The 57,671-nt window shown below is 57.4% G+C and carries 52 protein-coding genes (2 of these 52 only partly in view); 7 read left to right on the top strand and 45 right to left on the bottom strand.

The features are described 5' to 3' along the window. The 8 genes from AC07OF_RS00800 to AC07OF_RS00765 all read right to left on the bottom strand — a co-directional run. Nucleotides 1–316, bottom strand: the start of a protein-coding gene (locus tag AC07OF_RS00800; RefSeq protein ID WP_495072484.1) for a 1,6-dihydroxycyclohexa-2,4-diene-1-carboxylate dehydrogenase. The gene continues 446 nt to the left of window position 1, outside the view; only the first 316 of its 762 coding nucleotides appear in the window; the start codon lies at nucleotides 314–316; the stop codon falls past the left edge of the window. Nucleotides 317–382: 66 nt separating this feature from the next. Continuing rightward, nucleotides 383–1,393 carry a benzoate 1,2-dioxygenase electron transfer component BenC gene (benC, locus tag AC07OF_RS00795; protein WP_038616066.1) on the bottom strand — a complete coding sequence of 337 codons (1,011 nt, stop codon included), beginning with the start codon at nucleotides 1,391–1,393 and terminating at the stop codon, nucleotides 383–385. A 25-nt stretch (nucleotides 1,394–1,418) separates the two neighbouring features. Continuing rightward, nucleotides 1,419–1,907 (bottom strand): benzoate 1,2-dioxygenase small subunit, encoded by a 489-nt coding sequence (benB, locus tag AC07OF_RS00790; protein ID WP_038616069.1) that lies wholly within the window; start codon nucleotides 1,905–1,907, stop codon nucleotides 1,419–1,421. Beyond that, nucleotides 1,904–3,262: a benzoate 1,2-dioxygenase large subunit gene (benA, locus tag AC07OF_RS00785; RefSeq protein ID WP_495072483.1), complete on the bottom strand. Its 1,359-nt coding sequence runs from the start codon at nucleotides 3,260–3,262 to the stop codon at nucleotides 1,904–1,906. Before benA ends, benB begins: the two co-directional genes overlap by 4 nt. A gap of 106 nt (nucleotides 3,263–3,368) precedes the next feature. Further along, on the bottom strand, nucleotides 3,369–4,325 hold the full coding sequence (locus AC07OF_RS00780) for an AraC family transcriptional regulator (protein WP_157190589.1): 957 nt from the start codon (nucleotides 4,323–4,325) through the stop codon (nucleotides 3,369–3,371). A gap of 159 nt (nucleotides 4,326–4,484) precedes the next feature. Next, the gene (locus AC07OF_RS00775; RefSeq protein WP_157190590.1) at nucleotides 4,485–5,738 is read right to left on the bottom strand and encodes an OprD family porin; all 1,254 of its coding nucleotides are present in this window, start codon (nucleotides 5,736–5,738) and stop codon (nucleotides 4,485–4,487) included. A 144-nt stretch (nucleotides 5,739–5,882) separates the two neighbouring features. Further along, the gene (locus tag AC07OF_RS00770; protein WP_157190591.1) at nucleotides 5,883–7,214 is read right to left on the bottom strand and encodes an aromatic acid/H+ symport family MFS transporter; all 1,332 of its coding nucleotides are present in this window, start codon (nucleotides 7,212–7,214) and stop codon (nucleotides 5,883–5,885) included. 147 nt (nucleotides 7,215–7,361) lie between these two features. Beyond that, nucleotides 7,362–8,318, bottom strand: a complete 957-nt coding sequence (locus AC07OF_RS00765; protein ID WP_157190592.1) for an AraC family transcriptional regulator — start codon at nucleotides 8,316–8,318, stop codon at nucleotides 7,362–7,364. 129 nt (nucleotides 8,319–8,447) lie between these two features. Between AC07OF_RS00765 and AC07OF_RS00760 the strand changes: the two genes are divergently transcribed. Further along, nucleotides 8,448–9,323, top strand: coding sequence for a LysR family transcriptional regulator (locus tag AC07OF_RS00760; RefSeq protein WP_157190593.1), 876 nt, complete (start codon nucleotides 8,448–8,450; stop codon nucleotides 9,321–9,323). A 17-nt stretch (nucleotides 9,324–9,340) separates the two neighbouring features. Here AC07OF_RS00760 and hcnC read toward each other — a convergent pair whose 3' ends face one another. Genes hcnC through hcnA form a run of 3 tightly spaced genes read right to left on the bottom strand, consistent with a single transcriptional unit; the run spans nucleotide 9,341 to nucleotide 12,306 of the window. Then, a complete protein-coding gene (gene hcnC / locus AC07OF_RS00755) occupies nucleotides 9,341–10,597 on the bottom strand; it encodes a cyanide-forming glycine dehydrogenase subunit HcnC (protein ID WP_495072482.1) in 1,257 nt (418 codons plus the stop codon). A 3-nt stretch (nucleotides 10,598–10,600) separates the two neighbouring features. Continuing rightward, nucleotides 10,601–11,995 (bottom strand): cyanide-forming glycine dehydrogenase subunit HcnB, encoded by a 1,395-nt coding sequence (gene hcnB, locus AC07OF_RS00750; protein WP_495072481.1) that lies wholly within the window; start codon nucleotides 11,993–11,995, stop codon nucleotides 10,601–10,603. After that, complete coding sequence (gene hcnA, locus AC07OF_RS00745) at nucleotides 11,992–12,306, bottom strand: cyanide-forming glycine dehydrogenase subunit HcnA (protein ID WP_157190596.1); 315 nt, start codon at nucleotides 12,304–12,306, stop codon at nucleotides 11,992–11,994. The genes hcnB and hcnA overlap by 4 nt, the downstream gene beginning before the upstream one ends. A gap of 334 nt (nucleotides 12,307–12,640) precedes the next feature. Here hcnA and cysD point away from each other — a divergent pair, with 334 nt between their 5' ends. The 3 genes from cysD to AC07OF_RS00730 all read left to right on the top strand — a co-directional run bounded on the left by cysD (nucleotide 12,641) and on the right by AC07OF_RS00730 (nucleotide 17,269). Beyond that, complete coding sequence (gene cysD, locus AC07OF_RS00740; RefSeq protein ID WP_198325389.1) at nucleotides 12,641–14,110, top strand: sulfate adenylyltransferase subunit CysD; 1,470 nt, start codon at nucleotides 12,641–12,643, stop codon at nucleotides 14,108–14,110. Next, complete coding sequence (cysN, locus tag AC07OF_RS00735) at nucleotides 14,110–16,023, top strand: sulfate adenylyltransferase subunit CysN (protein ID WP_495072480.1); 1,914 nt, start codon at nucleotides 14,110–14,112, stop codon at nucleotides 16,021–16,023. The genes cysD and cysN overlap by 1 nt, the downstream gene beginning before the upstream one ends. Before the next feature lie 190 nt (nucleotides 16,024–16,213). After that, nucleotides 16,214–17,269: a glycosyltransferase family 4 protein gene (locus AC07OF_RS00730; protein ID WP_495072479.1), complete on the top strand. Its 1,056-nt coding sequence runs from the start codon at nucleotides 16,214–16,216 to the stop codon at nucleotides 17,267–17,269. On the opposite strand, the gene AC07OF_RS00725 is transcribed toward AC07OF_RS00730, so the two are convergent. The 34 genes from AC07OF_RS00725 to rpmH all read right to left on the bottom strand — a co-directional run bounded on the left by AC07OF_RS00725 (nucleotide 17,266) and on the right by rpmH (nucleotide 53,764). Then, nucleotides 17,266–18,051 (bottom strand): glycosyltransferase family 2 protein, encoded by a 786-nt coding sequence (locus tag AC07OF_RS00725; RefSeq protein ID WP_157190599.1) that lies wholly within the window; start codon nucleotides 18,049–18,051, stop codon nucleotides 17,266–17,268. The genes AC07OF_RS00730 and AC07OF_RS00725 overlap by 4 nt on opposite strands. A 49-nt stretch (nucleotides 18,052–18,100) precedes the next feature. Beyond that, nucleotides 18,101–18,772, bottom strand: coding sequence for an HAD family hydrolase (locus AC07OF_RS00720; protein WP_495072478.1), 672 nt, complete (start codon nucleotides 18,770–18,772; stop codon nucleotides 18,101–18,103). Beyond that, nucleotides 18,769–19,509 (bottom strand): 3-deoxy-manno-octulosonate cytidylyltransferase, encoded by a 741-nt coding sequence (locus tag AC07OF_RS00715; RefSeq protein WP_495072477.1) that lies wholly within the window; start codon nucleotides 19,507–19,509, stop codon nucleotides 18,769–18,771. Before AC07OF_RS00715 ends, AC07OF_RS00720 begins: the two co-directional genes overlap by 4 nt. A 9-nt stretch (nucleotides 19,510–19,518) precedes the next feature. Beyond that, nucleotides 19,519–21,138, bottom strand: coding sequence for an aldolase catalytic domain-containing protein (locus AC07OF_RS00710; RefSeq protein WP_495072476.1), 1,620 nt, complete (start codon nucleotides 21,136–21,138; stop codon nucleotides 19,519–19,521). 20 nt (nucleotides 21,139–21,158) lie between these two features. Further along, nucleotides 21,159–22,358: a hypothetical protein gene (locus tag AC07OF_RS00705; protein WP_495072475.1), complete on the bottom strand. Its 1,200-nt coding sequence runs from the start codon at nucleotides 22,356–22,358 to the stop codon at nucleotides 21,159–21,161. A gap of 13 nt (nucleotides 22,359–22,371) precedes the next feature. Then, nucleotides 22,372–24,153 (bottom strand): glycosyltransferase family 2 protein, encoded by a 1,782-nt coding sequence (locus AC07OF_RS00700; RefSeq protein WP_495072474.1) that lies wholly within the window; start codon nucleotides 24,151–24,153, stop codon nucleotides 22,372–22,374. A 95-nt stretch (nucleotides 24,154–24,248) separates the two neighbouring features. Next, nucleotides 24,249–26,222 carry a sulfotransferase family protein gene (locus AC07OF_RS00695; protein ID WP_495072473.1) on the bottom strand — a complete coding sequence of 658 codons (1,974 nt, stop codon included), beginning with the start codon at nucleotides 26,220–26,222 and terminating at the stop codon, nucleotides 24,249–24,251. 8 nt (nucleotides 26,223–26,230) lie between these two features. Beyond that, nucleotides 26,231–27,589: an ABC transporter ATP-binding protein gene (locus tag AC07OF_RS00690; protein ID WP_198325392.1), complete on the bottom strand. Its 1,359-nt coding sequence runs from the start codon at nucleotides 27,587–27,589 to the stop codon at nucleotides 26,231–26,233. Then, nucleotides 27,589–28,386, bottom strand: a complete 798-nt coding sequence (locus AC07OF_RS00685) for an ABC transporter permease (RefSeq protein ID WP_157190605.1) — start codon at nucleotides 28,384–28,386, stop codon at nucleotides 27,589–27,591. Before AC07OF_RS00685 ends, AC07OF_RS00690 begins: the two co-directional genes overlap by 1 nt. A gap of 9 nt (nucleotides 28,387–28,395) precedes the next feature. After that, complete coding sequence (gene fcl / locus AC07OF_RS00680) at nucleotides 28,396–29,379, bottom strand: GDP-L-fucose synthase (protein WP_157190606.1); 984 nt, start codon at nucleotides 29,377–29,379, stop codon at nucleotides 28,396–28,398. Between the two features lie 15 nt (nucleotides 29,380–29,394). After that, a complete protein-coding gene (gene gmd / locus AC07OF_RS00675; RefSeq protein ID WP_157190607.1) occupies nucleotides 29,395–30,516 on the bottom strand; it encodes a GDP-mannose 4,6-dehydratase in 1,122 nt (373 codons plus the stop codon). Between the two features lie 72 nt (nucleotides 30,517–30,588). Further along, on the bottom strand, nucleotides 30,589–31,737 hold the full coding sequence (locus tag AC07OF_RS00670; protein ID WP_157190608.1) for a glycosyltransferase family 4 protein: 1,149 nt from the start codon (nucleotides 31,735–31,737) through the stop codon (nucleotides 30,589–30,591). Nucleotides 31,738–31,811: 74 nt separating this feature from the next. Then, the gene (locus tag AC07OF_RS00665) at nucleotides 31,812–33,257 is read right to left on the bottom strand and encodes a mannose-1-phosphate guanylyltransferase/mannose-6-phosphate isomerase (RefSeq protein WP_232478223.1); all 1,446 of its coding nucleotides are present in this window, start codon (nucleotides 33,255–33,257) and stop codon (nucleotides 31,812–31,814) included. 274 nt (nucleotides 33,258–33,531) lie between these two features. Then, nucleotides 33,532–35,367, bottom strand: coding sequence for a glutamine--fructose-6-phosphate transaminase (isomerizing) (glmS, locus tag AC07OF_RS00660; protein ID WP_495072472.1), 1,836 nt, complete (start codon nucleotides 35,365–35,367; stop codon nucleotides 33,532–33,534). Next, on the bottom strand, nucleotides 35,367–36,146 hold the full coding sequence (locus AC07OF_RS00655; protein WP_038616123.1) for a DeoR/GlpR family DNA-binding transcription regulator: 780 nt from the start codon (nucleotides 36,144–36,146) through the stop codon (nucleotides 35,367–35,369). The genes glmS and AC07OF_RS00655 overlap by 1 nt, the downstream gene beginning before the upstream one ends. Nucleotides 36,147–36,332: 186 nt before the next feature. Continuing rightward, the gene (gene glmU / locus AC07OF_RS00650) at nucleotides 36,333–37,700 is read right to left on the bottom strand and encodes a bifunctional UDP-N-acetylglucosamine diphosphorylase/glucosamine-1-phosphate N-acetyltransferase GlmU (RefSeq protein WP_495072471.1); all 1,368 of its coding nucleotides are present in this window, start codon (nucleotides 37,698–37,700) and stop codon (nucleotides 36,333–36,335) included. Nucleotides 37,701–37,822: 122 nt separating this feature from the next. Continuing rightward, nucleotides 37,823–38,242, bottom strand: a complete 420-nt coding sequence (locus tag AC07OF_RS00645) for a F0F1 ATP synthase subunit epsilon (RefSeq protein ID WP_038616128.1) — start codon at nucleotides 38,240–38,242, stop codon at nucleotides 37,823–37,825. A gap of 44 nt (nucleotides 38,243–38,286) precedes the next feature. Beyond that, nucleotides 38,287–39,663, bottom strand: coding sequence for a F0F1 ATP synthase subunit beta (atpD, locus tag AC07OF_RS00640; RefSeq protein WP_038616130.1), 1,377 nt, complete (start codon nucleotides 39,661–39,663; stop codon nucleotides 38,287–38,289). A 27-nt stretch (nucleotides 39,664–39,690) separates the two neighbouring features. Beyond that, entirely contained in the window at nucleotides 39,691–40,551 is an 861-nt protein-coding gene (atpG, locus tag AC07OF_RS00635; protein WP_038616133.1) for a F0F1 ATP synthase subunit gamma, read from the bottom strand. Between the two features lie 50 nt (nucleotides 40,552–40,601). Continuing rightward, a complete protein-coding gene (atpA, locus tag AC07OF_RS00630) occupies nucleotides 40,602–42,146 on the bottom strand; it encodes a F0F1 ATP synthase subunit alpha (RefSeq protein ID WP_038616135.1) in 1,545 nt (514 codons plus the stop codon). A 21-nt stretch (nucleotides 42,147–42,167) separates the two neighbouring features. After that, on the bottom strand, nucleotides 42,168–42,704 hold the full coding sequence (locus AC07OF_RS00625; protein WP_038616138.1) for a F0F1 ATP synthase subunit delta: 537 nt from the start codon (nucleotides 42,702–42,704) through the stop codon (nucleotides 42,168–42,170). Nucleotides 42,705–42,716: 12 nt separating this feature from the next. Continuing rightward, nucleotides 42,717–43,187 (bottom strand): F0F1 ATP synthase subunit B, encoded by a 471-nt coding sequence (locus AC07OF_RS00620; RefSeq protein WP_157190611.1) that lies wholly within the window; start codon nucleotides 43,185–43,187, stop codon nucleotides 42,717–42,719. A 57-nt stretch (nucleotides 43,188–43,244) separates the two neighbouring features. Then, complete coding sequence (atpE, locus tag AC07OF_RS00615) at nucleotides 43,245–43,502, bottom strand: F0F1 ATP synthase subunit C (RefSeq protein ID WP_003097235.1); 258 nt, start codon at nucleotides 43,500–43,502, stop codon at nucleotides 43,245–43,247. A 143-nt stretch (nucleotides 43,503–43,645) separates the two neighbouring features. Then, a complete protein-coding gene (gene atpB / locus AC07OF_RS00610; protein WP_010222723.1) occupies nucleotides 43,646–44,515 on the bottom strand; it encodes a F0F1 ATP synthase subunit A in 870 nt (289 codons plus the stop codon). Between the two features lie 16 nt (nucleotides 44,516–44,531). Further along, nucleotides 44,532–44,939, bottom strand: a complete 408-nt coding sequence (locus tag AC07OF_RS00605) for a F0F1 ATP synthase subunit I (protein WP_010222722.1) — start codon at nucleotides 44,937–44,939, stop codon at nucleotides 44,532–44,534. Between the two features lie 149 nt (nucleotides 44,940–45,088). Beyond that, nucleotides 45,089–45,961: a ParB/RepB/Spo0J family partition protein gene (locus AC07OF_RS00600; RefSeq protein WP_038605010.1), complete on the bottom strand. Its 873-nt coding sequence runs from the start codon at nucleotides 45,959–45,961 to the stop codon at nucleotides 45,089–45,091. Nucleotides 45,962–45,970: 9 nt separating this feature from the next. Next, nucleotides 45,971–46,762 carry a ParA family protein gene (locus tag AC07OF_RS00595; RefSeq protein ID WP_028942555.1) on the bottom strand — a complete coding sequence of 264 codons (792 nt, stop codon included), beginning with the start codon at nucleotides 46,760–46,762 and terminating at the stop codon, nucleotides 45,971–45,973. Between the two features lie 18 nt (nucleotides 46,763–46,780). Beyond that, nucleotides 46,781–47,425: a 16S rRNA (guanine(527)-N(7))-methyltransferase RsmG gene (gene rsmG / locus AC07OF_RS00590; protein WP_157190612.1), complete on the bottom strand. Its 645-nt coding sequence runs from the start codon at nucleotides 47,423–47,425 to the stop codon at nucleotides 46,781–46,783. Next, a complete protein-coding gene (gene mnmG / locus AC07OF_RS00585) occupies nucleotides 47,422–49,314 on the bottom strand; it encodes a tRNA uridine-5-carboxymethylaminomethyl(34) synthesis enzyme MnmG (RefSeq protein WP_157190613.1) in 1,893 nt (630 codons plus the stop codon). The genes rsmG and mnmG overlap by 4 nt, the downstream gene beginning before the upstream one ends. A 516-nt stretch (nucleotides 49,315–49,830) precedes the next feature. Next, nucleotides 49,831–51,201 (bottom strand): tRNA uridine-5-carboxymethylaminomethyl(34) synthesis GTPase MnmE, encoded by a 1,371-nt coding sequence (gene mnmE / locus AC07OF_RS00580; RefSeq protein ID WP_476446295.1) that lies wholly within the window; start codon nucleotides 51,199–51,201, stop codon nucleotides 49,831–49,833. An 84-nt stretch (nucleotides 51,202–51,285) separates the two neighbouring features. Beyond that, entirely contained in the window at nucleotides 51,286–52,968 is a 1,683-nt protein-coding gene (yidC, locus tag AC07OF_RS00575) for a membrane protein insertase YidC (RefSeq protein WP_157190615.1), read from the bottom strand. A gap of 2 nt (nucleotides 52,969–52,970) precedes the next feature. After that, nucleotides 52,971–53,216, bottom strand: coding sequence for a membrane protein insertion efficiency factor YidD (gene yidD / locus AC07OF_RS00570; protein ID WP_075226616.1), 246 nt, complete (start codon nucleotides 53,214–53,216; stop codon nucleotides 52,971–52,973). Next, nucleotides 53,209–53,616, bottom strand: coding sequence for a ribonuclease P protein component (gene rnpA / locus AC07OF_RS00565; RefSeq protein WP_038616146.1), 408 nt, complete (start codon nucleotides 53,614–53,616; stop codon nucleotides 53,209–53,211). The genes yidD and rnpA overlap by 8 nt, the downstream gene beginning before the upstream one ends. 13 nt (nucleotides 53,617–53,629) lie before the next feature. Continuing rightward, complete coding sequence (rpmH, locus tag AC07OF_RS00560) at nucleotides 53,630–53,764, bottom strand: 50S ribosomal protein L34 (RefSeq protein ID WP_002551315.1); 135 nt, start codon at nucleotides 53,762–53,764, stop codon at nucleotides 53,630–53,632. A 580-nt stretch (nucleotides 53,765–54,344) separates the two neighbouring features. On the opposite strand from rpmH, the gene dnaA reads away from it, so the two are divergent. The 3 genes in view from dnaA to recF are tightly spaced (at most 39 nt apart) and all read left to right on the top strand, a layout consistent with a single transcriptional unit that may run on beyond the window. After that, on the top strand, nucleotides 54,345–55,859 hold the full coding sequence (gene dnaA, locus AC07OF_RS00555) for a chromosomal replication initiator protein DnaA (protein WP_157190616.1): 1,515 nt from the start codon (nucleotides 54,345–54,347) through the stop codon (nucleotides 55,857–55,859). Nucleotides 55,860–55,898: 39 nt separating this feature from the next. Further along, the gene (gene dnaN / locus AC07OF_RS00550) at nucleotides 55,899–57,002 is read left to right on the top strand and encodes a DNA polymerase III subunit beta (protein WP_038605030.1); all 1,104 of its coding nucleotides are present in this window, start codon (nucleotides 55,899–55,901) and stop codon (nucleotides 57,000–57,002) included. Nucleotides 57,003–57,009: 7 nt separating this feature from the next. After that, nucleotides 57,010–57,671 carry the 5' portion of a DNA replication/repair protein RecF gene (recF, locus tag AC07OF_RS00545; RefSeq protein ID WP_157190617.1) on the top strand. 442 nt of this gene lie beyond the right edge of the window, so the window shows 662 of its 1,104 coding nt (coding positions 1–662); the start codon lies at nucleotides 57,010–57,012; its stop codon lies beyond the right edge, outside the window.

Below are 57,671 nucleotides of genomic sequence, written 5' to 3'. Positions count from 1 at the left end.
CTTCGGCTTCGATCTGCGCCGCTTCGTAGTGCTCGAAAGGCTTGGCCCAGATGGTGCCGCCAACGTTGTTGACCAGCACATCGAGGCGACCGAAGCGCTCCACCGCTGCCGCCATCACCCGGTTGCATTCGCCGTACTGCTCCAGGTCTGCGGTCAGGGTCAGTACACCTTCGCCTTGCAGCTCGTGGACCAGCTCCGAGCGGTCCACCGCCACCAGGGTCGCGCCTTCTTCGAGCAAGCGCTCACACAGGCGGCGGCCGATGCCCTGCGCCGCGCCGGTAACCAGCGCGACCTTGTTGTCGAATCTGTTGTTCATGACAACCTCGAATAAAAAAGGGACCGACCGTACCCGCACGATGCGCCCGGCCCCATAAAAACGGCTTCAGGCAGCGGCAGCGGCGAATTTTTCGTAGTAGAAGTTCGCCGGGGTGATGCCCTGTTCGCGGATGTACTGGCTGACCGCTTCGACCATCGGTGGCGGGCCGCACAGGTACACATCGACATCGCCTTCGTTGAGGTGGCGCGGCTCGATGTGCTGGGTGACGTAACCCTTGAGCGGATGCTGGCTCTCGGGGTTGGCCACGCAGGCGCTGTAGCTGAAGTTGGGGATGCGTGCGGCCAGCGCTTGCAGGCGGTCAAGCTCAACCAGGTCGAAATCGTTGGTCACGCCGTAGATCAGGTGCAGCGGATGCTCACTGCCCTCCTCGGCGATTTTCTCCAGCATCGCGGTGAACGGCGCCAGCCCGGTACCGCCCGCCAGCAACAGCAAGGGCCGACGGATTTCACGCAGGTAGAAGCTGCCCAGCGGACCGGCCAGGGTCATGCTGTCGCCAGCCTTGGCCAGACCTGTGAGGAAGCTGCTCATCAGGCCGCCCGGCACGTTGCGGATCAGGAAGCTGACCTCACCGTCCTTTTGCAGCGAGCTGAAGGAGTAAGCACGGGTCTGCTCGCTGCCGGGCACGCCGAGGTTGACGTACTGCCCGGGCAGGAAGGCCAGGCGGCTCAGGGCATCACCCTTGATCGACAGGGCAATGGTGCTATCGGACAGCTGGCGCACCGCGCTGATGCTGGCCTGGTAGCTGGACTGCTCGGTCTTGCACACCTGCGATGAGGCTGGAATGCGTACCACGCAGTCGCTTTCAGCGCGCATCTGGCAGGTCAGTACATAACCCTGGGCGGCTTCTTCCTCGCTCAAGGCGTCTTCGATGTATTCCTGGCCCAGGTCATAACGACCGGCCTCGGCAAAACACTTGCAGGTACCGCAGGCGCCATCACGGCAGTCCAGCGGGATGTTGATGCCCTGGCGGTAGGCGGCGTCAGCCACGGTTTCGTCAGCAGTGGCGTCAATGAAACGGGTAACCCCGTCTTCGAAATTCAAGGCGATCTTGTGCATGGCACACCTCGCAGAAAAGCTGGATTCAGATGTGGTAAACGTCGATGACCTGACGCACGTAGTCGTTCTTGAGCACTACCTTCTTGGCCTTGATCAGCGGCCGTTCGCCGCGCACATCAAGGGTGTAGAAACTGGTGCCGAAGTGACTGTCCACTGTCTTGTAGCGAAAGCTCAGGGTGTGCCAGTTGAAGCGCACCTTGCAGACGCCATCGTTCTGTTCCAGCAGTTCGATGTTGCTGATGTTGTGCGAGGTCCGGGTGTCGGGCATGGTCGCACTGGAGCGCTCGGTCTTGATCCGGAACACCCGGTCTTCCAGACCGCCACGGTTGCCGTACCAGATCAGCGAGATTTCCCGTTGCGGGTCTTCGGTGAGCTGGTCGTTGTCGTCCCAGGCCGGCATCCAGAAGGTGGCGTCGGCGGCGTAGCACTCCAGCCAGTTGTCCCACTGGCTGTCGTCCAGATAACGCGCTTCTTCGTAGAGGAAATCGCGCACTTGCTCGAAGGAAATGCTCATTGCACGGCCTCCACCGGGATCAGCTGTTGCTCGTCGGCGAGGGCCTTGAGCATGGTTTCCTGCCAGTACTTGTGTTGCAGCATGAACAGGCCTTCGTCTTCGGTACGCACACCGCTCATTTGCGGATGCAGGTCGATTTCCTGGGCAGCGGCATCGGCGCCGTCGACCCAGTGGGTGGCCCCGCGGGACATGTCGTTCCAGCCACGCCCGCCCTGATAACCCATCTGGCACGAGCGGAACTCTTCGAGGTCGTCCGGCGTGGCCATGCCACTGACGTTGAAGAAGTCTTCGTACTGACGGATGCGCTGGGACCGGGCCTCGGCGCTCTCGCCCTTGGGCGCGATGCAGTAGATGGTGATCTCGGTCTTGTCCACGGCGATCGGCCGGGCGATACGGATCTGCGAACTGAACTGGTCCATCAGGTACACGTTCGGGTACAGGCACAGGTTGCGCGAGTTCTCGATCATCCAGTTGGCGCGGGCCTGGCCGAAGTCGGCGGCCAGCTCGTCACGGCGCTCGAACAGCGGACGGTCCTCAGGGTTGGCCCAACGGGTCCAGAGCAGCAGGTGACCTTTGTCGAAGGAGTAGAAACCACCACCGCTCTTGGCCCAGCCGCCAGCGCTCATGGTTTTCACTTCGCTGCCCGCCTCGCGCTGCTTGCGCTGGTTCTGGGTAGCGGCGTAGTTCCAGTGCACGGCGCTGACGTGGTAGCCGTCGGCGCCATTCTCGGCGGTCAGCTTCCAGTTTCCTTCGTAGATGTAGGAGGACGAACCGCGCAGCACTTCCAGGCCTTCCGGCGACTGATCGACGATCATGTCGATGATCTTCGCCGACTCGCCCAGATGCTCGACCAGCGGGACCACGTCCGGGTTCAGGCTGCCAAACAGGAAACCGCGGTAGGACTCGAAACGCGCGACCTTGGTCAGGTCATGGGAGCCTTCACAGTTGAAGCTCGCCGGGTAGCCGGCATCGACCGGATCCTTGACCTTGAGCAGCTTGCCGGAGTTGTTGAAGGTCCAGCCATGGAACGGGCAGGTGTAAGACGAGCGGTTACCGCTCTTGTGCCGGCAGAGCATCGCACCGCGGTGGCTGCAGGCATTGAGGAAAGCATTGAGCACCCCATCCTTGTTGCGCGCGATGAAAATCGGCTGGCGCCCCATGGTGGTGGTGAGGAAGTCGTTCTTTTCAGGAATCTGGCTTTCGTGGGCAAGGTACAGCCAGTTGCCCTCGAAGATGTGTTTCATCTCAAGATCGAACAGACGGGGGTCGGTGAACATCTCGCGCTTGCAGCGAAAGACGCCCTTCTCCTGATCTTCTTCAAGCAGGGAATTAAGGTAATCGAATCCCAGGGACATGGCCGGGGCCTCCGTTGTTATTGTGGTCAGGCCATGTCAGGTTAGGGAGCGAGGGGCACGGCAAATATCCGCTTTGTGCAGACCTTTATCCGTTTTCTGCAAAGTGTCAGGAACGACGCTTGAGGGTATCGGAGGGGAGTTCGCCGAACAGCGACTTGTAGTTTTCCGAGAAGCGGCCCAGGTGCACGAAGCCATAATCCATGGCCAGTTCGGTGATGCTGCGCACCGGGCAGTTGGGGTCGGCAAGGCTGGCGTGGATGCGTTCGAGCTTCTTCTGGCGGATGTAGATTTTTGGCGTGGTGCCGGCGTTGCGCTCGAACAGCGCATACAACGAACGCAGGCTCATGCTGGCCTGGCGCGCCAGTTGTTCACTGCAGATATCCAGCTTGAGGTTGCCCTCGATGTAGCCGGCAATCCGGTCGAAGGTCACCGCCTGGCTGGTCAGAGCCTCGCGACTGACGTTGGTCGGCATCAAGGTCAGCATCTTGCTGGCGACGATCTGGCTGTAGTGCTCCTGCACCCGCAATAGCGGCTCGCTGGCTTCGGCTTCATGACAGACCATGGCCAGCAAGCCGGAGAAACCTTCCAGCGCCAGCAGCTGGTAATGGCTCTGGAGGAAGCGCACGCCTTCGCCGGGACGCTGCCAGCGTTGTTCATCGCAGACATTTTCCAGCAAGCGGTTGGGCAGCTTGAGAATGAATTTTTCGCAGTCGGCCGAATAGGCAAGGTCGACCGGCTCGTCCGGGTTGATCAACAACAACTCGCCAGGACCGAGCAAACGCTCGGCACGACCGCGCCGCCACAGGCAATGGCCACGCAGCAGGATCTGCAGGTGAAAGACGTTTTCCAGGGCCGGCGACATCACCCGCACTTCGCCACCGTAGCTGATCCGGCACAGATCAAGGCTGGCGAACTTGCGATGATCGAGGCACGCCTCTGGATGCCCGTAACGCGGCAGGCGGATGTTATGCACCCCCACATGCTGATTGACGTAGGTCGACACGGCATAAGGATCGGCACGATCGAAAACCCGGCTGCGCTCACTGAGCAGGGGACTCTCCATACCAGGACACTCGTTGTAGTTATCCTGCGAGTCTAAGCGATAGCACGGGTTTTCGACCAATCCGTGGATGGACGGTGTGTTTCCAATCAAGACTTGTTGGAGGCGCACACCGAACCTTGTGGGAGCTGGCGAAGCCTGCGATCGCCCGCAAAGCGGGCGTTACAACAACGTCCAGGTATACGTCAGGATCACCCGGTTCTCATCAATATCCGAACGGTAGTTGGACCGCGCCATGGCATTGCGCAGCCGCACCCCCAGCCCCTTCAACATCCCGCTCTGCACCGCGTAACCAATGTCCAGATCGCGCTCATGTTCCTTGCCCTCGAAGCCTTGCCCGGTATCGACATTGTTACCTTTCAGGTAGCGCACCGTTGCCGTCAGCCCCGGAACCCCCATGGCCACGAAGTCGTAGTCGTAACGCACCTGCCAGGAGCGCTCATCGGCAAAAGAGAACTCATAGGTCGGTACTTCGTTGCCCAGCGGCGAAATATTCGGAAATACACGGGGAAAGGCATCTTCACCATAAATACCCTGGTAGCCAACGCTGAACGTATGCCCGCCGCGCTTGGCCGACAGCAGTGAGTAGAACGCCTGGTTGTCGATATCGCCAATGCGGCTTTCGCCCTGCTCCTTGGCGCTGAAGTAGCCAAGGTTGGCGCCCAGTACCCAATCACCCACCGGCTGGCTGTGTTTGAGGCCGACAAAGCCCTGTTGATAAATGTCCTCCAGGCGGCCATACCAGAGGCTCAAGGTGCTGCGGTTGGCGTTGAAGCTGTAGTCGCCACCGGCAAAGTTGAAGGCATCGCTGTCGGCCTGGCGCTGCGGCAGGTGGCCGAGCATGGCGATCAGTTTTTCATCGCCCGCCTCGTTGCGCAGGCTGGTGGAGCTCAGGTGCCCCGCCTGCAGGGTCAGGCCGCTGATTTCCGCCGAGCTGATGCTGGCGCCCTGATAGGTCGGCGGCAGCAGACGCGAGTCGTTGTACTGAAGGATCGGCAGGTTGGTTTGCAGTTCACCGACCTTCAGTTCGGTCTTTGAATAACGCAGCTTCAAGGTCGCCCCGGCGCGGCTGTATTCATCAGCCGCGCGGCCGTCATCCTGAACCGGCAACAGGCCGGTGCCGGTGCGGTCCGGGCTGCTGTCGAGCTTGAGACCGAGCAGGCCGATGGCATCGACGCCAACGCCAACGGGGCCCGGGGTGTAGCCTGATTTGAAATTGAGGATAAAGCCCTGCCCCCACTCCTCGGCCTTGGACTGCTTATTGGCGCCAACGATGCCGGAAAAATCACGGCTGAAGTAGTAGTTGCGCGCTTGCAGGGTGGCCGTGGCGTCCTTGAAAAAGTCAGGTTCGGCGGCCTGGGTGGTGAAACTCAGGGCGAACAAAGACAGCAACCCGATTGGACGGAGGTTGTTCATGATGACGTGCTCTTTTTATTGTTGTTTTTGATCTTGAGAACTTCGGTGCCCGCATCGCTGGCAAGGCCAGCTCCCACAGGTATTGCATGCACCAGACTTTGTGGGAGCTGGCGTTGCCAGCGATTGAACCAACACGGATGCTGGCTAGACCGCTGATTGCAGCGGCGCCCTTTCCTTGGCTGTACCGCAGCTGGCAAACACCATCATCGCCACTGCTGCCACCGCTCCGGGCACGGCAAAGGCCATGAAATTCAGCGCCAGCGGCAACTGGATCCCCAACAACAGGCCGCCGAGGATCGGGCCGACGATTGCTCCGCTACGACCGATTCCCGAGGCCCAGCCAAGGCCGGTGGAACGGATGCCCATCGGATAGAACTGGGCAACACAGGCATACGCCAGGATCTGCGTACCGATAGTGGTCGCCCCGGCAATCGCGATCAGCAGGTACAGCACCGGTGTCGGGCTCTTGAAGCCCAGCAGGCTGATCGACAACGCCGCCAGCGCAAAGAACACCACCAGCACACGGTCGAGCTTGAAACGATCGCCAATCCAGCCACCACCGACAGCCCCGAAAATCGCCCCGAAGTTGAGCACCAGCAGGAAAGCCAGGCTCGACCCCAAACCGTAACCAGCGTTGTTCATCAGTTTTGGCAGCCACGAGTTGAGGGCGTAGACCATCAGCAGGCAGCAGAAGAACGCGACCCAGAGCATCAAGGTGCTCAGCGCCCGGCCTTCACGAAACAGCTGCGGAACCGACCCACCGGCCTCAACACCAGCGACCACTTCCAGACGGTCGCCGGCCTGTGGCTGATAGCTGGGCTCGACCCGTTGCAGCAACTGGCTGGCCTGTTCGGTGCGTCCCTGACGCACCAGAAAACCCAGGGACTCCGGCAGAAAACGCAGAATCAACGGCAACAGCAGCAAAGGGATGACTGCGACGTAGAACACCGACTGCCAACCGAACGCTGGCAACAACACGATACCCAGCCCGGCCGAGAGCATGCCGCCCACCGAGTAACCGCTGAACATGATCGCCACCAGGGTGCTGCGCATCCGCTTGGGAGCGTATTCGTTCATCAGCGCCACGACGTTGGGCATCACCCCACCGATTCCCAGGCCCGCCAGGAAGCGGCAGATACCGAATTCCGTCGGGTTGCGGGCAAAGCCGTTAAGCACGGTGAAGCCACTGAAGAGGATCACGCAGATCATGATCGCCTTCTTGCGGCCAATGCGGTCTGACAACGGCCCGAACACCAGCGCGCCGAACATCATGCCGAACAGCGCGTAGCTGCCCAGGGCCCCGGCCTGCAACGGGGTCATGCCCCATTCCTGCATCAAGGCCGGCAACACCACGCCATAAATGACCAGGTCGTATCCGTCGAAGATGATGATCAGCGCGCACCAGAACAGCACACGCCAGTGGAAGGTATTGAACTTCGCCTGATCGATCAGGCCATTGATATCGATAGCTCGCATGTGGCGTGTCTCTTTTGTTGTTGTTATCGAAACCCGAAGGCGAACCTGCCGTGCAGTGTTCGCGATCTCAGGTTAGGAGCAGTACAAAAGGGCCAATAGCCGTTTCCTGCGAATCGCTATCCAGTTTGCGCAACGGCTGACCAGGGGTCAGCGATGCCGTTTGAAGGTGGCCGAGGGTAGTTCGCCAAAACGCTGGCGATAGCTTTCGGCAAAGCGCCCAAGGTGCAGGAAGCCGTAGTCCAGGGCGATCTCGGTAACGTTGCGCACCGCGCTTGCCGGGTCCTGCAGGGCGGCATGAATGCGCTCGAGCTTGCGCTGGCGCACATAGCCCTTGGGCGACAAACCGGCATGGCGCTCGAACAGTGAGTACAAGGTGCGTTCGCTGACCCGCGCAACAGTCATCAGCTGACCGACACTGATGTCCTGCTCCAGGTGGGCGTCGATGTAGGCTGCCAGTTGCTCGAACGAGTGGGTCTGCTGCACTGGCTCAACGCGTTGAACGTTGTTGCCGAGCAAGCTGAGCAACTTGCTGGCAACAATGCGCCCGTAATGCTCCTGGACCTGCAGCAACGAGTCGGTGGACTCCGCCTCTTCGCAGATCAACCCGAGTAAGCCGATAAAACCTTCCAGCTCACCGGTGACATGGCGCGCGCTGTTGAAACGAATGCCACCCTCGGGCAACTGCCAGCGCTGTTCCAGACAAGCTTGCTCGAGCAGGCTGACCGGCAACTTGAGGATGAACTTTTCGCAGTCGGCCGAATAGGTCAGGTCGACCGGATCGTCCGGGTTGATCAACAGCAGCTCGCCGGGCACGTAGTGATGTTCATTGCCACGAAAACTGGACTGGCAATGGCCCTTGAGCAGAATCTGCAGGTGATACAGCGACCCCAGGGCGGGCGAGGTAATCCGCGCCTTGCCGCCATAGCTCAAGCGGCACAGGTCGAGGCTGGCGAACTTGCGGTGGTTGATGCTCGCCTTCAGGTCGCCGGTTCTGGGCAGGCGCAGGCTATGGCCACCGACATGCTGGTTAACGTATTCGGACACGGCATAAGGGTCGGCGCGCTGAAACACACAGCTGCGCTCGCTCAACAGGTGGCTGCTCATGGGCTGCCCTCTTCTTGTTCTTGCTGGACGATATCCACAGGGTCTGGTTATCCACAGGGCACCAGCTTGCGTCAGCACCCGCAGGCAGTCCAATATCTGTTGGGTAGGCAACAATACCCTGGAGGTATCATGGAACTGCGCCATCTGCGTTACTTCCGGGTGCTCGCTCAGACCCTGAACTTCACCCGCGCCGCCGAGTTGCTGCACATTGCCCAGCCGCCTTTGAGCCGGCAAATCCGTCAGCTGGAGGAAACCCTCGGAGTCGATCTGCTTGAGCGTAGCCGTCCGCTGCGCCTGACCGAGGCCGGGCGCTACTTTTATGAACAGAGTGCAATGTTGCTCGACCAGCTCGAGCAGATTTCCGAAGGAACCCGACGTATCGCCAACAGCGAGCGCCAATGGCTGCGCATCGGCTTCGCGCCTTCGACCCTTTACGACCTGTTACCTGAGCTGATTCGCCAACTGCGCAGTAATCAGGAGCTGGAACTTGGCCTGCAGGAAATGATCACCCTGCAGCAGGTCGAAGCCTTGAAAGCCGGACGCATCGATATCGGTTTTGGCCGCATCCACATCAAAGACCCGGCCATTGACCAGCAGGTACTGCGCGAAGACCCGCTGGTAGTCGCCCTGCCCTGCGGCCATCCGCTGATCGGCCAGCCCATCGACCTGGTGCGCCTGGCCTTTGAACCCTTCGTGCTCTACCCCGCCACCCCGCGCCCGAGCTACGCCGACCACATCATGGCGTTGTTCTCCAGTCAGGGCCTGAGTGTGCAGGTGATTCAGTGGACCAACGAACTGCAGACCGCCCTCGGGCTGGTGGCTGCCGGCCTGGGGATAACTTTGGTGCCCGCCTCGGTGCAGCGCCAGCACCGCGACGATATCGTTTACGCACCGCTGAGCGAGGCAGCGGCGGTTTCACCGATCATTCTCAGTCGCCGGGTTGGGGATAACTCCCCACAGGTCAGGCATTGCCTGAGTCTGATTGAACGCATGACCGGCCACTAGGGCCGGTCACGTCTCACTCAGGCCAAACTCCCCTGATTTTTATCCACAGCCCCGGAATGAAAGCGCTCGGCGAGGAACGGGGTGATATCCACAGGCGAAGGTTCCTCATGCAGGACCTTGTCGATCATCACCCCGGTGATCGCCGAGGTGAGGATGCCGGTGCGAAAGTGTCCACAGGCATTCAGGTAACCGGAGACTTCCGGCACTGGCCCGAGGATCGGCAGTTCATCCGGCGACCCTGGGCGCAAACCGGCCCAGGTACGCTTGAGGTTGATCTGCGCCAGCTCCGGAATACAGCGAATCGCACCCTGTACCAGGCCGTTGATTTCCGGGAAGGTATTGCTGACGTCGAAACCTTTGTCTTCAGTGGTGCTGCCGATCAGGATTTCGCCGTTGTCCTTTTGCGCCATGTAGCAATCGCTGGTGGTCAGGCAACCGTTCAGTAGCTTGGGCATGCGTTCGGTGAGAATGATCTGGCCCTTCACCGGGCTGACCGGGATCCGCAGGCCGGTGGCCTGTTCGCTGAGGTCGGCCGCCCAGGCACCTGCGGCATTGATCAGGGTCTGGCAATGGAACGTGCCTTCCTCGGCGGTCTGCACGCCGCTGACCCGTGAGCCCTGATGCAATACAGCGGTGACGTTGGTGTTGTGGAACAAATCGACACCATTCTGTCGCGCAGCTTCCATATAAGCGTCGGCCAGGCGGAACGGACTGACCTGGTGATCGCAAAGAAACTCCAGGGCACCACGCGCCTGATGGCTGACCGCCGGTTCCGCCTGACGCAGGGCCTCGCGGTCGAGCCAGCGCACCTGCTCGGCCAGGTGCGGGATCTGCGCGACGATATGCTCGGCGTACAGCTGGTCTTCATCGTCGTAGATCACGTACTTGAGGCCGGTGCGCTCGAACTTGAAGTCCATGCCGTGACGCTCGATCAGTTCACGGTGCAGTTGTGGATAAAGTGCATTGGACTGCAGGGCAAAGTCGAAGAACGACTGCGGCAGGATATGCGGCGTGCTGGCATCCACCACCACTGCAGCCCCTTGCGCCTGGCGCTTGTGCTGGGCCGACATCATGCGAAAGAAGATCACCCCGCAGCCCAGGCCGACCGACTCGCCAATCGCCCACAGGCCACCGGCCGAAGCGCGGGTGGCATTGCCGGGGCGCTTGGCATCAATCAGGGCGATCTTCAGGTTCTTGCGTTTGGACAGCTGATAAGCGCAGGAGGCGCCAATGACGCCACCGCCAGCAATGACTACGTCGTAGGTTCTGTTCATGGTTCAGGCTTCCGTGCCAGGTTGCTGGAATGCAGAGAACGGTATCGGGTCGACCGGAAAACGCGGGCGCAGCCAACCGACGTCAACACGACCTGTCGCTTCGCGCAGACGGTCGCTGCAGTAGCCCACGCACATACGTCCCTGACAGTCGCCCATGCTCACCCGCGTACGCATCTTCAGCCCGGCCATGTCTTCCACGCCCTGCTCCAGGGCCAGGTCGATATCCGCACGGGTCACATGCTCACAGCGGCAGATCACCGTATCGGCCTGCGGTAATTCGATCTGTCGGGTGCCACGTTGGGTATAGCGCTCTACCCCGGCACGAAAGCGCTTGATTGCCGCCAACTGCCCCAGGTACTGCTCGCGCAGTTCGATGGCCTGCTCGGCATTGAGCACTTCGACCTGCAGCAGGATCGACACCGCTGCAATCCGCCCGGTCAGCATCGCCGCTTCACCACCACGGATACCGCCCATGTCGCCGGCCAGATGAATGTGCTGCTGGCTGCTCTGCTGCCAGACATTGCTCTTGGCGCGCAGGTAGCCATCGTCACTAAAACCGTGCTCCAACCCCAACTGCTGGCTGAGCTGGGTACGCGGTATGAAGCCGTAGCCCACCGCCAGGGTTTGCGCGGGTTCGCGCTGGGCACGGCTGTGGTCCGGCTGCCAGTTGTTGTCGTAAGGCGCTACAACGACTTCTGCGAGTTCGCCCTCACCCCTGGCCTCGACCACGCCCCAACCGTAATACATCGGAATGCCATTGAGCTTCATGTAACCGAGCATGCTCAATCCATCGAGAAACAGCTGCGGCTTGTTCAGCAGCGCCAGGCTTTCCTTGGCGATCTTGCCGAAGGCGCAGGCTTCATAGACACCGACCACTTTCGCCCCGGCTGCGTGCAGCTGGCAGGCCACCAGCGGCAGCAAGGGACCAGTACCGGCAATCACCGTGCTGCCCAGCGGTTTGACCACGCCGCTCTTGATCTGCAACTGCAAGCCACCGAGCAACAGCACACCGGGCAGTGTCCAACCAGGAAACGGCACATTGCGCTCATGGCAACCGGCCGACAGCACCAGCTGCGAGTAGTCAATCTGATGCAGACGCTCTTCGCCATCGAGCACCATCAAACACTGTTCGTCACCGCCTACCACGCGGCTGTTGAGGCGCAGGTCGATGTACCCGGCACAGGCGGCGAATTCCTTGTGCAGCGTGTTCAGGGCCTTGCTGTAGCGCGCGCCCAGATAACCCAGGTCCACGCCTGCGCGCAGCGGTCCGCGATACACCACCCCACCCGGCCGCGACGCTTCATCGAACAACACACTGGGTACACCGTGATGCGCCAACTCAATGGCTGCCGCCATACCTGCCGAACCACCACCGACAATCACTGGACGCAGACTCATGGTGCCTCCTGCCCGGCAAAGCGGTTGCTCAGGGTTTCCACCTGCATACCGGGCTGGACCACGGTCTGGCAGGCACGGCGCTTGGGCCGGCCATTGATTGAAACCAGGCAGCAATGACATACGCCCATGCCGCAAAAAGCACCGCTCAGCTGTGCGTGATCGTTGCGCGCCACCTGGCGCAGGCCCACAGCGTTGAGGACAGTGAGCACCGTCTCGCCGGCAGCGACTTCGACCGGCTGGCCGTTGAGGTGGATGGTCATGTCAGCCCGCGACAGGGGCTGGATATCGAGTTTTCGATCCAGTGTTTGCATAGCGCCTTTCATCCGTGAAAAGGGAAATGGGGACTTGGCACACTATGCGAAGCAGCTGCAGCAACTATTGATCCAGGCCAGCTTTCGGCCCACTTGAGCGATTAACCACCCACCGCCCACATCTCCCCTGGCCTTGATCGCCTGCGTCCCGGAGGCTCAATTGCTGAATGCACCCAAGCCGAGCCCCGCCAGTACATACAGTCGATGGCAGGTGCATAGACCACACCCAACACGTAAACAGACCTGTCGCCTGACGATGTCGCATTATGTAAAACCATATGATTTAATTTGGCTTTAGCATCCTATAACTTGTGTTTTACAGGCCCTTACCGAAATGAGCCAAACTACGACAAGCCCTACGGATGCATTGAGAGGGATTGAGACCGAACAGGTCTGGGACATCGAACGCGCTTACGAGCACTTCAAAGCCTGCGGCGAAGCCGACACCAAGCGCACGACTGAACGACGCCTCAATACTCACGGTCTGTTACCTAAAGAGTTGGCCGAAGAAGTTCTAAAAGATGAACACGACCGCCCGGCAAACGGCATTGTGCTGGCCTGGGCCATTGAGCAAGCCCGCAAACGGCGAGATCGAGTGCTCTTCGCACAACTGAGTCCATTACCCAGCGGCAAGCCTTGCCTGTATGCGAACGATGCCCGAGGGGCCCGCTTCTGGGTGCCGTTGCAGAATGTCGAGTTCGATGCGATCGGCCAAGCCCTGACTGCATTGCAGCAGCATATCGGCAAACCCATCGCAGTGTTTCCGCATGGCACTCTAGTGGCATTGCTGCGTGATACACCCGATATGCTTGATATCCATCTTTGCCCGCAGGCCTACCAGCCGGTGCTGCCCACAGATCTTAAGCTCCACGGCTTCGATTCATTGCCCGGACAACCAGTTTCCGAACTATCTGCGCACCTCAAACGCCTGGAATCAGAGAGCATCCATATCATTCGAGAGGCGGTGGCCGAAGCGCAGAACCCGGCGATGCTGTACTCCATCGGCAAGGACAGCGGTGTCATGCTCCATCTGGCCCGCAAAGCCTTCTATCCCTCGCCTCCGCCATTCCCCTTACTGCATGTGGACACACGCTGGAAGTTTCAGGAGATGTATCTTTTCCGTGACTTCATAGCTCGCGAAAGCGGCATGGATTTGCTGGTGCACACCAACCCCGACGCCATCGAAAAGAATATCAACCCCTTCGATCATGGCTCCTCCCTGCATACCGACATTACTAAAACTGAAGGGCTCAAACAGGCGCTGGACAAGTACAAATTTGATGTGGTGTTTGGTGGTGCACGCCGCGATGAAGAAAAATCCCGCGCCAAGGAGCGCATCTTCTCGTTCCGCAGCGCGACCCACCGCTGGGACCCCAAAAGCCAGCGCCCCGAACTCTGGAACCTCTACAACACCCGTAAAGGCCAGGATACAAGTATCCGGGTATTCCCCCTCTCGAACTGGACAGAACTCGATATCTGGCAATACATCTACCTGGAAAACATCCCCATGGTGCCCCTGTACTTTGCCAAGCCGCGGCCTGTGGTGGTGCGGCACGAGATGTTCATGTTGGTCGACGACGAGCGTTGCAAGCTGCTGCCCGGCGAAGAGATCCAGATGCGCAAGGTGCGCTTTCGCACGCTCGGGTGTTACCCGCTTACCGGAGCAGTGGAGTCCGAGGCACAGACGCCGGAAGACATCCTGCTGGAAATCATCAATACGCGCCAATCCGAACGGCAGGGCCGCAAAATCGATACTGACAGCGCCGCTTCCATGGAGAAGAAAAAACAGGAGGGCTACTTCTGATGGCAAGCCTCAAAAGAAGCACGTTGCCTGAAAAACCAGCACACAAAACAGCCTCGGTCGCTCAATGGCTGGAGCTGCAAGCCAGTCAAGATCTGTTGCGCGTCATCACCTGCGGCAGTGTAGATGACGGCAAAAGCACCTTGGTTGGACGCCTGCTCTGGGAGTCGCAGCAGATACTCGATGATCAGTTAAGCACTCTGCAGGAAGACTCCAAACGCCATGGCACGCAAGGCAACACTATCGACCTCGCCTTGCTGGTCGATGGGCTCGCAGCAGAACGAGAGCAGGGCATCACCATCGATGTGGCCTACCGTTTCTTCTCCACGGCACACCGCAAATTTATCGTGGCCGACACCCCTGGGCATGAACAATACACCCGCAACATGGTCACCGGAGCTTCCACGGCCGACGTCGCGGTGCTGCTTATCGATGCGAGCCAAGGCGTATTAACGCAAACCCGGAGACACGCCTACCTGGCATCGCTGGTGGGCATCAAGCACATCATCCTGGCCATCAACAAGATGGACCTGGTGGCTTATGACGCTCAAGTGTTCGCTGCCACCCAGACTGCTTTCCAAGCCGTGGCTGAGGCACTAGGGTTCGAAAGCATCACCGCCATCCCCTTGTCAGCTCTCAAGGGTGACAACATCACCTCACGTTCAGCACAAACACCCTGGTACCAGGGCCCAACCCTGATAGCCTGCCTGGAAACCATCAGCGCTCTGCCCCCTGCTGAACCCAAGACAGTGTTCCCGGTTCAGTGGGTCAACCGCCCAAACGCCAGTTTTAGGGGCCTCAGCGGCACACTGGCTTCCGGACAACTGACCGTGGGAGACGACGTGCGCGTGAGCGTATCCGGCCAGGCGGCCAAGGTCTCACGCATTGTGACAGCCGATGGTGACCTGGACAGTGCCAACGCAGGCGATGCTATTACCCTGGTGCTGGATCGGGAAGTCGATGCCTCAAGGGGCGACGTGCTCGCAAGCGCCAACCAGCCGCTGGAGATAACCGACCAGTTCGAAGCTACCCTGGTGTGGATGCACGAGGAGCCGGGGTTGATCGGGCGAGCCTACGAAATAAAGCTGGCCAACCAATGGGCCAGCGCCAGCCTTACCACCTTGAAATACCGTGTAGACGTCAACACCCAAGCCCACGAGTCCTGCCGCCAACTGGGGCTTAACGACATCGTGGTAGCCAACGTTGCACTGAGCAAGCCTCTGGTCTTCGACACCTATGCCCAATCACACACCCTGGGCGGCTTTATCTTGGTCGACAAGTACACTCACACCACCGTTGCCGTCGGCATGATCCGCCACAACCTGCGCCGAGCGCAGAACGTGCACTGGCAGGCACTGAGTGTCGCCCGCCAGGATCGCGAGCGGCTCAATGGCCACAAAGGCAAGGTGATCTGGTTTACCGGCCTTTCTGGCTCGGGCAAATCCACCATTGCCAATGCACTGGAAAAAGAACTCCACGCCCAAGGTAAACGTACCTATATCCTCGACGGAGATAACATTCGCCAGGGCCTGAACAAAGACCTTGGTTTTACCGATGCCGACCGGGTGGAAAACATCCGCCGCGTGGCCGAAGTGGCCAGGCTAATGATGGACGCGGGACTGATCGTAATGACCGCTTTTATCAGCCCCTTCCATGCAGAACGGGAAATGGCACGGGAGCTGATCGGGCAAGAAAATTTTATCGAGGTGTTTGTGAATACATCTCTGGAGGTTTGTGAGCAGCGTGATCCCAAGGGGCTTTACAAGAAGGCAAGAAGCGGACAGCTACCGAACATGACGGGAATCAGCAGCCCGTATGAAGCACCACTTAATGCAGACATTTCTATTAGTACTACCCGGATGGGCATAGAGGAGACATTGGCATTTATTCTGGCCGCCATGGCCGCCCGGGATTAATCTCGAGCGACCTGGCTGAGACTTCCGGAAAGGCCAAGGTATCCGCCCGATGTTGCGAATCGCCTTCAATTAGACAGGCAACCAAGTAAATATGATTACTGGTTTTTTATCTTGATGAAATGTAAACAATAACCACACTTTTAGAAGGAGCTAACTTTAAATGTTGAGGGTGGGAGTGGATAGCAGACCTATGTGCAGGCCGCTATCAGGGATTGGCCGTTATACCATTGAGCTGCTGAACATCCTGACAGAGGCGCCGGATGTGCACTGGTTTCTCTACTGCGACCGGGCATTCGAGGCTCCGTTCGTACATCGACCGAACGTCACCGTGCGTCTTTCCAGACAGAACGGCACCCTGGCCGAGCACCTCTGGTATCAGCTCATCCTGCCACGCCAACTCAAACGCGACGCCCTCGATGTGTTCTGGTCACCGCGGCATCACCTTCCGTTGTTCATGCCCTCGTCCCAGCGCGCCGTGGTGACGATTCACGATCTGACCTGGAAGCGCTTTCCCGAAACGATGAAGAGGCTGCAGTACTGGTCCGAGCGCCTGCAGATGCCTCATTCGCTGCGCAAGGCGGCGCGAATCATCACCATATCCAACTCCAGCCGTACCGACCTCGCGCGCTATTTCCCCGATACCCGGGCCAAGGTCCGGGTAATACCCTGTGGCGCGACGCGCCTGGAGGCAGGTGACTGTACCCGAGCCTTGCCGCAGCAGTATCTCTTGTTCGTCGGCACACCCGAGCCGCGCAAGAACATCCGGCGCTTGCTCGAGGCTTATGCACAACTCCCAGCAGGTCTGAGGTCTGCCTATCCGCTGGTAATGGCGGGTGGGCATGGCTGGATGGTCGACCTCGACCAGCTCGTAGAGCAGCTGGGCATACGGGCAGATGTCATCGCACTCGGGGCAGTTTCTGCTGGTGAACTTGGCTACCTGTACTCAAAAGCCAAATTGCTTCTGATGCCCTCTTTGTATGAAGGCTTCGGGCTGCCGATCCTGGAGGCCTTCCAGTTTGGCGTGCCTGCAGTCACTTCTAACTGCAGTTCCATGCCTGAAGTTGCCGGCGGCGGTGGCTGCCTGGTGGACCCGTTGCATGTCGCGAGCATCCGCGCCGGTATCGAGCGGCTGCTGACGGATCGGAGTGCCTATGCCGAATGTGTCGCACAGATTGCCGAGCAGCTTGCTCACTATGATTGGAAGCTGGCGGCGCGGCATACGCTTGAGGTGTTGACCTCGGATTAGCCGTTTCTATGATTGAAACGGTCGCGCAGCCGTTTGATGGGGTTGAGCAAGGGAAACAGCATCGTCTTCTTCACTGTAAGAAAGAACGTGTAGTAAGCCCAGGCCTCGAGGCGGCCACATAGTCCGTGGCAAATTACGGAGTCGCGGTATTGCCGCAGGCTGACCGTGAAATCGCGATCGCTCAGGCCGCCGAGCGACATGTTCGCCAACACGGCGGGTACGACTTCAAACTTCTCGCCATGGGTTAGCGCCCGATGACACCACTCCGAGTCCATGGCATGGGTGTACTGCGGCTCATAGCCTCCAACCCGCGCATAGCTAGCGCGAGATACGAAAAGGGCCGGATGGAATACCCACATCCTGAGCTTGAGTGCTGTCGGATCGGGGTAGCGCGTGTAGCTGTAACCACTGTCGGGGTCCAGATAGCGTACCGCGCCACACAGCACCGAAGCCTGCGGATGACTTTTTCGTGCATCCAACACCCGGCGCAAGGTGTCAGGTTCCCAGGTGTCGTCGCTGTTGAGGATGGCAATAAACTCGCCGCGCGCCTGCGCTATTCCGCGATTGAAGGCATCCGCGATGCCCTTGTCGAGACCCGACTCCCAGTAGTGGAGCTGGTCCTGATGGGCCGCGATCTCATTCAGCGTGCCGTCGGTCGAGCCGCCGTCGATGACGATGATCTCCAGTCTCTCGGTTTTCTGCGCCAATACGCTGGAGAGTGCTCGTCGGAAGCGAAGACTGTCATTTTTGACGATCATGATGACGCTGAGGGAAATGCTCATCGAGTCTAAGTCTTCTTGCCTGCATTGCCTGGGGGCAAAGGGCGAACGATCAATGTTCATGACTGGGCAGCAGGTTCTCGATGGCCTGAATGCAATCCAGCGCGTTTTCCTGGCAGTAGGCCTGCCAGCCTGAGAATTCCGTCCACTGGCTGACGAACAGGAAGTCAAGGCCTGCACCGGCCGAGGCAACGTGGTCATAACGGCTATCGCCGATGAACAGCGCCCTGGGGAGAATGTTGCCATTGGCTAACTGGCTGGAGAGGATCTCATCCTTGCTCGCGGGGCTGCCAAAGATACCGCCATCAAACATATCTGCCAGCCCACGCTGAGCGAAGACCTCGCGCAGCTCGGCCTGATCGCCACCCGAAACGATCAGCCAGCGCGCATCCGGGGTTGCCGCGCGCAGTTCAGTCAGCCCGGTGGCCACCAAACAGTTCAGTAAGCCTTGCCGGACTGATGCAGCATAGGCGCCCAACAAGGCATCAAGATCTGGGCCACAAACATCCGCAGCGTACTGCGCTACCAATGTTTCGAGGAAATATTCAAATTTTTTGTAGCGAGAAATGCCGCCGTTTGCAACGTGGTAATCGACCAGTGCTTGGGCAGCTGCTTCACCGTAGGGGAGTGCCGCATTGTAAAAGGCCTGGGTTTTGACCTTATTGGAATCTAGTATTACACCGTCACAATCGAAAACCAGAGTTTTGTAGTCAGATATATTCACAGAACATTCACCGAGCGCAGTGCTGCTTCAACAGGAGGTACATCTTCTGGCACATCCACGGCCAAGCTTCCGCCCAAAGACTCAACCATCAGAATGGGTTTGTCCATCTCAAGGAAACGAAGTATTTCGATATCTTCGTAAGCTTCAAGAGTACTTTTTCTACCAAAAGCTTGAAAAGATTCAAGCTCCTCACGGGTGAAAGCATATATGCACACTTGTTTCTTGAATCGGTTCGGAGCGTTGTGAATGTCTTTATATCCCGGCAGTGCTTTTCTGGACATATAGACTAGGCGGTCACTTTCGTTAGTGATTACCTTTGGGATATTAACGCTATCAGGATCTTCAGACTCGGAAATCCAGCAATATGCATTAATGATGGCCTCAGGGTTTTCGACTTTTTTATCGCGAACCTTACAGATATCTGTTGGATCGAGCGTGGGCTCGTCACCCTGAACATTAATAAAAATATCTGCATCAATTTGCCGAGCCGCTTCAGCTAAGCGATCCGTGCCGGTCAAAGCTTCAGCGCTGGTAATTAAACAATTAAACCCAGCGTCCTTAACGACTTTGGCAATTCTCTCATCATCAGTTGCCACATAAACAGAGTCGACGCCAACGGCTTTTGCCGACAGCTCGGCGACCCAAAGAATCATAGGTTTGCCTAACAGCGGAACCAAAGGCTTACCGGGATACCGGGAGGATTTGTAGCGGGCGGGAATAATAACGACCGATTTCATAATAACTATTTAGATCCCATAAACGGATGTGCAGGGAATATTGTAGCGAGTGGGTGTTATGGAGCAGATACGCACATGGTTCTCTTGCTCCAAATAGCTACTCAACAGCATTTGCATTTCACGGGTTCTAGGGTCATCGGCGCTATAACCGTCAAAGCCTGCAAGGAATATCTGCGAGGCCTGCCCGCTGTTTGCAATGGCCAACGCATAGGTAATCACCAAGGCACTGGGAAGAATGCAATAGCTATCGGAAAATTCAAACGTGTCCTTCTGAACACCCAGGCCAAAATCCAGAAGTTCTTTGCCTTGAAGTGACTCCTGTACATCTAGCGGTAGCATGCTGGAAGGCGTGATCAGCGGCTGAGGGAATCGTGTGTGTTCAACGCAGTCAGCCAGCAGGCGGACGGGGTGACACGCCACCCTGGCATCGATCAGATCTGCAGCCACAACCGGTTGTGTATTGAGCGCCATCACATAAGGACGATTTTTACGGATATAACCCTCGAGCGCCGCACGATGATCGGCTACGCCAGGACCGGAGCCCAGGATCAGCACACTACGCCCCTTCATAATGCTCTTGGGCTGCCAGCCACCGCGGGGGGCGCCCCGATAGAAATGCCGTGCGGCATCGAGCGTATCAGCGCTGTACTTCTTGCCGCCTTCAATACGCAGATGTTCTATCACAGCAAGAACGTCTTCATCGCTGTAGCGCGAGTCGGCCAGCATTGCCTGAATATAGGTCGGGTGAATCCCGTATTTTCCGGCTAGGTAGTAATAGGTATTGGTTCCCCACCCGCAGCGCTGCTGCATCGGCAGGAAAAAGCGTTGAATAAGGCCCATCAGCGGGCTGATATTGGGTTTGAGGTCAAAGCGTTCGGCCAGCTCAAGAATTAGATATTCCGTTCTCGCATTCCCAGGCCCACGTCCCATACCGGTAACAGTCGCGTCCAGCCAGGTTGCGCCATCATCCAGAGCACGCAGACTGTTCTGCAGGGCAAGCCCCATATTGTCATGGGTATGAATACCTAGCGCTCCAGTCCAGTGCCGACGCAGCCAGTTTATGATCTGTGAGCATTCAGCAGGACACATACTGCCCATGCTGTCCGCGAAATAAAGGACATCGAGAGGCCATTTGCTAGCTTCCTGCGCCAGGGCTTCGATCTCCTCCTTGGTACGGTCGGCAACCTGCATCAGGTTGAAACCCACCATGAAGCCCCTTTCCTTCAACCAGGTGCTGGCAGGCAATGCATCTGCAAACTCATGAACATGACAGGCTACGCGCACCAGCTTGATACGCGACGCAGCGGCATCAACCGGGAACATGCGTTCGAGAACGGACTCCAGATCGACGTTCTTCGAAACCAGTTCCACCGCATTGATCATAACCCCGGGGGTAAGAGGCTCCGGAATCTCCAGCGAATTAACGAAATCTTCAGTGGTAAAGGCACAGGGCCCCTGGAACCCTTCGTTCTGTAAGGAACGCAGCCCCAGTTCGACGTAATGAACACCCAGCGCTGCCATGGCCTGCAGGTATTCATTGATCAGGCCGGTCTCGAAGTTCCACGCGTTGTAATAACCACCGTCGCGGAGGGTGCAATCCAGTAATTTCATTTGTGCCGTCATATCCATAAATCCATCATGTCCAATTGTTACACAGACAGCTCGACATCCGTCGTGGAAGGTTGGAGTTTCTCATCGAAATACAACCTGTAATTCCGTTCCGCCGATGAACCGATATCCTTGATATAGCCATCTGCAAGTTTCTCTGGTGCGTCGAGCGAGCTCTCGACCAATTCCAGAAGCTTCATGGCACTGGAAAACACAATGCAATCCGACATATCCAGTGCAGGAACATCCGTCTTGTATCTGAAGGCAGGAATACCAATCCTCATGCACTCATAAATCAGCGACGATGTATGTCCGACAACGAACGCAGAACTATTCAGATCCTCATTTACCAGCGTCTTGTGAGGGTCAGTCTTTACCCACTCGATCTTGTTATTCGGATGCAGTCTGATATTGACCTTGAGCTGCAATTGATCAGCCACGGCATAAGCAATCTTCAACAGTTCGACGTTGTGTTTGAAGAAAATATTCTGGTCGAAAATCACGGTAAAATAACCTTCTGCCTGCAGGCAACCGGGAGCAACCAGAGTAGGCTTTCCGCAAAGAAATGTTTTCACTTCCGGATGATACCTTTTAATCAAACCTGCAGTATTTTCTCCCCACGCCAGAAAATGATCAGCCTCGGCATTCAGATAATTGACTATATTGACATTCTTTTCGTCAGCTTTGCCGTAATCGACATATAGACCATGCTGGAGAGTCGTGGTCCGCTGATTATTACGATTTGCCTGCTGAACCAGAAGATTGTCGAGTGGTTGCATATCAGCAAAGACAACGACATTGACATCCTTGTTAGACGGAATGCTCCGAATAGCACCGTACAGTTTGACCAGACTCAAATACATGAATAGCCAATGTATCCAGTCATTTCGTCTGACTTTCAGTAATAGCGGGAGAAGCAAAAAACAACGGAAAATCTGGGCGATGGAGAGCCGCCCCTTCCCCTCTGTTATATCAAAGGATGCTTTGGGATGCTCACACTGATCACTGATACTATGGAATAGTAAATCGTAGTCGCCACGCTTAAGGGATTTGACGAAGTAGTACTTCGGATCAGGCGAAGCATGACGCTTCTCTACCGACACCGAAAGAAACAAGGTTGAATAGCCCAGCGCCATCAATCGCTTGCGTCGCTCTGCCCTGTCGCACTTCAGAAAGATGAGCTCGATTGGGCGCATGGCGCGATCCAGGTCAAGGCCGAACAATGAGAAAAATGAAATCATTGACTAACGACCCTTAAATATCCAGAAGGCTGCTGGCATTTCTGGTGAAACTCGAAAAATACGTATTTTTCCGAATAATCTCCTTATCCTTGCAGTTGTCCATCAGAATCTTGATAGTTTCAATATAGGGACGAATCCCCGACTCACTCGCGCCACCCGCGGCAAAGATGCAGACCGGCTGACTCAGTTGCAGATGGGATTTACCAGCCACAAAGAGGCGGACACTCTGATCGTAATCAGCAGCAAACCGATACGTTAGATTGAAACGGAACTCGCGCAAAACAGAGGTTTTCAGGAATAATGACTGGTGGCAGTACGGCATCCGTAAGAACGCCGTTTCCAGCGGCCTGGCTTCCTGATAGATGGGCTCCTCGCCAGAAGCGGAATACATCCTAGCACCATAAACCAGATCGAAACCATCCACTTTATTGGCGAATACTTCTTTCACAGTATCACTACTGTAGAATACGTCACCTGCATTCATGTAGATGGTATATTCACCTGTGGCAATATCCATTGCCTTGTTCATCGCATCGTAAATCCCCTGATCGGGCTCGCTGATGATCCTCGTTATCTTTCCACCGTTCTCTTTCAGAATATCTGCCGTCTGATCGGTGGAGGCACCATCGACGACTATATACTCGAGGTTCTGATAGCTTTGCGCCGCTACGCTCTGAATAGTGTCCAAGAGTGCAGCCCCTGCGTTGTAGCAGACAGTCACGACTGTAACCTTGGGTCTGTCATCCGCGGCTTCCATCTGCACTGGCTTCTGGACCGGTTGCGGAGCTGGAACGGGAGCTGCGACCAACTCGCTGTTCCGATTCGAACGCAGCAGTCGTTTGATGCCCCGTCTCATGCGTCGAACAACTCTCCGCATCAGGTGCTCGGCATTCTTGACCGGGGAGCTTGCCAGTTCGGAGATATTTTCAGCTGAGAAGGGTTGGTTGATCCGGTTGAGCAAACTCTCCAACTCTGGAGAACCGTTTACCGCGAACAGATTGACGCTGTTTCCAACGGGCCTGGCCTCCAACCGAAGTTCGGGATTCAGTCGTTTACTGGCCTGAACCTGGGAGTTGATAATCCGCCCCATGTTCTGGATGACCAAGTTGTCGAGATAGTAATTCCTCCTGATCAGGTTCTTGTCCGGGGCATGATGAAGCGATGCCTTGATAGCCTCGATTTGCGCAAGAAGATAGTTCTCTCTGCTCGCGCCACCCTCCAGAAAATCCGAAATCGACAACTCAACGTACTGGAATTTCTTTTCATTCCTCAGCGCGTACAGCATGAACTCGTAATCAGCTGCCAGCTTATAGGACTCGTCGTAATTACGTTCCCGAAGAAGGCTGGTCCGCGTGAAGAGCGACTGATGGAATACCACCTCCCTAAAATAGGCGTCCTTTAACTCCCCCGCCTTTTCATAGCGGCGAGAGCCTGCGGAATCAACGCGATGTCGATCACCATAGACAAGATCAACGTTGTCGTGACAATGCTCAGCAATCCGAGCAAGGACATTGACATCGGTGAAGGTATCGCCTGCGTTCATGAATATCACCCATTCGCCTTTGCACTGACGAATGGCTTTATTCATGGCATTGTAGATACCCGTATCCTTCTCGGACGACCAATAACCGAGCCTCGACGCATACTTCTCTATTAACTCTACCGTGCCATCGCCGGAGCCTCCGTCGACGATCAGGTATTCGAAGTCAGCGGATGTCTGCCCCAAGACACTCTCGATGGTCTTCTGCAGCAAATCAGCAGCATTATAGGTAACCGTTACAACGCTAAATAACATTTCGACTCCATTGGACAGATGGGCAGCTCCCAAGACTTCAAATCCTTGTCACCTGAAAACCTGTCACTTCATCACTGCAATTATTGAGTTAACCACTACTTGTCAAGTCGATTCAAAAGAGCCGCGTGCTTCTTTCGAATTGCATTGAGGTGACTCAATAGTCCCCTGTATGCCTGGAGTTTCTTAAATGGCCGAATGTATGCTCGATGCTCGGTCAGTCCTTTTGTGGCCGTCAGTACTGAAGTCAGGTTGCTTTCGAATTCCTGAACCCGTTGCTGTTCCTGGACAAGAGCACTGCGACTGGCGCTCAACTCTCCCCCGGACTGCGCCAGCCGTTCACTGAAGGCGGAAAGCTCGGCATCGAGGCGGGCTCGATCGTCATTGCCGCGCCGCAACTCCACATCGCGCTCGGCAATCTGCACATCAAGCAGCTGGATCTGTTTATCGCATGCCTTAAGGCGAGCCTCGCTAGCCTGGATCTTCTGCTCTCGCTCTATCAACAGGACGTCCCGAGCCTCCACCGCCATATCGCGCCGGGCCAACTGCTCATCGCGAGCCAGAATCTGCTCGTCGCGCGCCTTGAGTTGTTCATCTCGGGATTTCAGCTGTTCGTCGCGATGCCGAACCTGCAGGTCACGCTCCTGCAGTTGCGCATCCCGCTCCTTGAGTTGAATATCGCGCGCCTGAATCTGTTCGACGCACGCCTTGAGTTGTTCATCGCGGGACTTCAGCTGTTCGTCGCGATGCCGAACCTGCAGGTCACGCTCTTGCAGTTGCGCATCCCGCTCCTTGAGTTGAATATCGCGCTCCTTGACCTGAATATCGCGCGCCTTGAGTTGTTCATCGCGGGATTTCAGCTGTTCGTCGCGATACCGAACCTGCAGGTCACGCTCCTGCAGTTGTGCATCCCGTTCATTGAGCTGAATATCACGCGCCTGAATCTGCTCGTCGCGACTTTGAATCTGTCTATCCCGATCACTTAACCAGGCTTCATAGGTGCCAATTTCACCATGAAGCTCTTCGATCCTGGCCTGCTTACTGCCTCGCTCGGCTTCCAGCCCCTCCAGTTGCTGCTGCATGTTCTGCAGTTGAGCCTTGTACCCAGCGATGTCGTTGCGCAGCTTCGCATTACTGTGCTGCACCTGCTTGATCAGCTCGACGTCGCTCAGCAACAGATTGGCCAGCGAAGTTCCGCCTTCAGGTGACCCACCGTTCTGCTGATCTGCGTCGGCGATAACCTTCGCGGCATCCTTGAAGCTGTAGCCCAGACGGGCAAAAGCAGTCTCTCCCAAACCGTGCAGGTAGTCAGAGATCAGCTTGCGCTCTTCCGGCTTGGCCAATTGCCGGTGCCAAGCATCGATATGCTGCGAATCAGGACGACTCTTCTTGTAAACCGTCTCCGGGTCACCATACATCCAGCGCTCCCCTTTCTGGCGGCCGTATTCGATACAGTCGGGCTGATTGGGCAATTGCAGGAAATTAAAAAGGGCTTCGGTTTCGGCCTCTGGATTGAGCAGAAGCTCTTCGTATCTGACCACATGGGTGTTGGTGTAGGCGGTGAAATCCCGTTGCAGGAACTCAACCCCTTCGTACAAGTCACACTTGTAACTTTTCAGTTTCTCGTACCGGCCCTTCACCCAGGTTTCCAGCATTGAGGCGAGGACAGCCATTGGATTGCGGTAAAGGATGATGAACTTGGCGCGCGGGAATGTCTTCTGTAGTTCATCGAAGATTTCGTAATAGCGCGGTGTCTTGTCGAGAAAGCGCCCCTTCCCGCTCGCATTCAGGTACGGAGCGTAAAGAGAGAGATAGCAGTCACGGATCCGCGAGGAATAGTAATTTTCATCCTCTGTGGGTAGTTCCTGCAGAAAATTCTGCACACCATCGGCGGCCAGTTTGGCGTTGTAGCGGGTCTGAATTCCCTCGGTCTTCAACGCATAAAGTGGGTGGAGCATCAACCAGGGCTCGGAGCGGGTATAGATATCGCTATGCCCGCCCAGGATCTTCTGCAGCAACGTGGAGCCACTACGCGGCAGCGAAATCATGAAGATCAGTTGATCGTCTTGCATGGGCTTAATCACAAGGCTTCTACCTCAAGAACTTGCCCCAGGTCGACCGTGCCGCGCACGATGCTCTTCTCATCAGCGATCACCTTGATGACTGCTGCATCGACAACCCGGGCTATGAAAACAGGTTCGCCATCGATCACCTCGGCCACCCCAGCGTTGCTGAAGTAATGGCCTGTCAGCAGGTTGCAGGTGAACCGCCATGAGGCTTTGAGCGACGAATTTCGAGGTACCTGCTCAATCAATCTGAGCGGGTCGTAGTGGAGCGAGGCAGCGGTTATCGCCACTCCATGCATGTCCTTGAACTGCATGCCCAGTGACAGTTGCCTGGCAACATCCTTGAAAGCCACTTTGTAGGTGTAGAAATACTCTTCCCCGCTGACCAGCACATTCACCCGTTCACCCGACAAGGTGGTGAAGTGAGGATCGATGATCTGCGCACGGTCAGTGGGATAGGTCAGCGCGGATTTGGAAACGAGTTCAGGAAGATAATAGGGCTTCAACCGGGTCTGTTCTGGCTCCGCGTCAGCCGGTACGTCCTCGTCTTGTTCCTGATCATCCGGAGCCGGGAGCAATGCCGGGCCCTGTTGCTGGAACGCAGCAATTTCCCGAAGCACTGCGGGATGATCGCTCTCTTTGGCGTACGCAAGTTTTTCGTAGAAGCGCGTCACATCCTTCGGTGCAGCGTCAAGAATGATGTTACCGCCATGCAGCAGAACGGCACGGGTGCACAACTTGTTCACCGAGTTGGCATCGTGGGAAACGAAAAGCACCGTCTTTCCCGCCTTGAAGAACTCTTCCATCCTGGCGAAACACTTGCGCTTGAAGACGGCGTCCCCCACCGCGAGCACTTCATCAAGAATCAGGATGTCCGGTTCGACATGGACTGCAACGGCAAAGCCCAGCCGCGACTTCATGCCGCTGGAATAGGTCTTTACCGGCTGGTCGATGAACTGGCCCAGTTCGGCGAACTCGATGATCGCCGGAGTCAGCTGCTCGATTTCCGCCAGGGACAAGCCGAGGATCGTCGAGTAGAAACGGATGTTTTCCCGCCCCGTGAACTCGGGATTGAAGCCCGCGCCCAACTCCAGCAACGCGGTGATCTTGCCGACCACCTTGATTGTGCCCTCGCTGGGTTGCAGCACCCGAGAAACCAGCTTGAGCAAAGTCGACTTGCCGCAGCCATTACGGCCAACGATTCCGAGAATCTCACCGCGTCTGATCTCGAGACTCAGGTTACGGATGGCGTAGTAATCCTCATGGTACTTCTTGCCCAGGGGGTGAAGCGCTTCCTTGAGCCGATCCTTGCTGGCCTCGTACAGCTTGTAGAACTTGGAAACGCCCCTGATAGAGATCGCGACCGGCTGCATCAGACTACCTCCGCGAAGTGCGGCTTTAAGCGGCGATAAACCAGCGTTCCGACCGCCAGAAGGATCAGCGTGATGCCCCAGAAAAGCAGAGATTCCTGAGGGCGCTCCCAGAAGTATCGAGCGCCGGTCAGGCTGTCTCGGTAGCCCGTTACCAGGTAGCTGACCGGATTGAGTCCGGTCAGCCATTGGTAGGATTGAGGTACTTGGGAAACGCTCCAGAAGATCGGCGTCAGCCACAGGCCGAACTGGGTAATGATGCTGACCAGGTTACGAATATCGGGAATGAACAAACTCGCCGAAGAACTGATCCAGCCCAACCCGACCAGTAGTGACGCCATGCACAGGAAGTAGTAGATCAGTTGCAGAGTGTGCAACCCGAGCCGGATGCCACTGAGCTCTGCGGCGATCAGCAGCAGAGCCAGCAAGAGGATATGGGGCAACAAGGAGCTGAGCAGTTTCACGAATGGCAGGACGCTCAGCCGGAAGTCGACTTTCTTCACCAGGAAGCCGTAGTCTCGAATTACCCCTGTGATGCTGCTGAGGTTACCTGCGAAATATAACCAGCAAATCATTCCGCTGAGCAGGTAGAGGCCGAATGGCAGCCCGTCCTGTGTCGCACCCTGGCGAAAGCCCAGGGTGAAAACAGCGTACAGCACACCGATGTACAGCAGTGGCTGCAGATAATTCCAGATGAACCCCAGATAGGATCCCTGATTGATCTGCTGATAGTCGCGCTTGGCCAGCTCAAGGATGACCCCCTTGAGCCGGACGGTGTCCCGCAAGAAACCTAAAAGCATCGGATTGCCTCAGAGTCGGATCGCTTCGCGACCCAGGTGTTCGGCGTACCAGGCATAAGCCGACTGCAGCCCTTCCTTGAGGCCAATCCTGGACTGCCAGCCAAGAGCTGCGAGGCGTTCGACATTCATCAGCTTTCGCGGTGCTCCATCTGGCTTGCTGCTGTCGAAGGTGATCTTTCCTTCATAGCCCACGATTTCGGCAAGCAGGTCCGCGAGTTCACGGATGGTGACATCGGTCCCGGTCCCCACATTGATATGGGAAAGCATGGGCTGCGTGTTGGCCTGGTAGGTCTCGGTATCGATATTCATGACATGCAGGCAGGCAGCAGCCATATCGTCGACATGCAGGAATTCACGCATGGGGTTGCCGGTGCCCCAGATCACTACCTCTTCAGCCCTGGCCTGCTTGGCCTCGTGGAAGCGGCGAATCAGTGCCGGAATCACGTGGCTGTTTTCCGGGTGGTAGTTGTCGTATGGGCCGTAGAGGTTGGTTGGCATCACCGAGCGATAGTTGGTGCCATGCTGGCGATTGTAAGACTCGCAGAGCTTGATGCCGGCAATCTTGGCCACTGCATAGGGTTCGTTGGTGCTCTCCAGCACACCGGTCAGCAGGGCGCTTTCCCTCATAGGCTGGCTTGCCAGCTTGGGGTAGATGCAGGAGCTGCCGAGTAACAGCAGGTTCTTGACCCCAGCTGCAAACGCCTGATGGATGACGTTGCATTCGATCATCAGGTTTTCGTAGATGAAATCGGCCGGGTATTCGTTGTTGGCATGTATGCCGCCAACCTTGGCGGCGGCCAGCACTACATAGTCGACAGGGTTGTCCTTGAAAAACGCCTGGACCGCCGCTTGCGAAGTCAGATCCAGCTCGGCATGCGTCCGCGTCTCGATGTGCTGATAGCCCTCAGCCTGGAGTTTTCTCACTATGGCGGAGCCGACCATGCCGCGATGCCCGGCCACGAAGAAGCGGCTGCTAAGGGGTAGCTTCTGCATATCTGGTAACTCCTCTTATTCGTGGTAGGACATGATCTTGTAGCCGTTCTTCTCGATCAGCGCATCTCGTTGGGCCAGCTTGAGATCTTCGCTGATCATCTCGGCCACCAGCTCCTCGAAGCTGATCTTCGGCTCCCAACCCAGGTCGCGTTTGGCTTTGGAAGGGTCTCCGAGCAGGGTTTCCACTTCGGTCGGGCGGTAGTAGCGAGGGTCGACTCGAACGATGATATCGCCGGCCTTCATGCCGGTGACGGCCTCATTCTCCACGCTCTTAACGGCGCAGACTTCTTCCTCGGCCTCGCCACGCCATTCGATAGTGACACCGAGCTCTTTTGCCGAGACTTCAATGAACTGGCGCACTGAGTATTGGCGGCCGGTGGCGATGACGTAGTCGTCGGGCTTATCCTGCTGCAGCATGAGCCACTGCATTTCGACGTAGTCACGGGCATGGCCCCAGTCGCGCAGGGCGCTCATGTTGCCCATGTAGAGGCAGTCCTGCAGGCCCACGGCGATGCGGGTCAGGCCGCGGGTGATCTTGCGGGTGACGAAAGTTTCACCACGCAGCGGGGATTCGTGGTTGAACAAGATGCCATTGCAACCATAGATACCATAGGCCTCGCGGTAGTTGACGGTCATCCAGAAGGCGAATTGCTTGGCCACCGCATAGGGCGAGCGAGGGTAGAAGGGCGTGGTTTCCTTCTGCGGGATTTCCTGGACCAGGCCATAGAGCTCGGAGGTCGAGGCCTGGTAGAAGCGGGTCTTCTTTTCTAGACCGAGGATGCGGATGGCTTCGAGAATGCGCAGGGCGCCCAGGGCGTCGACATCTGCGGTGTACTCGGGGGATTCGAAGGAAACCGCCACGTGGCTCTGGGCACCGAGGTTGTAGATCTCATCTGGTTGGCATTCCTGAATGATGCGAACCAGATTGCTGGTGTCGGTCAGGTCACCATAATGCAGGATCAGATTGCGGTTTTTGGCGTGTGGATCCTGATAGAGGTCGTCGATACGGTCGGTGTTGAAGGAGGACGCACGACGCTTGATGCCGTGAACGATGTAGTCCTTTTCCAGCAAAAAGTGCGTGAGGTAGGCGCCGTCTTGTCCGGTCACGCCAGTAATGAGTGCAACTTTACGGCTCATGGTGTAATTCCTTCTGTGGCCAAGCTTCGCCGGCTGATAAGTGATGTAAATGTAAACGTGGATGAGTCGGGCTCAGGGTGTGGCCAGGTGCTCTGCTGCTGTCCTGCCATGTTGCTCGAGTAACTGTCGGTAAAGGTTGTTGTAGCCAGCCGCCATGCGGTTGGCGGTGAAATACTCCCAGTACCGACTTTCCGCCTGGCGCCCCATCTGTTGTGCCCGCTCGGGGTGTGCCCACAGGTAGTCCATGGCCTGCCTGAACGCGACGGGATCACTGGGAGGGACAACCAATCCGGTCTGCTCATGCTGGTTGATGTAGCAGGTGCCTGTGCCTATCTCGCTGGAGATCATCGGCTTGCCATACATGGCACCTTCCAGCAAAGAGATACCAAACGCTTCCGAGCGCAGATTTGAGGGGAAGGTGACCGCATAGCAGAGGTTCAACAGCGCAACCTTGTCCTCATCAGAAATCGCGCCAACGAAGAAAACGTTGTCCAGCCCGTCGCGCAGAGCCTGTTCCTTCAGCTCGCGCTCGACTGGGCCGGCACCGACGATCACCAGCTTGTAGGGCGCGCCCTTCATGGCCTCCAGCAGGATGTGCAGCCCCTTGTAGTAGCGCAGGACACCTACGAAGAGGAAGAAGCGCTCGCCAAAGCGCTGTTGCCAGTGTGCGCGCCTGTCTTGCGAGGGTTGTGGGTAGGCCGCCTTGTCTAGGCCGATCGGGATTACCTGGGTCTTGTTGCGGTGCCGACGGAGTACCGGGCTGCTGTCCAGGTAGTTCGGTGAAGTCGCGACTATGGCGTCAACGCTGCCAAGGAAGCTGTGCTTCAGTGGGCGATACAGCTGTAACAGAACGGCCTGGCGTACGATGTCGGAGTGGTAGGTGACCAGGCTGGGTTTGTCCAGGCGGCTGGTCAGGTGCACAAGGTCCATGAAGGGCCAGGGGAAGTGGTAGTGGATAATGTCGGCTTCCCTGGCCAAGGTGCGGAAAGTGCGGATTGCCGACAGGGAAAATCCGGTGGACGCTATCTGCAGGTCCAGCTTGGCCTTGTAGGCCATGTGGCTGCCCAGGTCGACCGGCTGCTGTGTGGCGTTCGGGCTGAGCGAGAGCACATCGGAGCTCACGCCGAAGTCGGCAACGCCACTGGCGATCTGGAAAATGACCTGCTCTACCCCGCCCACGGAGTCGGGGTAATAGGTCTTGTAGAAGTGTAGTATCTTCATGTTCATCTTTGTGGCAGGGGCAGTGACTGGAGCCTGAGCTCTATCTGGTACTCCGCTGCTAGTAGCTGTTGCCTTTATGCCCGGCCATATCTATCGTCGAAGCGCCGAATATCATCCTCGCCGAGATAGTCGCCGCTCTGCACCTCTATGAGGACAAGGTCGATAACGCCGGGATTGGCGAGCCTGTGCTTGTGGCCAGCCGCGATGAAGGTTGACTCATTGCTGTTCAGCGTCAGCTCGGCGTTGCCGTTGATGATAAGTGCCACACCACTGACTACGATCCAGTGCTCGCTGCGGTGATGATGCATTTGCAAGGAAAGTGACGCCCCGGGCTTGACGACAATACGCTTGATCTTGAAGCGCTCGCCTTCTTCCAGCGTGGTGTATGTGCCCCAAGGGCGATGCACCGTCCGATGAGTCAGGTATGCTTCGTGCCCACTCTGCTTGAGCTGCCCGACGATGTGCTTTATGTCCTGGGCGTGTTCTCGGTGAGCAATCAGCAGGGCATCTGGGGTATCGACCACGATTAGGTCTTGCACGCCGACCAGCGCGGTGAGACGGTCAGGGGATTGAACAAAGTTGTTAAATGCCGAATGAGAGACGGTCTCGCCGGTGAGGCGATTACCATCTTGATCTGCTCCGACTAAATCGCACATGGCAGACCAGGAACCGATGTCGCTCCAACCGATAGCGCAGGGAACGGTGGCGACATGCTCGGAGCGCTCCATCAAGGCATAGTCGATAGAGATGTCCGGAACCTTCTCGAAGTTGGCTGCGTCGAGTCTGAGGCGGTGCTCATTTTCATGCGCTGACGAAGCGGCAAGAGTAGCCTCTACCGCATCCAGTATTTCTGGGGCATGGAGTCGCATCTCGTTGATGAATGCACCGGCCTGGAAGCAGAACATTCCCGAGTTCCAGTAAAAGTTCCCTGCTGCGGCATAGCTTTGCGCAGTTGCAAGATCTGGCTTTTCCACAAAACGTTTAACCAGCATTCCGTGATCGATGCTGCGATGGGTATCAGCCTCAATATAACCAAAACCCGTTTCTGCATGAGTTGGTTTGATACCAAATGTTACCAGTAGGTCTTTCTGGGCGAGCAGACAGGCCTGGCGAGTAGCTTCGGCGAAGGCCTGTTCGTCTTGAATCAGGTGATCGGCGGGAAGCACCAGAAGAGTGGCTTCTGGCCCGTGGCGGCGCTGCAGATAAAGCGCAGCGCTGGCAATGGCGGCGGCGGTATTACGGCCAAAGGGCTCAAGGATGTAGTTCAGCTCGCAATCTTTCGGCTTCTTTACTTCTTGGTAGATATCTTCTGTGGTGAAGAAAAGTTCCTGATTGGTGACGGTCAGGACCTCCTTGACACCCTTGAGTCCTAAAACTCTGAGGAGCGTTTTCTGGAGCAGGCATTGGCCATCGGGTAGCAACAAAAACGGCTTTGGATGCTTCTCGCGCGAGGTTGGCCAAAGACGACTGCCGGAACCACCACAAATAATTACCGGATAAATCAGTTGTTCCACCGACACGCCTACTCCTTAATGGCCGGGCTCAGCCAACTAATAGTCTTCCCTGTTTAGCATTAAGTTGCCACGCAGATAATGACCTTCATTATAACAAGGTCATGGGGTCAGGGGGGTAATTTCCGTACAAACTACCTTGAGCAGGTAAGGCATGTCTGAAATAGGCCCCCGAGCAGGAGGCAAAGCCGAGGGATGACGCCCTCGGTTGCTCTCGACAGTTTTAATTCTCCAGCGTCAGTTCTAATTCTCTAAAACCATCTGGTGTGAACAACGCCAATCGTTACTCTACAGTTACCGATTTCGCCAGGTTACGCGGCTGGTCGACGTCAGTGCCTTTGAGCACCGCCACGTAGTACGACAGCAGTTGCAGCGGAATGGTGTAGAGAATCGGTGCCAGGGCATCGATGATGTGCGGCACAGCGATCACATGGGTGCCTTCGCCATTGCTCATACCGGCGTGTTCGTCGGCGAAGACAATCAGCTCACCACCTCGCGCGCGTACTTCCTGCAGGTTGGACTTGAGCTTCTCCAGCAGTTCGTTGTTAGGCGCCACGGTGACCACTGGCATGTCGCTGTCGACCAAGGCCAGCGGGCCGTGCTTGAGCTCACCGGCCGGATAGGCTTCGGCGTGGATGTAAGAGATTTCCTTGAGCTTGAGCGCTCCTTCCATCGCCACCGGGAACTGCGCGCCACGACCGAGGAACAGGGTGTGGTGCTTGTCGGCGAACAACTCAGCGGTTTTCTCGACGATGGTGTCCATGGCCAGCGCTTCGCCCAGACGCGTCGGCAGGCGGCGCAGCTCTTCGACCAGTTCAGCTTCGACACCGGCTTGCAACGTGCCACGCACCTGGCCCAGGGACAGGGTCAGCAGCATCAGCGAGACCAGCTGGGTGGTGAATGCTTTGGTCGAAGCGACGCCGATTTCCGGACCGGCCTGAGTCAGCAGGGTCAGGTCCGACTCGCGTACCAGTGAGCTGATGCCAACGTTACAGATCGCCAGGCTACCGAGGAAACCGAGTTCCTTGGCATTACGCAAGGCGGCCAGGGTGTCGGCGGTTTCGCCAGACTGGGAGATCGAAACGAACAGGGTGTCGGGCTGCACCACCACCTTGCGGTAGCGGAACTCGCTAGCCACTTCTACCTGGCACGGAATCCCGGCCAGCTCTTCGAGCCAGTAACGCGCAACCATACCGGCGTGATAGCTGGTACCACAGGCGACGATCTGCACATTGCGGACTTTGGCGAACAGCTCGGCAGCTTGCGGACCAAAGGCCTGAACCATGACGTGGTCCTTGCCCAGACGCCCTTCCAGGGTGCGCTGTACTACGGTGGGTTGCTCGTGGATTTCCTTGAGCATGAAGTGACGATAGGTGCCCTTGTCAGCGGCTTCGGCGCCTTCGTGGTATTGCACGGTTTCGCGCTGAACCAGGTGACCGGCCAGATCCCAGATGGTTACCTGGTCGCGGCGGATCTCGGCGATGTCGCCTTCTTCCAGGTACATGAAGCGGTCAGTCACCTGGCGCAGGGCCAACTGGTCGGAAGCCAGGAAGTTCTCCCCGTGGCCCAGACCGATAACCAGCGGGCTGCCGCTGCGCGCTGCCAGCAGGCGGTCTGGCTGGTGCGTGCTGATCACTGCCAGGCCATAGGCACCGTGCAGTTGCTTGACCGCAGCCTTCAGGGCGTCGGCCAGGTCCGGGACGGTCTTCAGGGTGTGGTGCAGCAGGTGGACGATGACTTCGGTGTCGGTCTCAGAGCTGAATACGTAGCCCAGGCCCTTGAGTTTTTCACGCAGTTCTTCGTGATTCTCGATGATACCGTTGTGCACCACCGCCAGTTCCTGGCCGGAGAAATGCGGGTGTGCATTATGCTCGGTGGGTGCTCCGTGGGTTGCCCAGCGGGTGTGGGCAATACCCAGCTGGCCGGCCAGCGGATCGGCAGCTACAGCGGCTTCCAGTTCGCTGACCTTGCCGATGCGACGACGACGCTCCAGGGTTCCCTGCTGGGTGAAGACCGCCAGACCTGCGCTGTCATAACCGCGGTACTCCAGACGCTTGAGGCCTTCGATGAGGATGGTGGTGATATTGCGTTCGGCGACGGCGCCAACGATTCCACACATTAGATATGCTCCTTGGAGAGTGCGGCACAAATCACATGGACGCCGCGGGCTTCAATTTGTTCGCGCGCCTCAGCGGGCAAGCGCTCATCGGTAATCAGGGTGTTGACGCTGCCCCAGGGCAGCTCGAGGTTGGGAATCTTGCGCCCGACCTTGTCGGACTCGACCATCACGATCACTTCCCGGGCCACTTCGGCCATCACCCGGCTCAAGCCGAGCAGCTCATTGAAAGTGGTGGTTCCGCGTACCAGGTCGATACCATCGGCGCCAATGAACAGCTGGTCGAAATCGTAAGAGCGTAGTACCTGCTCGGCGACCTGCCCCTGGAAAGACTCGGAATGCGGGTCCCAGGTGCCGCCGGTCATCAACAGCACAGGCTCGTGTTCCAGCTCGCTCAGGGCACGGGCGACATTCAGCGAGTTGGTCATCACCACCAGGCCTGGCTGGTGGCCCAGCTCGGGGATCATCGCTGCGGTGGTACTGCCACTGTCGATGATGATGCGTGCATGTTCACGGATACGTCCGACCGCCGCCCGGGCAATCGCCTGCTTATACAGCGAAACCGGCTGGCCCTGATCAGTGATCAGTTCCTGAGGCATGGTCACCGCACCACCGTAGCGACGCAGCAGCAAGCCATTGGCTTCCAGTGCAGCAAGATCCTTGCGGATGGTGACTTCCGAGGTTTCGAAACGTTTGGCTAGCGCATCAACGCTCACCTCCCCCTGCTCGTTGAGCAAGGCGAGGATGTTGTGGCGGCGCTGTGGAGTGTTACGTTTCGACATGGCGTCTTTAAGTTTCGTTTCGAAAGTTAGTGATGCCAATCAAAACCTAAAGGACAAAAAGCGTCAAGCAGAGAGATGAAAAAATCACCTGTGAATAACTTCATTCATCCGATTTTTTATCCACAAACAAAAAAGAGCCGACTTATGCACAATCCAGTCGGCTCTTATCCATCGCTGTGTATAACTTCAGCTCTTCTTGAGCTTCTCCGGCCGCTTCCAGCCATCGATGTTGCGCTGGCGCGCACGGCCAACGGCTAGCTGGGCAGCCTCGACATTCTGAGTGATGGTCGAACCGGCAGCGGTGGTGGCACCGTCGAGGATATCCACAGGCGCAACCAGGGAGTTGTTGGAGCCAATGAACACATCCTCACCGAGGATGGTCTTGAACTTGTTCGCGCCATCATAGTTGCAGGTAATGGTACCGGCACCGATGTTGGTACGCGCACCGACCTCGGCATCGCCCAGGTAGGTCAGGTGACCGGCCTTGGCACCTTCACCGAGGTGGGCGTTCTTCAGTTCGACAAAGTTACCCACATGGGCGCGGGCTTCCAGCACGCTGCCTGGACGCAGGCGGGCAAACGGACCGGCATCGCTGCCTTCACCCATGATCGCGCCTTCGAGGTGGCTGTTGGCCTTGACCACGACACCCTTGCGCAGGGTGCTGTTCTTGATCACGCAGTTCGGGCCGATCACCACGTCGTCTTCAATGACTACACGGCCTTCGAGAATGACGTTGATGTCGATGAGTACGTCGCGACCAACGGTCACTTCACCACGCACGTCAAAACGTGCCGGGTCGCGCAGGGTTACCCCTTGAGCCATCAAACGACGCGCTTCACGCAACTGATAGTGACGCTCCAGCTCGGCCAGCTGGCGACGGTCATTGGCGCCCTGCACTTCCATTGGGTCCAACGGCTGCTCGGTGGCGACCACCAGGCCATCGGCAACGGCCATGGCAATCACGTCGGTCAGGTAGTACTCACCTTGGGCGTTGTTGTTCGACAGACGCCCCAGCCACTCGGCCAGGCGTGCACCCGGTACCGCCAAAATGCCGGTGTTGCCTTCCTTGATGGCTTTTTGCGCGTCGCTGGCATCCTTGTGCTCAACGATCGCTGCCACCTGGTCCTGGGCATCACGGACAATGCGCCCGTATCCCGTTGGGTCAACAAGATTGACCGTCAACAGGCCCAACTGCTCAGGGGTGACCTTGGTCAGCAAGCGCTTGAGGGTATCGACTTCGATCAACGGCACATCGCCGTAGAGGATCAGCACCGTATCAGCCGTAAGGGCCGGCAAGGCTTGCGCCACCGCATGGCCAGTACCCAGCTGTTTGTCTTGCAGAACAAAATTCAGATCATCAGCCGCCAGACGCTCACGCACCCGCTCGGCACCGTGCCCGATCACCACATGAATGCCCTGTGGCTGCAGCTGACGGGCGCTGTGGATAACATGGCCAAGCATGGAGTCGCCGGCGACCGGGTGCAGTACCTTGGGCAGCGCAGAGCGCATCCGGGTCCCTTGGCCTGCGGCGAGGATAACGATATCGAGAGACATTGACGGGTTACCAATTCTGGAGGGTCAGCGAGATGACCAGAATATAAAACGCAGAAAAAGAAAAAGGGTAGCCGAGGCTACCCTTTAACTCAATCGCAACAGCAGTGATCGACCTGGGCCGATTACTTGCCTTTGCGCATTTGCTGGACGGTACGCAGCTGGGCTGCGGCCTCGGCCAGACGTGCAGCGGCGGCACCGTAGTCGAAATCCGCGCTTTTTACATGCAGGGCGTTCTCAGCAGCCTTGAGGGCTTCCTGAGCCTGAGCTTCGTCCAGGTCGGCAGCACGTTGCACGGTATCGGCAAGCACCTTGACCATGTTCGGCTGGACCTCGAGGAAACCACCAGAGATGTAGAACACCTCTTGGGCGCCACCCTGCTTGGTCAGCGTGATCGGACCTGGCTTCAGATTAGTGATCAGCGGCGCGTGGCCTGGAGCGATACCAAGATCACCCAGGTTACCGTGCGCAACCACCATCTCGACCAGGCCGGAGAAAATTTCTCCTTCCGCGCTGACGATATCGCAATGGACTGTCATAGCCATCTGCTTGCCTCAACCTGATTAGCGCCCCTTACGGGGCGCCGGGATTACAGTTTCTTGGCTTTCTCGACCGCTTCTTCGATGCTGCCGACCATGTAGAACGCTTGTTCTGGCAAGTGGTCGTAGTCACCTTTGAGGATGCCGCTGAAGCCAGCAATGGTGTCTTTCAGGGAAACGTATTTGCCTGGAGAACCAGTGAAGACTTCTGCCACGAAGAACGGCTGGGACAGGAAGCGCTGGATCTTACGAGCACGGGATACCAGCTGCTTGTCGGATTCGGACAGTTCGTCCATACCCAGGATCGCAATGATGTCCTTCAGCTCTTTGTAGCGCTGCAGCACGTACTGGACGCCGCGAGCGGTGTCGTAGTGCTCGTTGCCGATGACGTTCGGGTCCAGCTGGCGCGAAGTCGAGTCCAGTGGATCGACCGCTGGGTAGATACCCAGGGAGGCGATGTCACGGGACAGTACGACGGTGGCGTCCAAGTGGGCGAAGGTGGTCGCTGGCGACGGGTCGGTCAGGTCGTCCGCAGGTACGTATACGGCCTGGATCGAGGTGATCGAACCTTCCTTGGTCGAAGTGATACGCTCTTGCAGAACGCCCATCTCTTCAGCCAGGGTCGGCTGGTAACCTACTGCCGAAGGCATACGGCCCAGCAGTGCGGATACTTCGGTACCGGCCAGGGTGTAACGATAGATGTTGTCGACGAACAGCAGAACGTCGTTACCTTCGTCACGGAACTTCTCAGCCATGGTCAGGCCGGTCAGCGCTACGCGCAGACGGTTTCCTGGTGGCTCGTTCATTTGGCCGTATACCAGAGCAACCTTGTCCAGTACGTTGGAATCCTTCATCTCGTGGTAGAAGTCGTTACCCTCACGAGTACGCTCACCCACACCGGCGAACACGGAATAACCGCTGTGCTCGATGGCGATGTTACGGATCAGTTCCATCATGTTTACGGTTTTGCCTACACCGGCACCACCGAACAGACCAACTTTACCACCCTTGGCGAACGGGCAAACCAGGTCGATAACCTTGATGCCGGTTTCCAGCAGGTCGTTGCCGCCTGCCTGGTCAGCGAACGACGGTGCATCACGGTGGATGCCCCAACGCTCTTCTTCACCGATTGGACCGGCTTCGTCGATTGGGTTACCCAGGACGTCCATGATACGGCCCAGGGTCGCTTTACCGACCGGTACCGAGATCGCTGCGCCAGTGTCGTTTACGTCCAGGCCACGTTTCAGGCCTTCGGTGGAACCCATCGCAATGGTACGAACCACACCGTCGCCCAGCTGCTGCTGAACTTCCAGGGTGGTTTCCGCGCCAACTACTTTCAGCGCGTTATAGACACTCGGTACGCTGTCACGTGGAAATTCCACGTCGATGACGGCGCCGATGATTTGAACGATACGTCCGCTACTCATAGCTGGATCCTCTGAATATTTGAACCGTTAAACCGCGGCAGCGCCGCCGACGATTTCCGAGATCTCTTGGGTGATCGCAGCCTGACGCGCCTTGTTGTAGATCAGCTGCAATTCGCTGATCAAATCACCGGCGTTGTCGGTGGCGTTCTTCATCGCGATCATCCGGGCAGCTTGTTCAGCTGCGTTGTTCTCGACCACCGCCTGGTAGACCTGCGACTCCACGTAACGCACCATCAGGCCGTCCAGCAGCTCTTTGGCGTCAGGTTCGTAGAGGTAGTCCCAGTGGTGCTTGAGTTCTTGATCCGGGGTTGCCACCAACGGAATCAACTGCTCGACCGTTGGAGTTTGAGTCATGGTATTGATGAACTTGTTCGATACCACGGACAGACGATCGATACGACCGTCCAGGTAAGCATCCAGCATGACCTTGACGCTGCCGATCAGATCATTGATCGACGGCTCTTCGCCCAGGTGGCTGATTGCTGCAACGACGTTGCCGCCGAAGCTGCGGAAAAACGCCGCACCCTTGCTACCAACTACGCAGAGATCGATCTCGATCCCTTGCTCGCGGTTGGCCGCCATGTCCTTGACCAGGGCCTTGAACAGGTTGGTGTTCAAGCCACCACACAGACCACGGTCACTGCTCACCACAACATAACCGGCGCGCTTTACAGGGCGGTCGATCATGAACGGGTGGCGGTATTCCGGGTTGGCGTTGGCCAGATGACCAATAACCTGGCGGATACGCTCCGCATAAGGACGGCTAGCAGCCATGCGCATTTGAGCCTTGCGCATTTTGCTGACCGCCACTTTTTCCATGGCGCTGGTAATTTTTTGCGTGCTTTTGATGCTCGCAATCTTACTGCGAATCTCTTTTGCGCCTGCCATGTAACACCTATCAGGTTAGCAAGCGGGGGCTGCAAAGCCCCCGCTGCGGCTTACCAGGTTTGGGTGGCCTTGAACTTCTCGATACCGGCTTTGATGCCAGCGTCGATTTCGTCGTTGAAGTCACCCTTCACGTTGATCTTCGCCATCAGTTCGGCGTGATCACGGTTGAAGTAGGAAATCAGCGCTTGTTCAAAGCTGCCGACTTTGGCGATTTCAACGTCGGTCAGGAACCCACGCTCAGCGGCATACAGCGACAGCGCCATGTCCGCGATGGACATTGGAGCGTATTGCTTCTGCTTCATCAGCTCGGTAACACGTTGACCGTGCTCGAGTTGCTTACGGGTGGCTTCGTCCAGGTCAGAAGCGAACTGGGCGAATGCCGCCAGTTCACGGTACTGAGCCAGAGCGGTACGGATACCACCGGAGAGCTTCTTGATGATCTTGGTCTGAGCGGCACCACCCACACGGGATACCGAAACACCGGCGTTAACTGCAGGGCGGATGCCCGAGTTGAACATGGCCGATTCCAGGAAGATCTGACCGTCGGTGATGGAAATCACGTTGGTCGGAACGAACGCGGAAACGTCGCCAGCCTGGGTTTCGATGATCGGCAGTGCGGTCAGGGAACCGGTCTTGCCAGTTACAGCACCGTTGGTGAACTTCTCGACGTACTCTTCGGAAACGCGCGATGCACGCTCCAGCAGACGGGAGTGGAGATAGAACACGTCACCTGGGTACGCTTCACGTCCTGGTGGACGGCGCAGCAGCAGGGAGATCTGACGGTAGGCAACGGCCTGCTTGGACAGGTCATCGTATACGATCAGCGCGTCTTCACCGCGGTCACGGAAGAACTCGCCCATGGTGCAACCGGCGTATGGCGCCAGGAATTGCAGTGCGGCGGATTCCGAAGCACTGGCAACCACCACGATGGTGTTGGCCAGGGCGCCGTTTTCTTCCAGCTTGCGAACGATGTTGGCAACGGTGGAACGCTTTTGGCCGACAGCAACATAAACACAGAAAATACCGGAGTCTTTCTGGTTGATGATGGCGTCGATCGCCATGGCGGTCTTACCGATCTGACGGTCACCGATGATCAGCTCACGCTGGCCACGGCCGACTGGGATCATGGCGTCGACAGATTTGTAGCCAGTCTGTACAGGCTGGTCTACCGACTTACGCCAGATCACGCCTGGAGCAACTTTCTCGACCGCGTCGGTCTCGGTGTTGCCCAGTGGGCCTTTGCCGTCGATTGGGTTGCCCAGTGCGTCGACAACGCGACCCAGCAGTTCCTTACCAACTGGAACTTCGAGGATGCGGCCGGTGCACTTGGCGCTCATGCCTTCAGCGAGGGTGTCGTAAGCGCCCAGTACTACCGCACCAACGGAGTCTTGCTCCAGGTTGAGGGCCATACCGTAGACGCCGCCTGGAAATTCGATCATTTCGCCGTACATGACGTCGGCCAGACCGTAAATCCGCACGATGCCGTCAGAAACGCTGACGACAGTACCTTCGTTGCGAGCTTGAGAGGCTACATCGAGATTCTCGATGCGGCCCTTGATGATTTCACTAATTTCGGAAGGATTGAGTTGCTGCATTGCTCTGCTGCCCCTTCAAACTCAAGATTTCAATGCTTCGGCCAGTTTCGCGATTTTGCCGCGGACTGAGCCATCGATAACCAGGTCGCCGGCGCGGATTACGACGCCACCGATCAGGCTGGCATCCTCCGACACTTGCAGGCGCACTTCCCGGTCGAGCCGTGCACTGAGAACCTTGGCGAGTTTGTCTTGCTGTTCTTGGTTCAACGCAAAAGCACTGGTGACTTCCACGTCCACGGATTTCTCTTGTTCGGCCTTGTACAGCTCGAACAACGCCGAAATCTCCGGCAAAAGCAGGAGACGTTCGTTTTCCGCGGCAACTTGGATGAAACTCTTTGCCTGTGCATCAAACTTGTCACCGCACACTTCAACAAAAGTGGCGGCCTTTTCTGCGCTCGTCAGTCGCGGGGCCTTGAGCAGGCGCTGCATGGTGTCGTCTTGCGACACCGCAGCAGCCAGGCCGAGCATGGCTGACCAATTGGCCAGTTGCTGATGGGCCTGGGCATGCTCAAAGGCAGCCTTAGCGTAAGGTCGGGCCAACGTGGTCAGTTCTGCCATGATCGCCCTCGCTTAAATTTCAGCGGCCAGTTTGTTAACCAGCTCCGCATGCGCGTTTTGATCGATTGTGGCGCCAAGGATTTTTTCAGCACCGCCAACGGCCAGGCTACCCACTTGGGCGCGCAGCGCGTCTTTGACGCCGTTAATTTCCTGTTCGATCTCGGCCTGAGCCTGAGCCTTCACACGGTCAGCTTCGACGCGGGCCTGATCACGGGCTTCCTCGACGATCTGAGCACCGCGCTTCTTGGCTTGCTCAATGATTTCAGCTGCCTGAGCCTTCGCTTCGCGCAGTTGCTGACCCACTTTATCTTGGGCCAACTCCAGGTCGCGAGCTGCTCGGTTGGCAGCGTCCAGTCCATCCGCGATCTTCTTCTGACGTTCTTGCAATGCCGCGATGACCGGAGGCCACACGAACTTCATGCAGAACAGCACAAAAATGAAGAACGCAACGGACTGACCAATCAGGGTTGCATTAATGTTCACGCCAACACCTCGCTCGTTCTTTGTCCATCACACCAAACCACTCGAGAATTCGAGTGATTAGCCGGCGATTTGACCAACGAAGGGATTAGCGAAGGTGAAGAACAGAGCGATACCAACACCGATCATGGTTACGGCGTCGAGCAGACCGGCAACGATGAACATTTTAACTTGCAGCATTGGAACCATCTCTGGCTGGCGAGCAGCGCCTTCCAGGAACTTGCCGCCCAGCAGGCCGAAACCAATGGCGGTACCCAGGGCACCCAGGCCGATCAGCAGAGCAACAGCGATAGCGGTAAGACCAACTACAGTTTCCATCTTTCCTCCCGACTTTTACGTCGTATTGGTTAGGTTTTTTAGTTTGAAGCGGTAAAACAAAATCGATTGGTACAGCTGCCCTTGCGGACTTTTTCGACCCTCCCCGGTACAGGCGGAAGGGTCATCAGACACGCCAGGCGGTCTTAATGGTTATCTTCGTGAGCCATCGACAGGTAGACGATGGTAAGCATCATGAAGATGAACGCTTGCAGGGTGATGATCAGGATGTGGAACACAGCCCACGCCCATTGCAGCACCACACCCAGGCCGCTCAGCCACAGCAGGCCGCTGCCGAACATTACTGCGATCAGGATGAACACCAGCTCGCCGGCATACATGTTGCCGAACAGACGCAGTGCCAGCGAGATCGGCTTGGCGATCAGGGTGACGAATTCAAGCAGGAAGTTGACCGGAATCAGCAGGATCTGAACGAAAATGTTCTTGCTGCCGAACGGGTGCAGGGTCAGTTCGCCGAGGAAACCGCCGATGCCCTTGACCTTGATGCTGTAGAAAATGATCAGGGCGAACACGCTGAAGGCCATGGCCAGGGTCGCGTTCGGGTCGGTGGTCGAGACCGCGCGGAACGGAATGTGCGGATCACCGGAGATCAGGATGGCCAGCTGAGGAATCCAGTCGACCGGGATCAGGTCGATGGCGTTCATCAGGAAGACCCAGACGAAAATGGTCAGCGCCAGTGGGGCGATCACCGGGCTACGACCGTGGAAGCTGTCCTTGACGCTGCCGTCGACGAACTCAACCAGCACTTCAACGAAGTTCTGCAGGCCGCCAGGCTGACCGGAAGTCGCCTTCTTGGCTGCCATGCGGAACAGGAATACGAAAAGCAGACCCAGTGCGACCGACCAACCCAGGGTATCCAGGTGGAAAGCCCAGAAGCCCATTGCTTTGGCTTCTGCTGCGGAATGGGCAAAGCCCCATCCGCCGTCTGGTAGTTGACCGAAGGTCAGGTTCTGCAAGTGGTGCTGGATATAGCCCGAAGCGGTTTCTGCTGCCATGGTTGCCTCAAACGCCCTAAGGTCTCGAAAGTCTTATATTCATCAGCAGGGGCGCGAACCAGCTGACCAACTGGGTCAGCAGAAAGACACCGAAGACTGCTAACGGCGCCAATGGCTTCACTCCTGCAAACGTCAGTGCAAACAACACTGCCGTCAAAATCAATTTGCCTGCTTCGCCAGCGTAAAACGACTTGACGATAGCCTGCGCTGCCCTGGCCCCCGTGTAACGAAAAGCCTTCCAGGCGAAATACACATTTGGCAGCCAGGCAATCAGTCCTCCGCAGAGTGCTGAATATCCACTGACCGCCCCGTGCCACTGCCACAACGCCAAAGTTGCCAGCAGAAACACGACACATTGAGCCAACAGTACCGGAAAAACCGCCCAGCGATGGAAAGGCAAGCGGTTTGGCGTGCGTGTTTCCATCACAACTGCTCCTCGAAAGTCGACCAACCAGTCAGCTATGACTTGGCATAATTTGTGCCGACAAAATGCGCGCAGAGTATAGGGGCGGTTTAACCCCTATTCAACTGCCGGGTAGTGATTTCCGACTACGCGCTACAAAAGCAATTGTTTCAGCGGATGTGAGCTAGCACACCTTGCAACTCATCTAACGAGTTGTAACGGATAACTAACTGACCTTTTCCCTTGTTGCCGTGACGTATCTGTACTGCCGAGCCCAAACGCTCTGCCAGACGTTGTTCAAGCCGGGTGATGTCCGGGTCTGGCTTGGCCGGTTCGACCGGTTCCGGCTTGCCATTGAGCCACTGGCGCACCAGTGCTTCGGTCTGCCGTACGGTCAGGCCACGTGCGACAACGTGACGCGCCCCGTCCACCTGCTGTTCTTCCGGTAAACCAAGCAATGCCCGGGCATGCCCCATTTCCAGATCGCCATGCGAGAGCATGGTCTTGATCACTTCCGGCAGCGAGATCAGGCGCAGCAGGTTGGCCACGGTAACCCGCGACTTGCCCACAGCATCGGCAACCTGCTGCTGGGTCAGCTGGAATTCCACCTGCAGACGCTGCAGGGCAATGGCCTCTTCCACCGGGTTGAGGTCTTCGCGCTGGATGTTCTCGATCAGGGCCATGGCGATGGCCGCTTCGTCGGGCACATCGCGGACCATGGCCGGAATGGTTTCCATGCCGGCCTGCTGGCTGGCGCGCCAACGGCGTTCGCCGGCGATGATTTCGAAGCGGTTGTCAGCAATCGGGCGCACCACGATCGGCTGCATCACGCCCTGGCTCTTGATCGACTGAGCCAGTTCTTCCAACGCTTGCGGGTCCATGTCCCGACGTGGCTGGTACTTGCCGCGCTCGATCAGGTCGAGCGGCAGATGTTGCAGTTCTTTCTGGTCGACCTTCACAGCCTGCTCTTCGAGCGCGCTGACGGTAGGACCACTGAGCAGTGCATCCAACCCACGTCCGAGACCCCGTTTCTTAACGGCCATACGGATTCCTTAAGTTGTTTGTGCAGTGCGTGATGGACGGCGCTGACGGCGTACCAGTTCCCCAGCCAGGGCCAGGTAAGCCAGCGCGCCGCGCGATTGCTTGTCATACGCCAGGGCCGGCATGCCGAAACTCGGCGCCTCGGCCAGGCGGATGTTACGCGGGATCACCGTGTCGTAGAGCTGATCGCCAAAGTGTTCCTTGAGCTGCGCGGAGACATCGTTGATCAGGCTCAAGCGCGGGTCGTACATGGTCCGCAACAGGCCTTCAACCTTCAGGTTCGGGTTCAGACGCTCACCGATACGCTTGATGTTATCCACAAGGTCGCTCAAACCTTCCAGGGCAAAGTATTCACATTGCATCGGAATGATCACGCCATCGGCGGCGACCAGGGCGTTGAGGGTCAGCATCGACAACGACGGCGGGCAGTCGATCAGGATGTAGTCGTAGTTCTCGCGGATCGGCGCCAGCGCGGTGCGCAGGCGGCTCTCCTTCATCTGCATTTCCAGCAGCACCACTTCCGCGGCAGTCAGGTCGCGGTTGGCCGGCAGCAGTTGATAACCACCGTGCTCGGAGAAGTGCATGGCCTGGGCCAGATCGCATTCACCGATCAGCAGGTCGTAGACCGAATGTTCCAGGACGTGTTTATCCACACCGCTACCCATGGTGGCGTTGCCCTGTGGATCGAGATCGATCAGCAGCACCCGGCGCTTGGTAGCGACCAGCGATGCTGCGAGGTTGATACAGGTGGTGGTCTTGCCCACACCACCCTTCTGGTTCGCGATAGCGAATACCTTAGCCATTCTTGCTTGTGTTCCCAATCATGCCGTGCGGCGCAGTATCAGCAGATGGCGCTGGCCTTGGCAACCCGGAACGGTCAAGGCCTGCTCGCTATCCACTCTGAAATCTGCCGGCAATGCTACCAGCTCATCGGCAGGATGCAGCCCTTTCATTGCCAGCCACTGCGTCTGTTCGTCGCCAAGGTGGCGCGTCCAGTTGGTGAAGTTCTCCATGCTGCTGAAAGCCCGGGAAACAATTCCGCTGAACGGCTGCGTTGGCTGGAACTCTTCGACCCGCTTGTGGATAACTGTCAGGTTATCCAGCTTCAGCTCAAGTTTTACCTGGGTCAGGAAGCGGGTCTTCTTGCCATTGCTGTCGAGCACCGTGACTTGCTTGTCCGGATGCAGGATCGCCAGGGGAATACCGGGCATGCCGCCGCCGCTGCCAACGTCGAGCCAGCGCTCGCTGTGGATAAACGGCATGACGCTCAAGCTGTCGAGCAGATGGCGGGACACCATTTCGTCCGGATTACGCACGGCGGTCAGGTTGTAGGCCTTGTTCCACTTGATCAGCAAGGCCAGGTAGGCCAGCAATTGCGCATGCTGCGCCTCGCTCAGCTCGACACCGAGCTGGCGGGCACCTGTGGACAACTCTTCGGCGTGTTGAGGGGTGACCTGAGAACTCAAGCGCTTTGCTCCAACTCGCGGCCAGCGCCGCGTTTTTTCAGATGAATCAGCAACAGGGAAATCGCCGCCGGGGTCACACCGGGGATCCGCGACGCCTGGCCCAGGGTTTCAGGCCGGGTCTGACCGAGCTTGCTCTGAATCTCCTTGGACAGACCGGAAATACCGCTGTAGTCGATATCGTCGGGCAGGCGGGTATCTTCGCTGGCACGCAGCCGGGCGATTTCTTCCTGTTGCCGGTCGATGTAACCGGCGTATTTGGTCTTGATCTCGACCTGTTCGGCCACTTGCGGGTCGATCTCGCTGCCGCCGGTCACTTCCATCAGGCCAGCGTAGTCGATTTCCGGACGGGTCAGCAGGTTGAGCAGGTTGTACTCGTGGCTCAACGGCGTGCCGAATTTCTCGGCAATGGCCTGACCTTGCGCGGTGTCCGGACGAACCCAGGTGGATTTCAGCCGTTGCTCTTCCAGCGCGATGCTTTCGCGCTTGGCGCTGAAAGCAGCCCAGCGCTGGTCATCGACCAGACCCAGCTCGCGGCCTTTTTCGGTCAGGCGCAGATCGGCGTTGTCTTCGCGCAGGATCAGCCGGTATTCGGCGCGCGACGTGAACATGCGGTACGGCTCCTGGGTACCCAGGGTGATCAGGTCATCGACCAGCACGCCGATATACGCTTCGTCGCGGCGCGGGCACCAGCTTTCACGGCCTTGCGCACGCAGTGCGGCGTTGGTTCCGGCAAGCAGACCTTGCGCACCGGCTTCTTCGTAGCCGGTGGTGCCGTTGATCTGCCCGGCGAAGAACAGACCGCCGATGACTTTGGTTTCCAGACTGTACTTGAGATCACGCGGGTCGAAGTAGTCGTACTCGATGGCGTAGCCCGGACGCACGATGTGCGCGTTTTCCATGCCGCGGATCGAGCGGACGATCTCCAGTTGCACGTCGAACGGCAAGGATGTGGATATCCCGTTCGGGTACAGCTCGTGAGTGTTCAGGCCTTCCGGCTCGATGAACACCTGGTGGCTTTCCTTGTCGGCAAAGCGATGGATCTTGTCTTCGATCGACGGGCAATAGCGCGGACCGATGCCTTCGATGACCCCGGAGTACATCGGCGAACGGTCGAGGTTCGAAGCAATGATTTCGTGGGTACGGGCATTGGTGTGGGTAATCCAGCAGCTCACTTGCCGCGGATGCATGGCCTTGTCGCCCATGAACGACATCACCGGAATCGGCGTATCGCCAGGCTGCTCGGTCATTACCGAGAAATCCACAGAGCGACCGTCGATACGTGGCGGGGTGCCGGTTTTCAAGCGGCCGACGCGCAGCGGCAATTCACGCATGCGATGGGCCAGGGCGATTGCCGGCGGATCACCGGCGCGGCCGCCGGAGTAGTTCTGCAGACCAATGTGGATAAGTCCACCGAGGAAGGTCCCGGTGGTCAATACCACGGAGTCGGCGAGAAAACGCAGACCCATTTGCGTCACTACACCACGCACCTGGTCCTGCTCGACGATCAGGTCATCGCAGGACTGCTGAAATATCCACAGGTTGGGTTGGTTCTCAAGAATCTCGCGCACTACCGCTTTGTAGATAGCGCGGTCGGCCTGGGCGCGAGTAGCGCGTACGGCCGGGCCTTTGCGGTTGTTCAAAACACGGAATTGGATACCGCTCTTGTCAGTAGCCAGCGCCATGGCGCCGCCGAGCGCGTCAATTTCCTTGACCAGGTGGCTCTTGCCGATGCCACCGATGGCCGGGTTGCAACTCATATGACCGAGGGTTTCCACGTTATGGGTCAGCAGCAGGGTTTTTACGCCCATGCGTGCAGACGCAAGCGCAGCCTCGGTACCGGCATGGCCGCCGCCGATGACGATCACTTCAAAACGGGAAGGGAAATCCACCACGCACCTCGTGCCTGTTTCGGGAATAGATAGGGATAACGCACAAGTATAGGGACTTACCCCCCTCTAAAGGAACCTTTTGCACAAAATTTAACCAGGCTGTGGATGAGTGGCGAGCAATAGAAATAAAGAGAGAGAAATTTATTAAAGCTTTGTTTTTATGTTTATTCTTATGCACCACCCTTTCTGTGGATAAGGTTCTACAGGCCTTTATTTACCTTATGTACAGAGGTTCAAAACCCTGTGGTCTACCGGCCATGAGCGTTCTGGATAAGCGCTTTAAGCCTGTGGATGAAATGCCTACTTACCCACAAGCGGATTTATCTTCAGCTTTGAAGGGCAGTTATCAACGGAGCTGAGGCGGGGTTTTCCACAGGGCTTATTTCACAGATTTGTGGATAGCCGCGCAGGCAGGAAGGCAGGACTCGCGCATTGGCAGTCCTGAAAGGAAGGGAAAATCGAAGGAAGGAGTACAGCAGCCAGGCCCGTTGCAGACCCGGCTGTGGATAAAGACGCTTACTTGCCGATGCAGAAGCTGGAGAAGATTCGGCCCAGGAGGTCGTCGGAACTGAATGCACCGGTGATTTCACCCAAGGCTTGCTGAGCCTGGCGCAGATCCTCTGCCAGCAGTTCACCGGCACCCGCGAGGGTCAGTTGGGCACGACCGTGTTCCAGGTGTGCACTGGCCTGGCGCAGTGCCTCCAGATGACGCCTGCGGGCGCTGAAGCTGCTTTCGGCGGTCTGTTCATAACCCATGCAGGCCTTCAGGTGCTCGCGCAGCAGCTCAAGCCCCGTGTCGGCATCCTTGGCACTGAGGGTAATGGTGACGTGGCCATCAGCGCTTTGTTCCATGGCGACCGTCTCAGCACTCAGATCTGCCTTGTTACGAATCAGCGTGACCTTCGCAGGATCCGGTCGCAGATCGAGGAATTCCGGCCACAGGGCAAAGGGATCACTGGCTTCCGGCGCGGTGGAATCGACGACCAACAACACCCGATCGGCTTCGTTGATGGCTTTGAGCGCACGCTCCACGCCGATCTTTTCCACATGATCGTCGGTATCGCGCAGTCCGGCAGTATCGACAACGTGCAGGGGCATGCCGTCGATGTGGATATGTTCGCGCAGGATGTCCCGGGTAGTGCCGGCAATGTCGGTGACAATGGCCGCCTCACGTCCGGCCAGAACGTTCAGCAAGCTCGACTTGCCGGCATTCGGCCGACCGGCGATCACTACGGTCATGCCATCACGCAACAAGGCCCCCTGCCCGGCCTCACGCTGCACTGTGGATAAATTCGTTCGCACGTCATCGAGCATGCTCAACACGTGGCCATCGGCGAGGAAGTCGATTTCCTCTTCGGGAAAGTCGATAGCCGCTTCGACATAGATCCGCAGGCTGATCAGTTTTTCGGTGAGGTTATCCACACGACGGGAAAATTCACCCTGCAGCGAGCGCAACGCATTGCGCGCCGCCTGTGCAGAACTGGCCTCGATGAGGTCGGCAATCGCTTCGGCCTGGGCCAGGTCAAGCTTGTCATTGAGGAATGCGCGTTCGCTGAATTCACCTGGGCGGGCCAGTCGGCAACCCAGTTGTACACAGCGCTGCAGGAGCATATCCAATACTACCGGACCACCGTGGCCCTGGAGTTCCAGCACGTCTTCGCCAGTGAAAGAGTTCGGGCCGGGAAAAAACAGCGCAATGCCTTCATCGATGACCAGGCCATCGTCAGCCCGAAACGGGCCGTAATGGGCATGCCGCGGCGTCAGAGGCTTTGCACAGATTGCCAGCCCGGCTTGCTGCGCCAGCGGCCCGGACAGCCGCACGATCCCCACGCCCCCACGTCCCTGGGCGGTAGCGATGGCGGCGATGGTTTCACGCACAGTGTTCATGCTCGAAGGCCTCACGACAAAAAACGACAGATAGCAAAACGCCCCACGAGGGGGCGTTTATCCACAGGTTAGCTGGCTAACCCGTTATGCAGCGGCTTTCTTGGTAGCCTTTTCGATGCTGCGGGTGATGTACCACTGCTGTGCGATCGACAGGCAGTTGTTCACAACCCAGTACAGCACCAGACCAGCCGGGAACCACAGGAAGAAGAAGGTGAAGATGATCGGCATCAGCTTCATCACCTTGGCCTGCATCGGATCCGGCGGCGTCGGGTTCAACTGCTGCTGGATGAACATGGTTGCGCCCATGATGATCGGCAGGATGAAGAACGGATCCTTGATCGACAGGTCGGTGATCCAGAACATCCACGGCGCCTGACGCATCTCGACGCTTTCCAGCAATACCCAGTACAGCGAGAGGAAGACCGGCATCTGCACCAGAATCGGCAGGCAGCCGCCCAGCGGGTTGATCTTCTCTTTCTTGTACAGCTCCATCATGGCTTGCGACATTTTCTGCCGGTCATCGCCATGTTGTTCTTTCAGCGCAGCCAGTTTAGGTGCCACGGCACGCATGCGCGCCATCGACTTGTAGCTGGCGGCGGACAGCGGGAAGAACAGCAGCTTGATCAGCATGGTCAGGACGATGATCGACCAGCCCCAGTTGCCGAGCAGGCTGTGGATATGTTGCAGCAACCAGAAGATCGGCTGAGCGATGAACCACAGAATGCCGTAGTCGACAGTCAGTTCCAGACCTGGGGACAACTCTTTGAGCTTGTCCTGGATCTTCGGACCGGCGTACAGCATGGTGCTGGTTTCGCCTTTGGCGCCAGCGGCTACGTTCAGCGCCGGACCGGTGAAACCGATGATGTAGTTGCCTTGGCTATCCTTGCGAGTCTGGACAATGTTGTTCTCAGACTTGTTTGGAATCCAGGCGGTCACGAAGTAGTGCTGCAGCCAGGCTACCCAACCGCCGGTAACATTTTCTTTCAGATTTCCCTTGTCGATGTCTTTCATCGACACCTTTTTGTAGGGTTCCGAACTTGTCCACAGGGCTGCACCCAGGTAGGTCGCAGTACCGGTCGCAGTGCTCGAAGATGGATCCGAGCTTGCGTCGCGCTTCAGTTGCGCAAACAGGTTACCGGTCCAAGGCTGGGCGCTCTGGTTGTCGATCAGGTAGGTAACGGTCAGGTCGTACTCACCGCGCTTGAAGCTGAAGCGCTTGATGTAGTTGACGCCGTTGTCGCTGAACTTCAGGTCGACGACCAGCTGGTTCTGACCATCAGCCAGTTGATAACTTTTCTGATCGGCGGCGTACAGCGGACGACCGCTTGGACGTGCATCCGGACCATTGGTACCGGTCAGGCCGCTTTGGGCCAGATAAGTACGCTCGCTACCGTTGTCGAACAACTGGAACGGAATGTCCGGATGATCCTGACGGCGCGGATACTTGGGCAGCATCAGCTGGGCGATGTCACCACCGTTTGGATCGATAGCCAGGTCGAGGACGTCAGTTTTGACCCGAATCAGGTCTTTGCTGACGGCAACCGGAGCCAGTTCGGCAGGGCTGGATTCAGCGTTGGCGCTTGGCACATCGGCGCTGGCGCCAGTGTTGCCGGCCTGCGCGGTGTCCGGCAAGGCCGGGGCAGCGTTGCTGGCAGCAGTATTCTGAGTCGGCAAGGCAGCTTGGCCGTAGTCCTGGTTCCAGTTAAGGACCATGACGTAGGACACGATTGCCAGGGCGACGATCAGGATCGTGCGTTTAATATCCATGATTACTCGGCTATCGAAGAAGAACGGGAAGAGGGAGCTGGCGGAACCGGGTCAAAACCGCCGGCATTCCACGGGTGACAACGCCCCAGGCGACGAACGGTTAGCCACCCGCCACGTAAAAGACCATGGTTTTCGATGGCTTCTAACGCGTAACAGGAGCAACTGGGGTAGAAACGACAGTGATTTGCCATCAGAGGACTAATGGCGTAACGGTAAAACTGGATCGGAACGAGTGCCAGTTTACGCATCATTTTTACTGTCTACCCCCACAGAGTCGGTGTTCACCACTGGAGCGGGCCGACTGCGTGCGAGGCGCTTCCAGAGCTTGCCAAAATGTTGGTGCAATTCTGGGTTTTCAATCTCGCCCAACCCTTTGCGCGCGACGATCACGATATCCCAACCTGCAAGCAAGTGCTGGTTCAGGCGAAACGAATCGCGCATCAGGCGTTTCAGGCGATTGCGTTGAACGGAGAGCTTGACGCTCTTTTTCCCGATCACAAGCCCCAGGCGGGGGTGATCCAGACCGTTCTCGCGGGCAAGGAGCAGCAGGTTTTTCCCTGGGACCTTGCCGGTTGGGGAGTCGAAGACCGCTTTGAATTGTCGGGGGATAAGCAGACGCTTTTCCCGACTGAAGTCCTGACTCACCACCTGTGCCGAAAAATCAAACTGCCAGGCGCTTACGGCCTTTGGCACGGCGACGCGACAGAACGGCACGACCGTTCTTGGTGGCCATACGGGCACGGAAACCGTGAGTGCGAGCGCGCTTGATGGTGCTTGGTTGGAAAGTACGTTTCATGGCGTGTTACCTGGTTCGTCGACAACGGGCCGGAATGGCCCCCGTTTTAAGAGACCGGCGATTCTAGAGAAAGCGCAGCCATAGGTCAATTTCCAACCAGCTTTTCCTTATAGACGGGAAATCAGTCGTTTCAGGTGAGGGCCTCCCGGAGGAGAACCATCACACGCTTAAACATAAAAAAAGAGAGAGGAATTATTTAAAGCTTTTCTGTAAAACTTATAAAGCTTAGGCGGCCAATATCTGTGGATAAATCTCTGCAGGCCTTTATTTACGTCGTGTACAGAGAACTGAAACCTTGTCGAGAAGAGGTGCTCTGGCTGTGTCGAAGGCTCGGAAAAGCTGTGGATCAAATCGATGGTTATCCACAGGGCGGTTATCCACCGATTTCAACCCCCAGTTGTGCAAAGACCTCAGGTGCGGTTATCCACAGAGCTTATTCACAGCACTGAAAGGCCATTTTGGTCACTAAGCTGCTGATTTATCGCCATCCTCAACGCACCTGCATGTGGATAACTGCGCTGCTGCTCGGTACAATGGGGGCTTGTTTTTGCCTCACCGGCTTTCAACTCAGGGGATATCCGTGTCAGTGGAACTTTGGCAGCAGTGCGTGGAGCTTCTGCGCGATGAACTGCCTGCCCAGCAATTCAACACCTGGATCCGTCCGCTACAGGTCGAAGCCGAAGGCGACGAGTTGCGCGTCTACGCGCCCAACCGTTTCGTTCTCGATTGGGTCAATGAAAAATACCTGAGCCGTCTGCTCGAGCTGCTGGGTGAGCATGGCAACGGCATTGCGCCTGCCCTTTCCTTATTAATAGGCAGCAGACGCAGTTCGGCGCCTCGTGCCGCTCCTAACGCACCACTGGCTGCCGCTGTTGCCGCATCCCAGGCGCAGGCTGCACAGACTGCCGTGGTCAACGAACCCGTTGCCGCACCGGTTGTTGCTCCGGCTGCGGCTGAAGTCGAGCAGGCGCCTTCGCGTGACAGCTTCGATTCCATGGGCGAATCCGCTAATGCGCCGGCGCCAAGCGGTCGTACCGAGCAACGTACCGTGCAGGTCGAAGGTGCGCTCAAGCACACCAGCTACCTGAACCGTACCTTTACCTTCGAGAACTTCGTCGAAGGTAAGTCCAACCAGTTGGCTCGCGCAGCCGCCTGGCAGGTCGCCGACAATCCCAAGCATGGCTACAACCCGCTGTTCCTTTATGGCGGCGTAGGCCTGGGTAAAACGCACTTGATGCATGCTGTGGGTAACCACCTGCTCAAGAAGAACCCGAATGCCAAGGTGGTCTACCTGCATTCCGAGCGTTTCGTTGCGGACATGGTCAAGGCACTGCAGCTCAATGCCATCAACGAGTTCAAGCGCTTCTATCGTTCGGTGGATGCGTTGCTCATCGATGACATTCAGTTCTTCGCCCGTAAAGAGCGTTCCCAGGAAGAGTTTTTCCACACCTTCAACGCCTTGCTCGAAGGCGGTCAGCAGGTAATCCTGACCAGTGACCGTTATCCGAAAGAGATTGAAGGGCTGGAAGAGCGTCTGAAATCGCGCTTTGGCTGGGGCCTGACCGTCGCGGTCGAGCCGCCGGAACTGGAAACCCGTGTTGCGATCCTGATGAAGAAGGCAGACCAGGCCAAGGTAGACTTGCCGCATGACGCTGCTTTCTTTATTGCCCAGCGTATTCGCTCCAACGTCCGTGAACTTGAAGGTGCTCTGAAGCGCGTCATCGCTCATTCGCACTTCATGGGACGCGACATCACCATTGAGCTGATTCGTGAATCGCTCAAGGATCTTCTCGCGCTGCAGGACAAACTGGTGAGTGTGGATAACATCCAGCGCACTGTGGCCGAGTACTACAAGATCAAGATCTCCGATCTGCTGTCCAAACGCCGTTCCCGTTCGGTGGCCCGCCCGCGTCAGGTGGCCATGGCCCTGTCCAAGGAACTGACCAACCACAGCTTGCCGGAAATCGGTGACGTCTTCGGCGGCCGCGACCACACCACCGTGTTGCACGCGTGCCGCAAGATCAACGAACTCAAGGAATCCGACGCGGATATCCGCGAGGACTACAAGAACCTGCTGCGGACCCTGACGACGTGATTGGCGTCAGCGCAGCTTATTAAGGCAAGGGACTAGACCATGCACTTCACCATTCAACGCGAAGCCCTGTTGAAACCCCTGCAACTGGTCGCAGGCGTCGTCGAGCGCCGCCAGACCTTGCCGGTACTGTCCAATGTACTGCTGGTTGTTCAGGGTCAGCAGCTTTCACTCACCGGTACAGACCTGGAAGTGGAACTGGTTGGCCGTGTTCAACTGGAAGAGCCTGCCGAGCCAGGCGAAATCACCGTACCTGCACGCAAGCTCATGGATATCTGCAAGAGCTTGCCGAACGACGCGCTGATCGACATCAAGCTCGACGAGCAGAAGATTGTGGTCAAGGCCGGACGCAGCCGTTTCACCCTGTCGACCCTGCCAGCCAATGACTTCCCGACTGTTGAAGAAGGCCCGGGTTCGCTGACCTGTAACCTCGAGCAAAGCCGTCTGCGCCGCCTGATCGAGCGCACCAGCTTCGCCATGGCCCAGCAGGACGTACGTTACTACCTCAACGGCATGCTGCTGGAAGTGTCCACCAACACCCTGCGTGCGGTGGCCACCGACGGTCACCGTCTGGCCATGTGCTCGATGAGTGCCGACATCGGCCAGGCTGACCGTCACCAGGTCATCGTGCCGCGCAAAGGTATCCTTGAGCTGGCGCGCTTGCTCACCGAGCCGGATGGCATGGTCAGCATCGTCCTGGGCCAGCATCACATCCGCGCTACAACAGGTGAGTTCACCTTCACCTCGAAGCTGGTAGATGGCAAGTTCCCCGACTACGAGCGTGTACTGCCCAAGGGCGGTGACAAGCTGGTGCTGGGTGATCGCCAGGCGCTGCGTGAAGCATTCAGCCGTACCGCGATTCTGTCGAACGAGAAGTACCGTGGCATCCGTCTGCAGCTGGCCAGCGGTCAGTTGAAGATCCAGGCCAACAACCCTGAGCAGGAAGAAGCGGAAGAAGAAATCAGCGTCGACTACAACGGTAGCGCGCTGGAAATCGGCTTCAACGTCAGCTACCTGCTGGATGTACTGGGCGTCATGACCACTGAGCAAGTTCGCCTGATCCTGTCTGACTCCAACAGCAGTGCGCTGCTGCAGGAAGCTGACAACGACGACTCCGCTTACGTTGTCATGCCGATGCGTCTGTAACTTCTAGATGTCCCTCAGTCGCGTTTCTGTCACCGCGGTGCGTAACCTGCACCCGGTGACATTCTCCCCCTCCCCCCGCATCAATATCCTGTACGGCGCCAACGGCAGCGGCAAAACCAGCGTGTTGGAAGCTGTTCATCTGCTCGGCCTGGCCCGTTCCTTTCGCAGCACTCGTCTGACGCCAGTCATCCAGTATGAGCAATTGGCCTGTACGGTTTTTGGCCAGGTTGAATTGAGCGAAGGTGGTTCGAGTAACCTGGGTATTTCGCGGGATCGGCAAGGTGAGTTCACCATTCGCATCGACGGGCAGAATGCCCGTAGTGCTGCGCAACTGGCAGAGATTCTGCCACTGCAATTGATCAACCCGGACAGCTTTCGCTTGCTCGAAGGTGCGCCGAAAATTCGCCGGCAGTTCCTTGATTGGGGTGTGTTCCACGTGGAACCACGCTTCATGGCCACATGGCAACGCCTGCAGAAGGCTTTGCGGCAGCGGAACTCATGGTTGCGGCATGGTACACTTGACGCTGTTTCGCAAGCGGCCTGGGACCGGGAACTGTGCCTGGCCAGTGCTGAAATAGATGAATACCGCCGAAATTACATCAAGGCCTTGAAGCCCGTCTTTGAGCGAACCCTGAGCGATTTGGTCGAGCTCGAAGGGCTGACCCTGAG

Source organism: Pseudomonas sp. GW821-FHT10B02 (assembly GCF_059415665.1).
This window is presented reverse-complemented; position numbering and strand designations above follow the sequence as displayed.

Excerpts from the sequence above, each read along its gene's own strand:
- mnmE (WP_476446295.1), bottom strand. The coding sequence starts at position 51,201 with ATGAACACTGTGCGTGAAACCATCGCCGCCATCGCTACCGCCCAGGGA.
- AC07OF_RS00690 (WP_198325392.1), bottom strand. The coding sequence starts at position 27,589 with ATGCAGCCGGTCGCGATCTCTATCAGGGGCGTTTCCAAGTTCTACAAG.
- cysD (WP_198325389.1), top strand. The coding sequence starts at position 12,641 with ATGAGCCAAACTACGACAAGCCCTACGGATGCATTGAGAGGGATTGAG.
- AC07OF_RS00725 (WP_157190599.1), bottom strand. The coding sequence starts at position 18,051 with ATGAGCATTTCCCTCAGCGTCATCATGATCGTCAAAAATGACAGTCTT.
- AC07OF_RS00770 (WP_157190591.1), bottom strand. The coding sequence starts at position 7,214 with ATGCGAGCTATCGATATCAATGGCCTGATCGATCAGGCGAAGTTCAAT.
- AC07OF_RS00780 (WP_157190589.1), bottom strand. The coding sequence starts at position 4,325 with ATGGAGAGTCCCCTGCTCAGTGAGCGCAGCCGGGTTTTCGATCGTGCC.
- AC07OF_RS00695 (WP_495072473.1), bottom strand. The coding sequence starts at position 26,222 with ATGCAAGACGATCAACTGATCTTCATGATTTCGCTGCCGCGTAGTGGC.
- atpD (WP_038616130.1), bottom strand. The coding sequence starts at position 39,663 with ATGAGTAGCGGACGTATCGTTCAAATCATCGGCGCCGTCATCGACGTG.
- yidD (WP_075226616.1), bottom strand. The coding sequence starts at position 53,216 with ATGCGTAAACTGGCACTCGTTCCGATCCAGTTTTACCGTTACGCCATT.
- atpA (WP_038616135.1), bottom strand. The coding sequence starts at position 42,146 with ATGCAGCAACTCAATCCTTCCGAAATTAGTGAAATCATCAAGGGCCGC.
- AC07OF_RS00685 (WP_157190605.1), bottom strand. The coding sequence starts at position 28,386 with ATGCTTTTAGGTTTCTTGCGGGACACCGTCCGGCTCAAGGGGGTCATC.
- AC07OF_RS00730 (WP_495072479.1), top strand. The coding sequence starts at position 16,214 with ATGTGCAGGCCGCTATCAGGGATTGGCCGTTATACCATTGAGCTGCTG.
- AC07OF_RS00670 (WP_157190608.1), bottom strand. The coding sequence starts at position 31,737 with ATGAAGATACTACACTTCTACAAGACCTATTACCCCGACTCCGTGGGC.
- AC07OF_RS00715 (WP_495072477.1), bottom strand. The coding sequence starts at position 19,509 with ATGAAATCGGTCGTTATTATTCCCGCCCGCTACAAATCCTCCCGGTAT.
- glmS (WP_495072472.1), bottom strand. The coding sequence starts at position 35,367 with ATGTGTGGAATCGTTGGCGCCGTCGCCGAACGCAATATCACCACCATC.
- benB (WP_038616069.1), bottom strand. The coding sequence starts at position 1,907 with ATGAGCATTTCCTTCGAGCAAGTGCGCGATTTCCTCTACGAAGAAGCG.
- AC07OF_RS00710 (WP_495072476.1), bottom strand. The coding sequence starts at position 21,138 with ATGGATATGACGGCACAAATGAAATTACTGGATTGCACCCTCCGCGAC.
- fcl (WP_157190606.1), bottom strand. The coding sequence starts at position 29,379 with ATGCAGAAGCTACCCCTTAGCAGCCGCTTCTTCGTGGCCGGGCATCGC.
- AC07OF_RS00605 (WP_010222722.1), bottom strand. The coding sequence starts at position 44,939 with ATGGAAACACGCACGCCAAACCGCTTGCCTTTCCATCGCTGGGCGGTT.
- atpB (WP_010222723.1), bottom strand. The coding sequence starts at position 44,515 with ATGGCAGCAGAAACCGCTTCGGGCTATATCCAGCACCACTTGCAGAAC.
- yidC (WP_157190615.1), bottom strand. The coding sequence starts at position 52,968 with ATGGATATTAAACGCACGATCCTGATCGTCGCCCTGGCAATCGTGTCC.
- hcnC (WP_495072482.1), bottom strand. The coding sequence starts at position 10,597 with ATGAACAGAACCTACGACGTAGTCATTGCTGGCGGTGGCGTCATTGGC.
- AC07OF_RS00655 (WP_038616123.1), bottom strand. The coding sequence starts at position 36,146 with ATGTCGAAACGTAACACTCCACAGCGCCGCCACAACATCCTCGCCTTG.
- AC07OF_RS00700 (WP_495072474.1), bottom strand. The coding sequence starts at position 24,153 with ATGTTATTTAGCGTTGTAACGGTTACCTATAATGCTGCTGATTTGCTG.
- AC07OF_RS00600 (WP_038605010.1), bottom strand. The coding sequence starts at position 45,961 with ATGGCCGTTAAGAAACGGGGTCTCGGACGTGGGTTGGATGCACTGCTC.
- AC07OF_RS00765 (WP_157190592.1), bottom strand. The coding sequence starts at position 8,318 with ATGAGCAGCCACCTGTTGAGCGAGCGCAGCTGTGTGTTTCAGCGCGCC.
- AC07OF_RS00595 (WP_028942555.1), bottom strand. The coding sequence starts at position 46,762 with ATGGCTAAGGTATTCGCTATCGCGAACCAGAAGGGTGGTGTGGGCAAG.
- atpE (WP_003097235.1), bottom strand. The coding sequence starts at position 43,502 with ATGGAAACTGTAGTTGGTCTTACCGCTATCGCTGTTGCTCTGCTGATC.
- hcnA (WP_157190596.1), bottom strand. The coding sequence starts at position 12,306 with ATGCAAACACTGGATCGAAAACTCGATATCCAGCCCCTGTCGCGGGCT.
- AC07OF_RS00775 (WP_157190590.1), bottom strand. The coding sequence starts at position 5,738 with ATGAACAACCTCCGTCCAATCGGGTTGCTGTCTTTGTTCGCCCTGAGT.
- dnaN (WP_038605030.1), top strand. The coding sequence starts at position 55,899 with ATGCACTTCACCATTCAACGCGAAGCCCTGTTGAAACCCCTGCAACTG.
- AC07OF_RS00645 (WP_038616128.1), bottom strand. The coding sequence starts at position 38,242 with ATGGCTATGACAGTCCATTGCGATATCGTCAGCGCGGAAGGAGAAATT.
- benA (WP_495072483.1), bottom strand. The coding sequence starts at position 3,262 with ATGTCCCTGGGATTCGATTACCTTAATTCCCTGCTTGAAGAAGATCAG.
- gmd (WP_157190607.1), bottom strand. The coding sequence starts at position 30,516 with ATGAGCCGTAAAGTTGCACTCATTACTGGCGTGACCGGACAAGACGGC.
- atpG (WP_038616133.1), bottom strand. The coding sequence starts at position 40,551 with ATGGCAGGCGCAAAAGAGATTCGCAGTAAGATTGCGAGCATCAAAAGC.
- AC07OF_RS00760 (WP_157190593.1), top strand. The coding sequence starts at position 8,448 with ATGGAACTGCGCCATCTGCGTTACTTCCGGGTGCTCGCTCAGACCCTG.
- rpmH (WP_002551315.1), bottom strand. The coding sequence starts at position 53,764 with ATGAAACGTACTTTCCAACCAAGCACCATCAAGCGCGCTCGCACTCAC.
- glmU (WP_495072471.1), bottom strand. The coding sequence starts at position 37,700 with ATGTCTCTCGATATCGTTATCCTCGCCGCAGGCCAAGGGACCCGGATG.
- hcnB (WP_495072481.1), bottom strand. The coding sequence starts at position 11,995 with ATGAGTCTGCGTCCAGTGATTGTCGGTGGTGGTTCGGCAGGTATGGCG.
- AC07OF_RS00705 (WP_495072475.1), bottom strand. The coding sequence starts at position 22,358 with ATGATTTCATTTTTCTCATTGTTCGGCCTTGACCTGGATCGCGCCATG.
- benC (WP_038616066.1), bottom strand. The coding sequence starts at position 1,393 with ATGCACAAGATCGCCTTGAATTTCGAAGACGGGGTTACCCGTTTCATT.
- AC07OF_RS00625 (WP_038616138.1), bottom strand. The coding sequence starts at position 42,704 with ATGGCAGAACTGACCACGTTGGCCCGACCTTACGCTAAGGCTGCCTTT.
- cysN (WP_495072480.1), top strand. The coding sequence starts at position 14,110 with ATGGCAAGCCTCAAAAGAAGCACGTTGCCTGAAAAACCAGCACACAAA.